This window comes from Paenibacillus sp. sg306046 (genome assembly GCF_059821225.1).
The window spans coordinates 57,672-115,342 of record NZ_JCAMRT010000007.1 but is presented as its reverse complement, the minus strand read 5'-3'; the positions used below and the strand labels follow the sequence as shown (position 1 = coordinate 115,342).

Annotated in this window: 52 protein-coding genes and 2 pseudogenes (2 of these 54 cut by a window edge); 17 read left to right on the top strand and 37 right to left on the bottom strand. The window is 57.4% G+C overall.

Annotated elements, in window-relative coordinates:
- On the top strand, positions 1–437 hold the 3' portion of the coding sequence (locus AC6ROY_RS09430) for a methyl-accepting chemotaxis protein (protein WP_500100030.1). The gene continues 1,540 nt to the left of window position 1, outside the view; 437 of the gene's 1,977 nt are visible here — the last part of the coding sequence; the start codon falls outside the window, past its left edge; its stop codon occupies positions 435–437.
- 245 nt (positions 438–682) lie between these two features.
- On the opposite strand, the gene AC6ROY_RS09425 is transcribed toward AC6ROY_RS09430, so the two are convergent.
- The 9 genes from AC6ROY_RS09425 to AC6ROY_RS09385 all read right to left on the bottom strand — a co-directional run bounded on the left by AC6ROY_RS09425 (position 683) and on the right by AC6ROY_RS09385 (position 11,763).
- Positions 683–1,558 (bottom strand): ABC transporter ATP-binding protein, encoded by an 876-nt coding sequence (locus AC6ROY_RS09425; RefSeq protein WP_500100029.1) that lies wholly within the window; start codon positions 1,556–1,558, stop codon positions 683–685.
- A gap of 246 nt (positions 1,559–1,804) precedes the next feature.
- Complete coding sequence (locus AC6ROY_RS09420; RefSeq protein ID WP_500100028.1) at positions 1,805–4,285, bottom strand: trypsin-like peptidase domain-containing protein; 2,481 nt, start codon at positions 4,283–4,285, stop codon at positions 1,805–1,807.
- A gap of 243 nt (positions 4,286–4,528) precedes the next feature.
- Entirely contained in the window at positions 4,529–5,113 is a 585-nt protein-coding gene (gene clpP, locus AC6ROY_RS09415; protein WP_500100027.1) for an ATP-dependent Clp endopeptidase proteolytic subunit ClpP, read from the bottom strand.
- Between the two features lie 42 nt (positions 5,114–5,155).
- On the bottom strand, positions 5,156–5,374 hold the full coding sequence (locus AC6ROY_RS09410; protein WP_500100025.1) for a hypothetical protein: 219 nt from the start codon (positions 5,372–5,374) through the stop codon (positions 5,156–5,158).
- Complete coding sequence (locus AC6ROY_RS09405) at positions 5,371–5,988, bottom strand: winged helix-turn-helix domain-containing protein (RefSeq protein ID WP_500100023.1); 618 nt, start codon at positions 5,986–5,988, stop codon at positions 5,371–5,373. The genes AC6ROY_RS09410 and AC6ROY_RS09405 overlap by 4 nt, the downstream gene beginning before the upstream one ends.
- Before the next feature lie 236 nt (positions 5,989–6,224).
- Positions 6,225–6,668 (bottom strand): hypothetical protein, encoded by a 444-nt coding sequence (locus AC6ROY_RS09400; RefSeq protein WP_500100022.1) that lies wholly within the window; start codon positions 6,666–6,668, stop codon positions 6,225–6,227.
- Between the two features lie 116 nt (positions 6,669–6,784).
- Positions 6,785–7,855 carry a Gfo/Idh/MocA family protein gene (locus AC6ROY_RS09395; protein WP_500100021.1) on the bottom strand — a complete coding sequence of 357 codons (1,071 nt, stop codon included), beginning with the start codon at positions 7,853–7,855 and terminating at the stop codon, positions 6,785–6,787.
- 201 nt (positions 7,856–8,056) lie between these two features.
- Positions 8,057–8,572, bottom strand: a complete 516-nt coding sequence (locus AC6ROY_RS09390; protein WP_500100019.1) for a ferritin — start codon at positions 8,570–8,572, stop codon at positions 8,057–8,059.
- A gap of 593 nt (positions 8,573–9,165) precedes the next feature.
- On the bottom strand, positions 9,166–11,763 hold the full coding sequence (locus AC6ROY_RS09385) for an Ig-like domain-containing protein (RefSeq protein WP_500100018.1): 2,598 nt from the start codon (positions 11,761–11,763) through the stop codon (positions 9,166–9,168).
- Positions 11,764–12,044: 281 nt separating this feature from the next.
- Here AC6ROY_RS09385 and AC6ROY_RS09380 point away from each other — a divergent pair, with 281 nt between their 5' ends.
- Entirely contained in the window at positions 12,045–13,334 is a 1,290-nt protein-coding gene (locus AC6ROY_RS09380) for a glycosyl hydrolase family 18 protein (protein ID WP_500100016.1), read from the top strand.
- Positions 13,335–13,417: 83 nt separating this feature from the next.
- Positions 13,418–14,176 carry an alpha/beta fold hydrolase gene (locus AC6ROY_RS09375; RefSeq protein ID WP_500100015.1) on the top strand — a complete coding sequence of 253 codons (759 nt, stop codon included), beginning with the start codon at positions 13,418–13,420 and terminating at the stop codon, positions 14,174–14,176.
- A 122-nt stretch (positions 14,177–14,298) separates the two neighbouring features.
- Here the strand turns inward: AC6ROY_RS09375 and AC6ROY_RS09370 are convergent, their stop codons facing one another.
- The 3 genes from AC6ROY_RS09370 to AC6ROY_RS09360 form a co-directional block, all read right to left on the bottom strand.
- Entirely contained in the window at positions 14,299–17,436 is a 3,138-nt protein-coding gene (locus tag AC6ROY_RS09370) for a glycoside hydrolase family 2 TIM barrel-domain containing protein (RefSeq protein ID WP_500100014.1), read from the bottom strand.
- Between the two features lie 250 nt (positions 17,437–17,686).
- Positions 17,687–18,628, bottom strand: coding sequence for an aldo/keto reductase (locus AC6ROY_RS09365; protein ID WP_500100012.1), 942 nt, complete (start codon positions 18,626–18,628; stop codon positions 17,687–17,689).
- A 19-nt stretch (positions 18,629–18,647) separates the two neighbouring features.
- The gene (locus AC6ROY_RS09360) at positions 18,648–19,655 is read right to left on the bottom strand and encodes a Gfo/Idh/MocA family protein (protein ID WP_500100010.1); all 1,008 of its coding nucleotides are present in this window, start codon (positions 19,653–19,655) and stop codon (positions 18,648–18,650) included.
- Between the two features lie 119 nt (positions 19,656–19,774).
- Here AC6ROY_RS09360 and AC6ROY_RS09355 point away from each other — a divergent pair, with 119 nt between their 5' ends.
- Positions 19,775–20,611 (top strand): helix-turn-helix transcriptional regulator, encoded by an 837-nt coding sequence (locus tag AC6ROY_RS09355; protein ID WP_500100009.1) that lies wholly within the window; start codon positions 19,775–19,777, stop codon positions 20,609–20,611.
- A gap of 198 nt (positions 20,612–20,809) precedes the next feature.
- On the opposite strand, the gene AC6ROY_RS09350 is transcribed toward AC6ROY_RS09355, so the two are convergent.
- From AC6ROY_RS09350 to AC6ROY_RS09265, 18 genes are all read right to left on the bottom strand, one after another.
- Complete coding sequence (locus AC6ROY_RS09350) at positions 20,810–22,177, bottom strand: FAD-dependent oxidoreductase (RefSeq protein ID WP_500100008.1); 1,368 nt, start codon at positions 22,175–22,177, stop codon at positions 20,810–20,812.
- A 601-nt stretch (positions 22,178–22,778) separates the two neighbouring features.
- Positions 22,779–23,318, bottom strand: a complete 540-nt coding sequence (locus tag AC6ROY_RS09345) for an MOSC domain-containing protein (protein ID WP_500100174.1) — start codon at positions 23,316–23,318, stop codon at positions 22,779–22,781.
- Between the two features lie 190 nt (positions 23,319–23,508).
- The gene (gene hprK / locus AC6ROY_RS09340) at positions 23,509–24,420 is read right to left on the bottom strand and encodes an HPr(Ser) kinase/phosphatase (protein ID WP_500100006.1); all 912 of its coding nucleotides are present in this window, start codon (positions 24,418–24,420) and stop codon (positions 23,509–23,511) included.
- 84 nt (positions 24,421–24,504) lie between these two features.
- A complete protein-coding gene (locus tag AC6ROY_RS09335; RefSeq protein ID WP_500100004.1) occupies positions 24,505–25,236 on the bottom strand; it encodes a glycoside hydrolase family 73 protein in 732 nt (243 codons plus the stop codon).
- 224 nt (positions 25,237–25,460) lie between these two features.
- Positions 25,461–26,918: a hypothetical protein gene (locus AC6ROY_RS09330; protein WP_500100003.1), complete on the bottom strand. Its 1,458-nt coding sequence runs from the start codon at positions 26,916–26,918 to the stop codon at positions 25,461–25,463.
- A gap of 4 nt (positions 26,919–26,922) precedes the next feature.
- On the bottom strand, positions 26,923–27,540 hold the full coding sequence (locus AC6ROY_RS09325; RefSeq protein ID WP_500100002.1) for a putative phage tail protein: 618 nt from the start codon (positions 27,538–27,540) through the stop codon (positions 26,923–26,925).
- A 3-nt stretch (positions 27,541–27,543) separates the two neighbouring features.
- Complete coding sequence (locus AC6ROY_RS09320; protein WP_500100001.1) at positions 27,544–29,787, bottom strand: hypothetical protein; 2,244 nt, start codon at positions 29,785–29,787, stop codon at positions 27,544–27,546.
- Between the two features lie 3 nt (positions 29,788–29,790).
- A complete protein-coding gene (locus AC6ROY_RS09315; RefSeq protein ID WP_500100000.1) occupies positions 29,791–30,834 on the bottom strand; it encodes a baseplate J/gp47 family protein in 1,044 nt (347 codons plus the stop codon).
- Positions 30,821–31,249 (bottom strand): DUF2634 domain-containing protein, encoded by a 429-nt coding sequence (locus AC6ROY_RS09310; RefSeq protein WP_500099999.1) that lies wholly within the window; start codon positions 31,247–31,249, stop codon positions 30,821–30,823. Before AC6ROY_RS09310 ends, AC6ROY_RS09315 begins: the two co-directional genes overlap by 14 nt.
- Positions 31,246–31,554 (bottom strand): DUF2577 domain-containing protein, encoded by a 309-nt coding sequence (locus AC6ROY_RS09305; RefSeq protein ID WP_500099997.1) that lies wholly within the window; start codon positions 31,552–31,554, stop codon positions 31,246–31,248. The genes AC6ROY_RS09310 and AC6ROY_RS09305 overlap by 4 nt, the downstream gene beginning before the upstream one ends.
- Positions 31,551–32,522, bottom strand: coding sequence for an XkdQ/YqbQ family protein (locus AC6ROY_RS09300; protein ID WP_500099996.1), 972 nt, complete (start codon positions 32,520–32,522; stop codon positions 31,551–31,553). The genes AC6ROY_RS09305 and AC6ROY_RS09300 overlap by 4 nt, the downstream gene beginning before the upstream one ends.
- A complete protein-coding gene (locus tag AC6ROY_RS09295) occupies positions 32,515–33,240 on the bottom strand; it encodes a LysM peptidoglycan-binding domain-containing protein (RefSeq protein WP_500099994.1) in 726 nt (241 codons plus the stop codon). Before AC6ROY_RS09295 ends, AC6ROY_RS09300 begins: the two co-directional genes overlap by 8 nt.
- Positions 33,237–35,327: a hypothetical protein gene (locus AC6ROY_RS09290; RefSeq protein ID WP_500099993.1), complete on the bottom strand. Its 2,091-nt coding sequence runs from the start codon at positions 35,325–35,327 to the stop codon at positions 33,237–33,239. Before AC6ROY_RS09290 ends, AC6ROY_RS09295 begins: the two co-directional genes overlap by 4 nt.
- 74 nt (positions 35,328–35,401) lie before the next feature.
- Entirely contained in the window at positions 35,402–35,551 is a 150-nt protein-coding gene (locus AC6ROY_RS09285; protein ID WP_500099992.1) for a hypothetical protein, read from the bottom strand.
- A gap of 17 nt (positions 35,552–35,568) precedes the next feature.
- Positions 35,569–35,991 (bottom strand): phage tail assembly chaperone, encoded by a 423-nt coding sequence (locus AC6ROY_RS09280; RefSeq protein WP_500099991.1) that lies wholly within the window; start codon positions 35,989–35,991, stop codon positions 35,569–35,571.
- A gap of 135 nt (positions 35,992–36,126) precedes the next feature.
- A complete protein-coding gene (locus AC6ROY_RS09275) occupies positions 36,127–36,588 on the bottom strand; it encodes a phage tail tube protein (RefSeq protein ID WP_500099989.1) in 462 nt (153 codons plus the stop codon).
- Between the two features lies 1 nt (position 36,589).
- Positions 36,590–37,906 carry a phage tail sheath family protein gene (locus AC6ROY_RS09270; RefSeq protein WP_500099988.1) on the bottom strand — a complete coding sequence of 439 codons (1,317 nt, stop codon included), beginning with the start codon at positions 37,904–37,906 and terminating at the stop codon, positions 36,590–36,592.
- Positions 37,907–38,149, bottom strand: a complete 243-nt coding sequence (locus AC6ROY_RS09265) for a hypothetical protein (protein WP_500099987.1) — start codon at positions 38,147–38,149, stop codon at positions 37,907–37,909. It abuts the gene before it with no gap.
- 487 nt (positions 38,150–38,636) lie between these two features.
- Here AC6ROY_RS09265 and AC6ROY_RS09260 point away from each other — a divergent pair, with 487 nt between their 5' ends.
- Together AC6ROY_RS09260 and AC6ROY_RS09255 are read left to right on the top strand one after the other, a co-directional pair.
- Positions 38,637–39,392, top strand: a complete 756-nt coding sequence (locus AC6ROY_RS09260) for a cupin domain-containing protein (RefSeq protein ID WP_500099986.1) — start codon at positions 38,637–38,639, stop codon at positions 39,390–39,392.
- 301 nt (positions 39,393–39,693) lie between these two features.
- Complete coding sequence (locus AC6ROY_RS09255; RefSeq protein ID WP_500099985.1) at positions 39,694–40,905, top strand: MFS transporter; 1,212 nt, start codon at positions 39,694–39,696, stop codon at positions 40,903–40,905.
- 142 nt (positions 40,906–41,047) lie between these two features.
- Here the strand turns inward: AC6ROY_RS09255 and AC6ROY_RS09250 are convergent, their stop codons facing one another.
- The 4 genes from AC6ROY_RS09250 to AC6ROY_RS09235 form a co-directional block, all read right to left on the bottom strand.
- Entirely contained in the window at positions 41,048–42,421 is a 1,374-nt protein-coding gene (locus AC6ROY_RS09250) for a sulfatase family protein (RefSeq protein WP_500099984.1), read from the bottom strand.
- Positions 42,422–42,505: 84 nt separating this feature from the next.
- Positions 42,506–43,366 (bottom strand): carbohydrate ABC transporter permease, encoded by an 861-nt coding sequence (locus AC6ROY_RS09245; protein WP_500099982.1) that lies wholly within the window; start codon positions 43,364–43,366, stop codon positions 42,506–42,508.
- Positions 43,366–44,259, bottom strand: a complete 894-nt coding sequence (locus AC6ROY_RS09240) for a carbohydrate ABC transporter permease (RefSeq protein ID WP_500099980.1) — start codon at positions 44,257–44,259, stop codon at positions 43,366–43,368. The genes AC6ROY_RS09245 and AC6ROY_RS09240 overlap by 1 nt, the downstream gene beginning before the upstream one ends.
- Before the next feature lie 94 nt (positions 44,260–44,353).
- Positions 44,354–45,697 carry an ABC transporter substrate-binding protein gene (locus AC6ROY_RS09235; protein ID WP_500099978.1) on the bottom strand — a complete coding sequence of 448 codons (1,344 nt, stop codon included), beginning with the start codon at positions 45,695–45,697 and terminating at the stop codon, positions 44,354–44,356.
- Positions 45,698–45,919: 222 nt separating this feature from the next.
- On the opposite strand from AC6ROY_RS09235, the gene AC6ROY_RS09230 reads away from it, so the two are divergent.
- The 9 genes and pseudogenes from AC6ROY_RS09230 (at position 45,920) to AC6ROY_RS09190 (ending at position 55,032) form a co-directional block, all read left to right on the top strand.
- On the top strand, positions 45,920–46,693 hold the full coding sequence (locus tag AC6ROY_RS09230) for a response regulator transcription factor (protein ID WP_500099976.1): 774 nt from the start codon (positions 45,920–45,922) through the stop codon (positions 46,691–46,693).
- A complete protein-coding gene (locus AC6ROY_RS09225) occupies positions 46,593–48,476 on the top strand; it encodes a sensor histidine kinase (RefSeq protein ID WP_500099974.1) in 1,884 nt (627 codons plus the stop codon). Before AC6ROY_RS09230 ends, AC6ROY_RS09225 begins: the two co-directional genes overlap by 101 nt.
- Positions 48,470–48,550 (top strand): annotated as a pseudogene (locus AC6ROY_RS09220) (RidA family protein); the annotation flags it as partial. The gene AC6ROY_RS09225 and the pseudogene AC6ROY_RS09220, both read left to right, overlap by 7 nt.
- Positions 48,551–48,898: 348 nt before the next feature.
- Positions 48,899–50,491 (top strand): nickel ABC transporter substrate-binding protein, encoded by a 1,593-nt coding sequence (gene nikA / locus AC6ROY_RS09215; protein ID WP_500099972.1) that lies wholly within the window; start codon positions 48,899–48,901, stop codon positions 50,489–50,491.
- Between the two features lies 1 nt (position 50,492).
- Entirely contained in the window at positions 50,493–51,434 is a 942-nt protein-coding gene (nikB, locus tag AC6ROY_RS09210; protein ID WP_500099970.1) for a nickel ABC transporter permease, read from the top strand.
- Positions 51,434–52,303 carry a nickel transporter permease gene (nikC, locus tag AC6ROY_RS09205; protein WP_500099968.1) on the top strand — a complete coding sequence of 290 codons (870 nt, stop codon included), beginning with the start codon at positions 51,434–51,436 and terminating at the stop codon, positions 52,301–52,303. Before nikB ends, nikC begins: the two co-directional genes overlap by 1 nt.
- 75 nt (positions 52,304–52,378) lie before the next feature.
- Entirely contained in the window at positions 52,379–53,470 is a 1,092-nt protein-coding gene (locus tag AC6ROY_RS09200) for an ATP-binding cassette domain-containing protein (protein ID WP_500099966.1), read from the top strand.
- Positions 53,471–53,526: 56 nt separating this feature from the next.
- Complete coding sequence (locus tag AC6ROY_RS09195; RefSeq protein WP_500099964.1) at positions 53,527–54,306, top strand: ABC transporter ATP-binding protein; 780 nt, start codon at positions 53,527–53,529, stop codon at positions 54,304–54,306.
- Between the two features lie 207 nt (positions 54,307–54,513).
- Positions 54,514–55,032 (top strand): GNAT family N-acetyltransferase, encoded by a 519-nt coding sequence (locus tag AC6ROY_RS09190; protein ID WP_500099962.1) that lies wholly within the window; start codon positions 54,514–54,516, stop codon positions 55,030–55,032.
- Positions 55,033–55,109: 77 nt separating this feature from the next.
- Here AC6ROY_RS09190 and AC6ROY_RS09185 read toward each other — a convergent pair whose 3' ends face one another.
- Complete coding sequence (locus AC6ROY_RS09185; protein WP_500099960.1) at positions 55,110–55,778, bottom strand: ECF-type sigma factor; 669 nt, start codon at positions 55,776–55,778, stop codon at positions 55,110–55,112.
- A gap of 244 nt (positions 55,779–56,022) precedes the next feature.
- Here AC6ROY_RS09185 and AC6ROY_RS09180 point away from each other — a divergent pair, with 244 nt between their 5' ends.
- Positions 56,023–56,454: a helix-turn-helix domain-containing protein gene (locus AC6ROY_RS09180; protein WP_500099959.1), complete on the top strand. Its 432-nt coding sequence runs from the start codon at positions 56,023–56,025 to the stop codon at positions 56,452–56,454.
- Positions 56,455–56,490: 36 nt separating this feature from the next.
- Complete coding sequence (locus tag AC6ROY_RS09175) at positions 56,491–56,907, top strand: ImmA/IrrE family metallo-endopeptidase (RefSeq protein WP_500099958.1); 417 nt, start codon at positions 56,491–56,493, stop codon at positions 56,905–56,907.
- Between the two features lie 198 nt (positions 56,908–57,105).
- Here the strand turns inward: AC6ROY_RS09175 and speD are convergent.
- Together speD and AC6ROY_RS09165 are read right to left on the bottom strand one after the other, a co-directional pair.
- Positions 57,106–57,486, bottom strand: a pseudogene (gene speD / locus AC6ROY_RS09170) (adenosylmethionine decarboxylase); the annotation flags it as partial.
- Position 57,487: 1 nt separating this feature from the next.
- A protein-coding gene (locus AC6ROY_RS09165; protein ID WP_500099957.1) for a carbon-nitrogen hydrolase family protein crosses the window boundary here: on the bottom strand, positions 57,488–57,671 show its end. It continues 701 nt past the right edge of the window; the window shows 184 of its 885 coding nt (coding positions 702–885); its start codon lies beyond the right edge, outside the window; its stop codon occupies positions 57,488–57,490.

The following is a 57,671-nucleotide window of genomic DNA, read 5'->3' as shown; positions in this document are numbered from 1 at the left end:
CTGAAATCCGAAAGCTTGCGGAACAATCGACCGACTCGGCCGGCCAAATTGCCCGGCTCATCAACGAGATCCAGGGCGACACCTTCCATGCTGTTCAAAGTATGACGAAAGGTACTGCTGAGGTGATCGTAGGGATGGAGCAAGTGAAGGAAGTGGGCCATTTATTTGAAACCATCGTAACAACGACAGCAAATGTGTCGGGCCAAATGGGGCAAATCGCCGCTTCTGCGGATCAGTTAAACGCGAATACGCAGCGTGTAGAATCCGAAATAACCGATAGCGTAGCCATCGCGAAGGCATCCTTCGGGAGCTTTGAGACCATCGCAGCCATGTCCGAGGAGCAGCTTGCTTCGATTGTGGAAATTACGCATTCTGTCGAGCAATTAACACGTACGGCCGAGGAGCTTAAAGCGATGTTAGACAGGTTTAACGTGTAAGGGAGGATTGAACAGCGATGGGAACGCCGGAGTTCGAGGCCTGAATGAAACCTAACCATCAAGCTGCGGCGAATTGTGGTTTTGCACAGCCACGGTTCGCCCCCGGCCGGATCTCCCCTCATCAACCGCAACAAACGCCAAAAACCTTGCCCGCCGCCACAGCAGCGGAGCAAGGTTTTTTAACGTTGAAAACCCGCCGAGCCGCCCGACGCGGCAAAGCGGGTTTTCCTGTAAATCAGTGTAGCCTAGACAACGCCCACTTGCTGCCGTTGCGGCGAAGCGGAGCCTTCTACAGCGCCGCCTCTTTCCGGCTCCGCTGCCGGCACAGCATGAGCGTCACTGGCCAGTCCATACGGGAAGCAAAGCGGAGCGCCTGTGCGCGGGTCCTGGATAATATCCGCGCGGATCGCAAACACCTCATGCAGCATATCGCATGTAATCACTTCCTGCGGGCTGCCTTCTACAATCAGCTCGCCCTGCTTGATCGCCACAATATGCTGCGCGTACAAGGCTGCGTGGTTCAAGTCATGGACGACCATCACAATTGTCCGGCCCTCTTCACGGTTCAGCCGCTCCAGCAGCTTGAGCACTTCGAGCTGATGCGCCATATCGAGAAAGGTCGTCGGTTCATCGAGAAATAAAATATCGGTGCCTTGAGCGAGCGCCATCGCGATCCAGGCGCGCTGGCGCTGACCGCCGGACATCTGGTCAATCGGACGGTCGGCAAATTCATTCATGCCCGTCACATCAAGCGACCAAGCGATCATTTCCTTATCTTCCTTGGTCATCGACCCGAAGCCCTTCTGGTGCGGGAATCGGCCGAACGATACCAGCTCGCTGACCGTCAGTCCTTCCGGCGAAACCGGATTTTGCGGCAGCATCGCGAGCTGCTTGGCTACTTCCTTCGTCTGCATCTGGTGGATGGACTTGCCGTCCAGGAATACGCCGCCTTTATTGGGCTTCATGATCCGTGCCATCGTTTTCAAAATCGTCGATTTGCCCGAGCCATTGGCTCCGACAAGCGCTGTAATTTTCCCGCTGGGAATACTGACATTCAACTGATTGACGATTGTTCGTTCCCCATAGCCAATCTGAAGCTTTTCTGCGAATAACCGGGACATGTAAGTCTCTCCTTGCATCTGGAAGTCGGAAAGCAAAATTTGATAACGGTTCTCAATTTAAGTTAACATTAATGATAATGCTTATCAATTTCACTGTCAACCGCAATCCCGAATTTATCTGGATCCTGCTGCGAATTATGTGGTGAGCTGTCAGGGCAATCGGCAGACACGAAAAACGCCCCCGTCGACCGGTTACGGTCAGTCAGAGGCGTTCGGAAGCCTATATTTACAACAAAAATAAGGCCATTATTTCTCCGTGAAGGTCATCGACAGGAAGGTGTCGTTCAGACGCTTCCATTGCTCTTCTGTTTTGACGGCTTCGTTGATGCGCAGGCGCGCCGTGTAGACGATCCCGTTTTTCTCAAACAAGTATTCATGCTGCGTATACGGAATGTTGCGTGCCTTGTATTGGGTAGCAAATTTTTTCACAGTCGTGCCGAACAGCTCCTCGTCCGTCACCGTATACGTATACGCGGAGTCTACCTCGGCGTTTTTCTTATGCTCCTGCTCCAGCGTGTTGATCTTGCTCTGCAGATCGCCTGCATCGTCAGCCAGCACCGTCAGTCCGCCGCCCTCGAACGCAATGCTCCGCATCGGCAAGTCCCGGTCTCCGCCATAGCCGCCGCTCCACAGCTCCGGAGCCTTGAGCGCATAGCGGTATTTCTTGCTTGTATACGTGATGGTCTTGCCCGAGTCAGCCAGATCGGCTTCATCCTGAATAAAGCCAAGCGAACGATTCGCTGTTTCCTTCGAGAAATGAATCGACGCCTTCACCTGCTCAGCTACCGCTTCCGCCTCCTGCTTGTCGGCCGACTCCTCATAAGTGTTAACTAGCTGGTACTTGTATTTATCCTTGATGATAAGCAGTGAAATGACATGCTGCCACTTGTCGCCCATCGTAAACGAGTACCGATTTTCGATCGCAGGCAGTCCGTCAACCGTCGTTTCCTTCGCGCCCTCCACTTTGATGTAATCCGGAAGAAAACGGTCCCTGAACTTGTTCTCCTGCCGGTCGCTCCACGCCTTGAGCGTATCGCCGGAAGCTGCAGAGGTGATGTCAACGAACAGCCCCTGATTTTCATCCTTGCCCTGGAACACCAGATTGCTGCGCCAGCCGCCGCCTTCCCAGTCTGCAGGCACGTCAAACGAAATGCCGTATTCCGTCGTCACCGACTCCACCGTCTGGTGAACGGAAATATCCTTCAGTCCTGCATTATTCGTATCATAGGCGAGCACGAACGAATCGAGCAGGTCGTTGAAGCTGTTGCGCTTGAAGCCTGTATTGTACAGATCCTCGTCAAATACGCTCAGCGACAGGTAATAAATTTTATCGCCCTTCTGGAAAGCGCGGCCTTGGTAGATACGACCGCCATAGCTGCTTTTCCCGAGCAAAATCGCATAAGGCTGCGCGCCATCATCCACGTAACGCTTCTCCAGAATCGTATCCCCGCCATGCTGGGCATCCAGCTTGCGCAGCAGCGCCAGCGGCGACAGGTCGGCGCTTTGCTCGTCCTCAATCGTAATCTGGAGTCCAAATTCCCCTTTGGCATCGACAAATGAAACACTTTTCCCGTCCGCGTCCTGATCTTCCTTAATCAGCCCGGCCGGGTACTTGATCGACCAGCCGAAATAGCTGTCGCCGATATGCGTCTTGCCCTGATCCGCGTCGATGTAGGAGCCGCCCGTCTCCTGCTTGAGCGAAGTCGCGCTCGACTCATCCTCGCCGAGTGTAACCTCCGTGACCCGCTGAATGCCGCCCGACTTGAGCGTCAGCTTGATTTTTTGCTCAGGCAAGTAGTTTTTCAGCGCTTCATTATATTGCACCAGCGTGCCCGTCGACGCGGATTCGATAGCTACGAGCACATCACCCTGCTTGACTCCGGCCTTGGCGGCAGGTGAATCCGGCTCGACATAGGTGACCTCCAGCCCGTTGCCGGACGGAATACCGACAACGGCCTCCCAGCTTTCGCCCAGCTCGACGCCGAGATAAGGCCGCTTCACCTTGCCGTACTTGAAGAAGTGATCCAGCACATGCTGAACCGTATGTACCGGAATGGCGAACCCGAGGCTGTCCACCCCGTATTCGACATACTTGAGCGTATTGATGCCGACAACCTCGCCCTTCATATTAAGCAGCGCGCCGCCGCTGTTGCCGGGATTGATCGCCGCATCCGTCTGGATCAGCTGGTACTTGGACTGCAGCGAACGCTCCATGCCGCTGATAATGCCGTAGGTCACCGAGTTGCGCAGCGCAAATGACAGCGGCGTGCCGATCGCCATCACCGACTCCCCAACCTTGATATCTGACGGGTTGGCAAAGGTCGCCGCCGTCAAACCGGTTGCTTCTATTTTAACGAGCGCCAGATCGCTCTCCTCATCATAATGAGTCGTCTTGCCTGCATACGACTTGCCGTCCGCCATCACAACCGTTATATTTTGCATATCCTTGACCACATGCGCATTCGTCAAAATATATCCGTTGCTGCGCACGATAACCCCCGTACCATGCGCCAAATTGTAACGGCTCGCCTCCCACACCTTGCGGCTGTTCGCCGGCTTGCCGATAATCGCAACAACCGATGAGGTCACTTGCTGGACGACAGCAGGAACTGTGCCCCGATCCTCCGTAGCTGCGTATGTTCCCACAGGCGCAGCAAGCGCTGACAGCAGCACCGCCGAAGCGGTCACACAAGCCATCCGGCGGCTTAACATCTTGAATGTCTTCATCTCTAGTTTTCTCCTCGTCAGCCCCCATGCAGGCCATTCATTTCCATGTCCACTAAAATCTATCATACCGTTGAATTTAAATGCAAGATGAAATATTTTTAAGCCAAAAAAATCCCCCGCTGCCGTTTCCGGAAAGCCAGAGGATGCTCGTTTGACGCGCTGAGAGCGGATAGTTGGCATGGGGGAAATTAGCTCCACGTGCAAAGGGAACTTGTAAGCTTGGGCCGGGAAGACGCCGGCGAACTACCTCAGTACCTTGTCGATAAGTCCGTAGGCTTGCGCTTCGTCCGCCGAAAGAAAGTAGTCGCGATCCGTATCGCGCTGGATCGTTTCGAGCGGCTGGCCGGTCCGTTCAGCCAAAATGCCGTCCAACGTACGGCGAGTCTTGAGAATGTGGTCCGCCTGGATCGCAATATCCGACGCTTGCCCGCGTACCCCGCCGCCGCCGACCCACGGCTGGTGGATCATAACCTCCGCATTGGGCAGCGCGATTCGTTTGCCCGGAGCGCCTGCGGCCAGCAGCACGGCGCCGAACGATGCGGCCAGTCCGACGCAAATCGTCGAAATATCCGGCTTCACAAATTGCATCGTGTCGTAAATTGCCAGTCCCGATGTCGTCGAGCCGCCCGAGCAATTGATGTACAGATGAATATCCTTCTCCGCATCATTGGCTGTCAGAAACAGCAGTTGGGCGATGACGGCGTTCGCCGTCTGATCGTCAATCGCGCTGCCGAGGAAAATGATCCGGTCCTTCAACAGCCGTGAATAAATATCGTAGGAACGCTCACCGCGTCCGCTTTGCTCCACAACCATAGGGATATAACTCATCGTGCTCAAACCTCCCGGTTTCAACGTTTTGTTCATTCAGCATTATGCCGCATTACGCAGTGCAAGCGTTCCAGATCGTACAGCCTTGGTTGGCTGCTGTCCGAAGCCGGAGGAGGTTACACGGATGACCGGCCCCCCTGCTTCTCCTACGCCTTGGCCGGGCCGAATTTCGTAGACGGTAGCCTCCTGCCCGGCCTGATCGCCGCGCTCCGATTCCCAGATCACAGTAGGGACGGCCGCTGCTTGCTGATTTGTTGTCATTTGCGCTCCTCCTTTGATTCCGGTCGATCCGGCTCCGGATATACGGCGGTTAACACCCGGAAGCCTGCGCCTTGCCCGGTTGATCCTGAGCTGTACTTCTCGGCCAATGCCTGCACCGCCTCCGCATAGTCGCGGATAAATGCCTGTCTGGCTGTCTCGTCCGGCAAATACACCTCCGTTTCCAGTACAGCGCTCGGCACCTCTCCCGCCGCTGAGTCGGCGATGTCCATCAGCCGCATCGCATCGCCGCGCATCCGCTCAGAGGCCGTGATCAGGTGGCGCAGCGCGCCTTGATCCTTCATCTTCTGAATCGTCGCTTCCGCCCAGCCAAATGCATCGGGAATCAAATACGTACGCGCGATAGACTGGTACAGCACCTCCAGCAAGTTTTTCACCTGCCGGGTGCCGCTGCGCCGGATCAAGCCCACCTTCTCCAGTGCCTTCAAATGGTAGTTGACCTTCTGGGCGCTCTCCCCCAGCAGCCGGCCGACCTCCGATGCCGAGGCTGGCTCGCATAACAAACGCAGCACCTCGGCACGCAGCGGATTGAGCAGCGCCACTGCCTGCTCGGCATACTCCAGCCGGTATAGCTCCTGTACTTCAGGGTTTGTCACGTCAGACACACATCCATAAAAATATTTTTTTACGTAAACTTATATTATTACGTTGTTACTTGTCTTGTCAACAGCTTCCACAGACGCGGTCTGCCCAGCAGGCACAGCGGCCTGCACCTGCACCCGCACCTCCACACAGCAAAAGCCCCCGTTCCTGCTTGGCAGCAGACTCGGGAGCTTCTATTCCTTTCATACCCGGATGTTTTCATAGAGGGACTGGCGCCCATGCTTCAGCTTCACTTGCGTTCTACCGCAATCCCCCGCTGCTCTGCCCGCTGACCCAGCTCAGCAGCCGCTTCGGCAAAAGCCTGCTCATCGCTTACGTCGAACGTCTGGACGCCCCACTTTCCGCGAATTTTAAGCTGCAGCTGGCGGCCCTTCGCCTGCAGCGTAAGCTTCTCCAGCTCGCGCCATGCGTAGACACCGCGTCCAGTGCTGATGCCTTGCGCATCTACCGTCAGCGGCCGCAGCCGGAGCGCATAGCCCAGCATGACAATACCGGAGATGAGACAGATGAACAGCACGCCGATCATCAGCCACCTTTCCAACTCACCCACATCGCGACTCAGCGTTAGCGTAAACACCGTCACCGGGGCCATCATCGACGGCAGCGCCACGCCGACCAACGTCGTTTGCTTCACCTGCACCGTGTAAGGCGCTTGCTCTGCATTTCTGTTCATTCCGTTTCCCCCTCTTTGTAAGCCGAAGCGTCGCCAAGCACCCATTTATCCGCCAGCGGGTTGTATGTGCTTGAGGTACGGAATTCGACGCTGCCGGGGCGACACTCCCAGCCCGTTTACCCCAGCACAACCTCGCGTCCCGTCCGTGACGACTCGTAGATTGCATTCACCAGCTGCACGGCGCGCAAGCCATCACGTCCGGTAATGAGCGGCTCGCGCTGCTGCTCGATGGCTTCAATGACATCGGCAAGCTGCTTGCGATGGTTCTCGTCCTGCAGCACCTTAGGATCGCTGGCTCCGCCGGAGGACAGCTGGTCGGGAGCCGCCGGCTTCTCGACGCCAGGTACGGACCATACCGTCACTGCATTGCCTTCAATCCAGATGGCCCCGTGCTCGCCGTACAGCTTGACCGTAGGCGGCTGAGCTGGCTGCAGACTGGTCGATGCGAGTACACTGCCCAGCGCTCCGCTGCGGAACGTCACGATGCCAAGCCCCAAATCCTCCGCTTCCATCCGATGCGTCTGCGTTGCTACCTTACCTGTCACACGCGACACGTCCCCGCCCAACCAAAGCAGCAGATCCAGCTGATGAATGCCCTGATTCATCAATGCCCCGCCATCCTCAGCCAGCGTGCCCCGCCAATCGGCGGAATCGTAATACGCCTGATCGCGATAAAACGGCGTCAATGCCTCGATAAAAATAAGACGGCCCAGCTTCCCCTCGTCAATGACCCGTTTGGCCAGCTGGTAAGGCTCCTCGAAGCGCCGCTGTGAAATGACGCTCAGCGTCAATCCGCGCTCCTCCGCGAGCTGCAGCAGCCGCTCCGATTCCTCTACCGTCATCGCCATCGGCTTTTCGACGACCAGATGCTTGCCGGCGCGCAGCACCTGCTCGCCAAGTGACGCATGACTGCCGCTGCTTGTGACGACGCTAACGATTTGTACATCCGGCCGGGCAAGCAGCTCCTCGACGCTCGACGCAGCCTCGCAGCCTGCCTGCTCGGCAAACACCCGCACCTTCGCTGCATGACGCCCGGCCGCTGCTATCAGGCGTGCGCCCGGCAAGTTATGAATTGCCAGCGCATGCAGCTCGGCAATTGCTCCGGTTCCAATCATGCCGAAGCCCCAGCCGCCGGCAAGCTCCGTCTGACTGGCGCTCAGGTCATGCTGTCCCTGTATGTCCTTCATCTCTCTACTTCCTCTCTCCGACTATATGTAGGTACGACGCCCGTCTATGCAGGTATGACGCCCATCTGAGCAAATTCAAAAAACAACTGCCTGATCTTCATCTGCTGGCAAGTTAACAGCATCCTGCTATCGTCTGACGGCATCTCGGCAAACACCCGGCAGCAAGCAAACAGCCCCCGGACATCCGGGGGCTGCTTCGTGTTACGCTTCGCCCGCTGCCGGAGGTACGAAGGTGCGCTGGGCCAATTCGGCATCCAGCATATAGAATGCATTGCTGTCCTTGTCGATGCGGCGCAGCTTCTGAATGATACTGTCGAAGGTTGCTTCTTCTTCGACTTGCTCGTCGATAAACCATTTCAAGAAGTTAATGGTCGCATGCTCACGCTCATTCCACGCGATATCCGACAGCTCATAGATGCGCTGGGTCACAATCTGCTCATGCGAATAGGCATGCTCAAATGCGTCCAGCAGCGAAGCGTAGCTGTTTTCCGGATTTTCCATTCCGCTGACATCCGTACGCTTACCCACTGTATTGATGAAGTGGAAAATTTTCATCGCATGGAACTTCTCTTCCTCTGCCTGCACGATGAAGAAATTAGCGAAGCCATCGAAGCTTTCGGACGCGCAATAGCCGGCCATAGCCAGATACACTTGCGAAGAATAAAATTCAAAGTTCATTTGATCGTTCAGCTTGGCGAGCAATTTTTCACTTATCATCAGGTCACGCCCCTTATCTTATGGTTACCTTGTACATCGCGACTTCCACTGGAATCGGTATTCGGCAGCTTCCCGCGTGCCTTGCTCCTGGTTGCCCGCGTCAGTCCGCCAATCGACAAAACCTGCGGGTTCACGGAATTATTTTACCATGTTCCCCGCGCTTGCTCAATACGGGGAGTTGTGTGAAACGCAGCCTCCACCTGATCTCTCCAGGCGACCCACCCCAACGGTAAACCCGCAAGTCTAGTGATCGTCCTGTCGTACTTCACAATTTCCTCCAGGCTGACGATCATTGCCTCGTTCAGATTCACTTCTTCCCCACTATGAAACTGCCACATTCCATCCTCCGAATCATGCGATACAAAAAGGATAGGATTGCTTTTAACCAATACGTTTTGGGTAGTCAATACCATCGTACGCGGAGAGTCGCTAAAACACCAAGCCTCTTCCTTCACCTTCTCACGCCTTATCTCTTTAATTTTTCCGGAAATCTCTGTTTCCGTTCATCTAACTCTGCTTTCCGGCAGAAAAAAAGGCCGCCCCCATGCAAACTCCTCTGCACAGGGGCGGCCGCTGAGCTGCCGTCTATTCGTTTACCCGGCCACCGTCACAACGACGGTTGTTTTTTTGTTGCCGTAGGCGACCGTAATTGTCGCTTTGCCTTTACCCGTCGCTTTCACAACGCCGTCCTTCACATCCGCTACCCGGATATTCGTGGACGTCCACAGGCCCTCGACGCTGACATCCTTATCCGAGCCGTCGAAATAAGTTGCGATCGCCTTCAGGTCGAAGGTCGCGCCTTTTTTCAGGTCGATAGCCACTTCGTTTGTTTTCAAATACTTGAGCTTGTCGATATCGACAGGCACGTTGATCGTTTTCCCTGCGAAGGAAACGACGATAATCGCTGAGCCGGAGTCAATCGCGGTCACCAGACCACCCTTGACATCGGCTGTTTTGTAGTTGGTGGAGCGCCACGATGCGGATTCGGTCATGTCCTTCGAGCTGCCGTCGGTCAGAATGGCCGTCAGTCGAATTTGTACCGTATCTCCACGTTTGGTTGCGATAAATTTCTTATCGACTTCGATGCTCTCCACGACACCGATTTCCACCGGCACCGTGATCGTTTTACCGCCGTAAGTAGCTGTAATGGTTGTTTTGCCGCGCGAGACAGCAGTCACGACCCCATTAACAACCGTGGCGATTTTTTCATCGGCCGACTTCCATTCCGCTTCCTGCGCGACATTTTTGGAGGTTCCGTTGCTGTCGGCCGCATTTAAGGAAATCGCCCGCGTTTCACCCAGGTCAAACGCAAGCGAGGTTGGGTTGGCAACCAGCTTGTTGGCCATATCCACCTGCACGGCGATCTCAATCGTCTTGCCGCTGAACGTTGCGCTGATTTTTGCTTCGCCCGTCTTGACGGCTGTAATTTTGCCTTGCTCCGAGACAAGCGCAATTTTAGGGTCGGAGGTCGTCCAGACCGCTTCGGTCGCTACATCGGATGTTGTACCGTCCGTATACGTTGCTTTAAGCTCAAGCGATTTCGTCTCGTCCTTGGTCATAATAAGCTTGGACTGGTCGACGGCCAACGTCTTGAGCACACCCACCGACACCTGCAGCGTCAATGAACGGGTGCCGAAGGTTGCCTTGATCGTAGTCGCGCCCGTGCCTACGCCGGACACAAAGCCTTTGCGGACTTCCGCGATGTTTTCATTGCCGGAGCTCCAGACCGCCTTGCTTGTAACGTCTTCTTCCCGCCCGTCCGCATACAAGGCCTTCAACGTCACCTGCTCCGTAGAGCCGATCTGGAAATTGACGTTTTTATGGCTTGCCGCCAGCTTCAAAGGTACATCAATCGAGACGGTTGTCGTCACGGTTTTACCGCCATAGGCGGCCGTCGCCTTCGTGATCCCTGCCTTGAGGGCTGTAATTTTTCCATTCAGCACGCTGGCAATCGTCGAATCCTGCACGCTCCACTCCGCAACCGCCGTAACATCCTCTTCCGTACCGTCCGCATAAGTTGCCTGCAGCGTCAACTGGCTCGATTCGCCCGCTTTGATGAACAGCTCCTCCGTGTCCAGCTCCAGACGGCGCGGCACCTCGACATCAATTTTCGCCTGCACGGTTTTGTTGCCGTATTTGGCGGTAACGGTCGTTTCGCCTGCCGCGTTGGCGCTCACCTTGCCTTTGATTACATAAACGACATCATCATTGCCTGAAGCCCATTCGGCTTTGGCCGTTACGTCCTCTGTATTGCCGTCCGCATAGGTCGCGGTCAGCTTGAGCTGCGAGGTGCTGCTTTTTTTCATAAACAGGCTTTGCTTGTCCAGCTCAATCTTGATCGCATGGTCGACATCTACCTTGATCGTCGTCGATTTCGTGCCATACGTCGCTTTGATGCTCGTCTGTCCCGGACCGTAGCCGGTAATTTTACCCTTGATGACATCGACGATGTCGCTGTCCGCCGATACCCAATCCGCCTTGTCCGATACATCCTCGACAGTGCCGTCCGGGTAAGTCGCCATCAGCTTGACGCTTTCTGTCTCGCCCTTGAGCAAGGAAAGCTCCGTTTTCTCCGGGTCCACACGCTTGACAATTTCCACGTTAACCGGAATCGTAACCTGCTGACTGTTGTATTTGGCGGTGATCACCGTGCTGCCGGAGCTTTGCCCCGTCACCTTGCCGTTAATCACTGTCGCTACCGAGCCATTGTCGATATTCCAGTCCGCCTTGCTGGTCACATCTTCGTTGCTGCCGTCGTCGTAGTACGCGGTCAGCGTGACCTGCTCCGACTTCCCTTGTCTGAGATCAATCAGCTGCTTGTCCTTGATCAGGGAACGCACCCGCTTCGTTACTGTCACATTGACAATGACCGTTTTGCCCATATAGGTAGCGGTCAGAACCGTCTTGCCTTCCTTCTTGGCCGTCACTGCGCCCGCATAAACGGAGGCGATCTCCGGTTCGGCCGCGTTCCATTCCGTTTTCACCGAGACGTTCTCCGTCGTTCCGCTTACATACACCGCCGTCGCCGTTAGCGTAGCTGTCGCGCCGACCTCCAGAGCCAGCTCGTTTTTGTTCAAAACCAGGTTGGAGATCGTCTCCGTCGCAGCCAGTGTCGGCGTTCCGGTGAACCCTCCTGCTCCCAGAGCGACAACCAGCGCCAGTACCATGATTTTGAGCCATTGAAAACGCATCGGTTTCATCTCTCCTGTCTGTTTCTGCCGAAAATTAAATAACCTCTTTATATATCGACATCAGGCCATGTTTTTTTTAGACTTGAAGGAATATTGTTCCTGCCGGACGCCAACCAGCGGACACTCTCCTTTCCCGGCTTCACTGCGACGCGCCTCTCAGCCATTGCCCTGGCATGGAACCGGCCTGTCGCGAATACGCTGGTTATGACGGCTTGCCGGCTATGCGGCCGCCCTGCGGCCGACTCCACGATTCCGACTACCCTTGAGAGGAGCGCATCGCCATGCAGATTCACGTTGTAAACCCCGGACAATCGCTGTATCAGCTATCGCGCGTCTACCAGGTGACAGTGGCGGAAATCGCCGCGGCCAATGAGCTGCGGCCCGCCGACACACTTGTTGTCGGTCAGGCGCTGGTCATTCCCATTGCGGGCCAATGGCATATCGTCCGCGCTGGCGACACCTTGAGCGCTGTCGCTGCAGCGTACGGCCTTAGCGCGGAACGGCTCGCCGCAGTGAACGGTCTGCAGCCCGGGCAACCGCTTCGGGCGGGCGACCGGTTGTACATCCCTCCTGCGCCCCGCCGCAGCATCGAATCGAACGCCTATATCGAGCCGCGAGGCGGAAGCGTCAGCCCGGCGCTGACGCGGGCGGCTGAGGAAGCCGCTCCGTATCTGACCTATCTCGCGCCGTTCAGCTTCCGCATCAACCGCGACGGCACGCTGCAGCGTCCGCCGCTCGGCGAGCTGCCCCGGATCGCCAGCTCCAGGCACGTCACGCTGATGATGGTCGTGACCAATCTGGAGCATGACCAGTTCAGCGCGGAGCTGGGCGAGACGATTCTGAACGACAGGCAGCTGCAAGACAAGCTGCTGGCGAACATCATCGCCGCCGCGCAGGAGCTTGGCTTCCGCGACATTCATTTCGATATCGAGCATCTGCGCCCTGCCGACCGAGAGGCCTACAACAGCTTCCTGCGGCGGGCAGCCGAGGCGATCCATCGCGAGGGCTTTCTGATGTCCACCGCACTCGCGCCCAAAACAAGCGCCGCCCAAACCGGCGCCTGGTATACGGCACATGATTACCGGACGCATGGCGAGGTCGCCGACTTTGTCGTGATTATGACCTACGAATGGGGCTATAGCGGCGGCCCCCCGATGCCCGTATCGCCGATCGGACCGGTCCGGCAGGTGCTGGAGTACGCACGCTCCGAGATGCCCTCCTCCAAAATCATGATGGGCCAAAACCTGTACGGCTACGACTGGACGCTGCCTTACGTGCAAGGAGGAGCCTATGCGCGCGCCGTCAGTCCGCAGGAGGCGATCCGGCTGGCGCGAACGCATCATGCCCGCATTGAGTACGACGACAAGGCGCAGGCGCCGCATTTTACCTACTGGGACCCGGCAGGACGCCAGCACATCGTCTGGTTTGAGGATGCGCGCTCGATCCAGGCGAAGTTTAATCTGCTTAAGGAGCTGAACCTCCGAGGGATCAGCTACTGGAAGCTCGGTCTGCCTTTTCCGCAAAACTGGCTGCTGCTGGAGGATAACTTCAAGGTGGCCAGGAGAAGCTAGGCCCGTGGCTCAACTTTACTTCAAGCCCGCCAATCGCACATAATAAGGGGGAGCCTTCCAACGAACAGCGAGGTGTCATACCCATGAAGCAATCTCAATCGAAGCTGCGCCGGATCGGCCGGTGGATGCTTGCAGCAGCCGTCCTCCTCGTTGCGGGCTTGTTCATAGCAGGCTATGTCTATGTGCGGCCCTACCCGCCGGATGCGCGGGCATTGGCCGTGCTGCAAAGCAGCAGCTCGGTTCAGACCGTCGATGAGGATAAATGGATCGGCTTCATGCCGAAAACCCGAACGGAGCCGACTGTGCTGTTTTATCCCGGCGGACTCGTCAAGCCGGAAAGCTACGCCCCTCTCGCCCGGATGCTGGCCTCGACCGGCCACGCCGTGTACATCGTGAAGATGCCGCTCAATCTCGCCGTGCTGGATGGCGAACGGGCGTTGCCGCTGATGGACAGCCAGCCCGACGCTACCTTCATCATCGGGGGCCATTCGCTCGGAGGCACGATGGCTGCCCGCTTTGCCGCCCGTCATCCGGAGCGGATCAAGGGAGTCTTTCTGCTAGGCTCGTATCCCGATCCGGAAGGATCGCTGATCAACCATGCCCTGCCGGTGCTGTCGATCACTGGCTCCATGGATGCCGTGATGAACTGGGACAAGTACGAGGAGGCGCGCACGCTGCTGCCCGCTTCGACCCGATACGAGACGATTACCGGCGGGAATCATTCGCAATTCGGCAGCTACGGGCTGCAAAAGGGCGATCAGCCGGCGTCCATCTCCCCGGATGAGCAGCAGTTGCAAATCGTGGACAGGATGACAAGCTGGCTGCAGCAGTCGGTGAAATAAGCGATGGCCACGAGCCGCAAACATGCGGCGTCTGATGCCGATCAGACGAAGCCAAACAGGGGATGTCCCGTCAGATCACGCGACCTGACGGGACATCCCCTGTTGCTGCCGATAAACGGCCTCTATTCGTCTTCCTTAAATACCGGCTTGATCTGAAGCGCGAAGCTGAACGACTTCTCGCTCAGCCGGTACGGCTCCAGCAGCTCCGGTCCGCATGAGTTGGAGCCGATGCCGCTCAGCTTGTAATCCAGATGAACGATCGTCTCCTTGCGTCGGACAAGCTCATGGCTGTGCTTGGCGTCCGTCAAATCAAGCGGCGTATAGTGCGCTGCATTGAAGGAAAACGGAGCCGGCGCGTCGAACCGCAGCCCCATGCCAAGCTCACTGCTGACGATCGCCCATTCCGTATTGTAGCGCGAGCCGTTTTCTTGCGGCATGATATAGTCCTCAAACATCTCATCGACGGTGAATAAATATTTTCCGCGCCTGACGCTATGACGCTTGTCGATATAGCTTTCATGCGGGCCGTAGCCGAAATATTCGACTTCCTCGTTGCCTTCAGGCATCGTCAGCTGCAATCCGAAGCGCGGCAGGAACGGCACGTTGTCCCGGACCTGTACATCGGTCTTCAGACGGATGCTGCCGTCGCGTCCTACCTTCCAGCTCGCTTCCCCATGCAAAATCGGATAGCGGATATAGCCGCCAAGCGAATAAGTAACCGCAATCTCGACATCTCCATTGTCGGCGGCCGTCCATTTCACCGCATACACCTTCATGCCCGCCCGGTGGAAGCCCTGATCCTGCCACTGATTGCGAATAATACGGTCGTTATCCGTCGGCGCTCGCCATACCTGGAACGCCATCGGCGCCGCCAGCATGCTCACGCCGTGCTTCGACAGCTGTGTGAACGCACCGTCGTACAAGTCGAAGACGTAGCGGAAGTCAAACCCGGTCAGCTCCAGCAAGTGACCGTTCTCAAGGGCCTGCAGGGCGAAGCCTTCAGCAGCCGTTGCAGCGCCTTGCGGCAACGTATTACTCGCAGATGCAGCACTTGCCGCCTTGCTATCAACGGAAGCGCCAGCCTCAGCCTCAGCGGACTCATCATTCGTTGCCACAGCCACAGCCGCCGCCGCGCTCTCAGACAGCGCAAATTGTCCGAACGCTACCTCATAGCCGGCTTCGGCCCATGCAGTACTCCTTCTCGTACGCACGGTTACGGTCAAGTAACGGCGCTCGCCTTGGCCGAAACCAGCAGAGCTGGACGGAAGCGTCACGGCTTGCGTTTGCTGGGGACCGAGCTGCTCCAAGCCTTCCAGATCGCCCTCGGCCACGATTTCGCCATCCTGCTCGACCTTCCAGGAAAATACCAGACCGGACAGGTCGCTGAAATCGTAGCGGTTCGTCACCCGCAGCTCGCCTGCCTCTGCGCGCTCCGCTTCAATGAGAACCGGCGCAATAATTTGCTTCAGCTCCAGCAGTCCGGTATGCGGCTTACGGTCCGGCGAGACAAGGCCGTCGATGCAGAAGTTGCCGTCGTTCGGCAGATCGCCGAAATCGCCGCCATAAGCGAAAAATGACCGACCAGACGCCGTTTCGCTCTGAATGCCGTGGTCGCACCACTCCCAGACGCAGCCGCCCATCAGATTCGGGTATTTGTAGATGACCTGCCAATAGTCCATCAGATCGCCTGGGCCATTGCCCATCGCATGGCTGTATTCGCATTGGAACAAAGGCTTCGTCTTGGTCGTGTCCTGCCCGTACTCCTCCATAAACGCGACCGAAGCGTACATCCGGCTCTCCACATCCAGGCATGCCGTATCCGGGTCGCCGTTGTATACGGAAGCAGCGCCTTCGTAATGTACAGGCCGGGAGGCGTCGCGATTGCGGGTCCACAGCGCCATAGCCTGATGATTCGCGCCATAGCCGGACTCATTGCCGAGCGACCACATGACGATGCAGGCATGGTTTTTATCCCGCTCTACCATCCGTTCCGCGCGGTCGACAAAGGCAGCTTCCCACGCCGGATTCACGGACAGCTTATGGAAGGCGCCTTCGGCCCAGCTTTCCGCAACGCCGATGCCGTGGCATTCCAGATCAGCTTCATCAATGACATAGAAACCAAAACGGTCGCATAAATCAAGGAAACGCGGATCATTCGGATAATGCGAGGTGCGCACCGTGTTAACATTGTGCCGCTTCATTAAATTCAGGTCCTTGATCATATGGTTCAGCGGAATCGTCTGCCCCAGCTTCGGATGCGAATCATGACGATTAACGCCCTTGAGCTTGATCGGCTGCCCGTTCACCCGGAAAATGCCATCCTGAATGCGAATTTCCCGGAAGCCTACGGAAAACCGCAGCGCCTCGCTGCCCGCTTGCAGCTCCAGGCTATACAGCACCGGCTGCTCAGCGTTCCACAGCACAGGGTTCGTCACGGCCAGCTCAATGACGCCGCTCCCGTCGATGATCGCGCTGCCGGAAGCCACGATGTCCCCGCACCGGTCGCGTAATACCGCCTGCACCTCTACGCGGCCCACCGTCTCGATCTCGCTGCGCAGCACAGCCTGGCTGTAGTCGGCGGACAGCTCCTGGCGATTGAATACGTCGCGGATATGCGCCTTGTCGCGCGCCAGCATGTACACATCGCGGTAAATGCCGGAGTAACGCCACAGGTCCTGATCCTCCAGATACGTGCCGTCGCACCATTTCAGCACCATCACCGCAATTCGGTTGCGGCCCGGCTGCAGCTGCGAGGTCACCTGAAACTCCGCCGGAATGCGGCTGCCCTGGCTGTAGCCGACGTAAACGCCGTTTACCCACAGATAAAAGCAGGCATTCACGCCCTCGAAAACGATATATTGCTCCTTGCCGTCCCAGCTCGCAGGAAGCTGAAATTCCCGGACATACAAGCCGACCGGATTTTCGCGCGGAATAAACGGCGGGTCGCACGGAAACGGGTAGTTAATATTTGTATAATGAAGCTGATCATAGCCGTTTACCTGCCAGCAGGAAGGCACGATCAGATCATCCCAGCTGCTCACGTCCGCATCCGGCGCATAGAAGCCGTCGGCCGCTTCCTTAAAGCTGGGATGGTACTGGAATTTCCAGCTGCCGTTTAACGTCTGGAAATACGGGGATTTCCCCCGCTTGGCGGTTGCAGCCGCCGTTTGATCCGCGTACGGAATATAGGAAGCGCGCGGCGCCTCGCGGTTTTCCTGAAGCACCGTTAAATCTTCCCAGTAAGGTGTTACACGCACCACAATAATCGCTCCTCGTTCGTTATAAATGTAAGCTGTGCCGGTCCGGTCGCCACACATCCCTGCGCCTAACGCCGGCGCTGCCCGGTCCGGTCGTCTTGTTGCTGCACTTGAAGAGATTCGGGCCGCATACGCCCCGGCTCGCGCCGCACGACGCGGCTTGCTCCTGACGAGCGCACCCGGCGGCCGCTAATCGACCGTAACCCGGCCGCTGCTGCACAGGCTGGAACACCGCCGCATCGCTCTGTGCCCGCTAGGCAAGCTCGGCCCGGCGCAAATCCAGCCATTCCCGCTCGGCGGCGGTCAAGGCAATCCTTGCGCCTTCGTCGCAGGATTGCAGCTCGGCCAAATTTTGCGCTCCGATTAGCGCGCACGTCGGGAACGGCTGCTGCAGCACGTACGCAAGCGCAATCTGAATCACGCTGACACCCTTGTCCTGCGCCAGCCGCTCGGCCCGGCGCAGCCGTTCCCAGTTGGCGTCGCTGTAGAACACGCGCACCACATCCGAATTATCTCGCAACTCCGGTGAAAACCGCCCGGTGAAAAATCCTCTCGCCTGCGAGGACCATGACAGCAGCGGCAAGCCGGTACGCTCATGCCAGTCGCAGGTTTCCTCGTCGGCCGACACGCAGCCGGTCCAGAACGGCTCGTTTGCTTTGGCCAAGCTCAGGTTCGGGCTGCTGAAGGCGAAGCCCGTCAAGCCATGCGACGCAGCGTAGTCGTTGGCTTCCTGAATTCGCTGCCACTTCCAGTTGGACGCGCCCAGCGACTGAACGCGGCCTGCTTCCAGATGCGCATTCAGAGCCTCAAGGATTTCGCCGACAGGCACATTCTCATCATCGCGGTGCAGCGCGTACAGCTCAACGGAATCGGTCTGCAGCCGCTCCAGGCTTTCTGCAAGATCCGCATCAATCGCCGCCTTGTTTACCCGCGGGCCATCCCGGTTATGATGCGCTCCCTTGGTCAAAATAACAAGCTGGTCCCGATTGTTGCGCTCACGCATGTATCGGCCGATGACCCGCTCGCTGTCGCCGCCGCAATAAATATACGCGGTATCAATGGTGTTGCCCCCGATGCTCAAGTACGCGTCGAGGTTCTCGCACACTTTATCGTACACATCCGGCCGGAAATAATCCGAGCCCTTGATCAGCCGCGACACCGGCTTCACTACGCCCGCAATTTGAATATAGTCCATTCGTTTCCCCGCCTCCTCGTTATAAAACGACGCGCTTGCGTTCCCGCGCCGACTTCAGGCAAGCATCCAGCACCCGCATATTCAGCACCGCATCCGACGGGGCAAATGCCGTAGGCTCGCCCGCCAGCACCGTGCGTGCGATCGAATCGGCCTGCAGCGCGTACTGGTTGACCGCCGAAACCTCCACCTCGCGCCGTGTTCCTTTGACTGTCACGAAGAAATTCGCACTCGCATCCGCATGCGCCACATACGCGGACGGAACCTCGATCCGGCCTTCTGTGCCCAAAATTTCCAGCGTATTGCGGAATTCCGCCCACATGCCGCAGTCGAAGGTCAGCGCGACCGAGCCGGGAAACTCCACCAGACCGGAGGCCATCATATCCACCTCGTCATGCTGCGGGGAAAATAACGCCTGAACCGTCACCGCCTCCGGCTCCTGGCCGAGCAGGTAGCGGGCCGCGCTGATCGGGTAGCAGCCGACGTCATACAGCGAGCCGCCGCCCATCTCGCGGTTAAACCGCACATTGCCCGCATTCGCCGCGCTGTTGAACGTAAAGGCGCCGCGAATGCCCCGCAGCTCGCCCAGCTCGCCCGACGCGAGGATGTCGCGGATCATCCGGTAGCGCGGGTGATGGCGGTACATAAACGCCTCCGCAAACACCACGCCCGCCTCTTCGCAGGCGGCAACCATCTCTTCCGTTTCCGCAGCCGTCAGCGCTGCCGGCTTCTCGCTCAGCACATGCTTGCCCGCCTGCGCAGCCTTGATTGTCCATTCGCGGTGCAAATGATTCGGCAGCGGAATATAGATTGCGTCGATCGTGTCGTCGGCGAGCAGCTCCTCATAGCTGCCATAGGCTTGCGGAATAGCCAGACGATCCGCCGCCTCCTGCGCCTTCTCCAGCGAGCGGCTGGCGATCGCCGCCACCTCGCCCAGCTCGGATTGCTTGATTCCCGGAATTACCGCTCTGAATGCAATATTAGCGCATCCTAAAATTCCCCAACGCAGCTTGCCCGTTTGCTTCGTCATAAAGATCCTCCTCACATGTTCTAGTACCATATTGTCAGTATAAAAGCGTTCAACTAAAATGAAAATATGAACATGTTGCATGCGAGTAACACAATATTGCGATTCATAAGGAGGAACGAATGCATCGGCAATTTCACTTTCCGACCATGGATCACCAGCCCTTCTTCTGCTTTCCCGAATCTGTCGGCAATTACAAGAATGATCCCAATCACCGCGTGGGCCGCCCGGCCGGGACGTTAAATAATTTCAATATCCACTATGTAGCCTCCGGCAAGGGCTTCGTTGAAATTGACGGCGAAACGTATACGCTCCAGCAGGGCGATGCCGTCTTGTATTTTCCGCTGCAGCAGCAAATTTATTATTCCAGCCTTGAGGAGCCGTGGGATGTGCGCTGGGTGCATTTCTACGGGCACACGCTGCAGGAATTTCTGACCGAGCATCGGCTGCACCGTTCGAAGCTGTGGACGCTCCGCCAGCCCGCCGCCTGGGAGAAGGCGCATATGACGCTGCTGGAGGAGGCGGAGGAGCACCGGATTTTGTACCCGACGGCGCTGTCCATGCTGACGTATGCGGTCATTATGGAATTTATCCAGCAGGCCGAGCCGCTGTCCTCGACCAAGAGCCACCACGCCTCCGAACGCATCGCCGAGCTGCTGCCGCAGCTGCAAAACGAAGCTTGTACGCCGTTTATATTGGACGACTGGGCAGAGCGCGCAGGCGTCAGTCCGTATTATTTCTCCCGGCTGTTCCGCAAGCTGATGCATATGACGCCTATGGACTTCGTCACGCTTTGCCGGATGCAGAAGGCCAAGCAGTGGCTGATTGAACGCAGCGAATCCACAATCCGCGATATCGCGGCAGACGCCGGCTATCCGAATACGAGCTATTTCAACAAGCGTTTTCTGGAAAAGGAAGGCATGACGCCGTCTGAGTATCGGAGCTTGTTCGGGAATTAAGCGGGGCGGAGGAAATGACGGACACAGCGGAAGCGGGTAGAAGGGACGCAAACGGCGCAGCGCTCGCGCAAAAAATGCCTGCATCGTCCCGAATCGCGCGAGCGGGAACGTGCAGGCGTTTGGTTTTTGCAGGATGGGGAAGGGACAAGCCGACGTAGGCGAACAGGCAGCTGACGCATCAGGTCGAGCTTGGTAATGCTAGCGCACCGTCTGCTGCGCCGCAGCGGCCTCCAGCTCAGCGACGGCCTGAAGCCCGGCCTGGTTGAGCAAATTCCAAGGCTTGTTGTAATGCGGCTGGAAGAAAAAGTCCACGAAGCCCAGATCCTCGACGGTCATCCGATTTTGGATGCACACCGACAGCGTATTGATCGACTGGGTCAGATCAGCCTTCGATAGCACCTGTGCGCCGACGAGCCTGCCGGTATCCGTTTCATACACCAGCTTGAGGTACGCCTGCTCATAAGTCGGCATAAACTCCGGCCGGTCATGCTCCTTGACCAGCGTCGCCTTGACTGCCAGCCCCGCTTCCAGCGCGGCCTGCTCCGTCAACCCGGTCGAAGCGATGTTCAGATCAAAGATTTTAATGCCCGATGTGCCTTGCGTGCCCCGGTAAGCGACCCGCGGCTCCTTCAGATTAAGCGCGACCAGCGTGCCCATTCTGACGGCATTGGTCGCGAGCGGAATATAAGCAGCTTGGCCTGTCGGGTTAAACCGAATGGCGCAGCTGTCTCCGGCCGCGTACACATCCGGGTAGCTTGTGCGCATATAGTTGTCCACGAGCAGCGCCCCGTTCGGGAGCGTATCCGCCTGACCCTCCAGCAGCCCGGTATTCGGCCGGAAGCCGATGCACATAATGACCAGATCGGCTTCGTATTCGCCGGCCGTCGTGACCACCTTGCTAACCTTGCCGTCCACGCCGTGCAGCGCCTGCACCGTCTGCCCGAGCGCAAGCTCTATGCCGTGCTCTTCCATATCCCGCTCCACGATATCCGTGAAGGCTTGGTCTAAATATTTAAACATCACCCGCGGCGTATTGTCGAACAGCGCGACCTGCTTGTTCAGCTGCCGGAATGCTTCAGCCAGCTCAACCCCGATATACCCTGCGCCGACGACCGCGATCCGCTTGGCGTGCGCCGCTTTGGCGATAATCGCTTGGGCATGCGCATAATTTTTGCAAAGCATCACCTGATCCAGCTCCATACCCGGCAGGTTCGGCACAATCGGCCACGAGCCTGTCGTCATCACCAGCTTGTCGTAGGTGTCCTGGGTGACGACGCCGGTTTCCAGGTTTTGCACCGTCACCGTTTTGCTCGCCGTATCGACAGCCAGCACGTCATGCCGCATCCGGGTCTGCACACCCAGCTCCGTCAGGTTGTCCGGATGGGCATAAAACAGCTCCTCCGCATTACGAACCACGCCTCCGACATGGAGGGCGATGCCGCACGACAGAAACGAAATATGTTCATTGCGCTCGTAAACGGTAATGACAGCTTCGGGATAACGTTTGGCAATTTGAATCGTAGCTGCCGTTCCGGCGTGGGTGCAACCAATGACGATGACTTTCATATGAGTAGCCTCCTTGGGAGCTGGATTTTAAGCTATACAAGCTGAAAAGCTTAAATAGCTTGGTTTGTGATTAAATTCACTTAATTTCTGAAAAAGAAAAGCTTCTAAATCGAAGCACTTTCGGCGAACACACCTGCATGTTTTGGTTTTGACGGCGGCTTTTCTTGCAGTAATCGAATCGTTCAGCTCTGCTGAGCATGTATAGATTCCAGCATCTTAAGAAAAACTTGTAGTGAAATAAATCACAATGTTGCCGTTGAGTTCACTATAAGCCACTTCGACACGGAATGCAATAGTCAAGTGAAATAAATCACAAATTGGACAAAAAACAAAGTTGCTCCGACTTTGACGCAAGCTTACCGCGACGTTAGCGCCGCAGCGGCTCAGCTTGCAATCGTCCTCCTTTATTAGGAGCGTACACCTGCTTGACTAGTAGATCACTCCAGAAGTGCCGTTACTTTCAGTAAAGCTCAAAATTGCTGGATAACACGAGCCTTTTACGAGCCTTTATAGTGACCGGTACATGGGGATCGATCTACTAGCTCATGAGGTGATCCTCGCTGCCTGGGCTACATCTACCTCACGTGAAGCAGACTACCAGCTACATCACGTGAAGCAGATCACCGGCGCGCAGTATACCCTCGCGCTCTACTGAGCAAACAATGCCGCGCCGCTGCTTGGCGGCCCGCACAAAGCGAGCTGCCGTACCGCTGGCCCCGCTTTCCTGTTCAACGGCCTCCCCCGCATCTTTGCAGGGCAAATTTTCGCCCTCGCTGATCAGTCCGGCTTCTCCCGGGACCAGCAGTCTTGCCCCTGCTTGCAGCAAGGTGAAGTCTTCCATGCCGGACACAAGCACATTCGCCCCAAGCCACGTCGGATGCACCTCAGCAATGCCAAGCTTGTCAGCGATCCGCCGGCAATCCTCAACCGACACGATGCTGATTGGCCGCCGATTGGCGATCATCGTCCCCCTCGGGTAAAAACGCTGGCGGCTGTCTGCCTTGCGCAGCAGCCCATAATGGCGGTCTCCGGGGATTCCACCGAGCTCAAGCTTGATTTCGTCAACCTGCCGGGTTATGAACGTGGACGGGTTATCTGCGATATAAACGCCCTCTACCCTTAGCTTGTGCTGCACCTGCATGCTCCATTCCCCTGCCTTCTTGTTTGCGTAACGTGTGATCCGCGGCAACTACGCCTCTTTACAGGATAGCGGTTGAGCGGCCAACTTATTCAGCGTACTGTAATCCGGCCAGCCCCACATCCCGCGACTCAAGCAACCCGGACATTTCGGTAAACTAAAAAAGAAAGGCACAGGCCATAACGGCCTATGCCTAATCTTCCTGCTGCAAACGCTGCATGAAATCCTCGGCTGCACTGTAGCCCTGCTGGCGCAAGTACCAGTTATTGGCCGCCGCCTCTACCAGTCCTGCGACATCGCGACCCGGCTGAAGCTGAATTTCGATATGGGGAATTTTAATATCCATATATTCCGTAAACTTCTGCTCAAGCTCCAGCTCGTTGTTGAGCGCGTGATCCTGCCATTTGGTCAGCTCGATATCAAGCACGATCCGCGTTTCATCCTGGAAGGCGCTCCGACCATACAGCCGCGACACGTTAACTAGCCCGATGCTGCGCAGCGCAAGGAACTCCTTCGTTTTGCCGCTGTGCGTGCCGAGAATTGTCTCAGGACCGATCTTTTTCAGCACGACGATATCGTCAGCCACCAGCCTGTGCCCGCGGCGGATCAGCGTGTGCGCAGTTTCGCTTTTGCCGACGCCCGACTTGCCCCGCAGCAAAATGCCGATGCCCGACACGTTGACGCAAACGCCATGTACGGCCATCTCCGGCGCCAGCGCCTTGGCTAAATAGCTGTCGATCAGCTCAACGCAGCGGGCGGTCGGCATCGCCGTACGCAGCAGTGGAATGCCCTCTTCCTCGCAATGCTTCTTCAGATAAGTCAATCCATCCAGATTACGCGTCACGACGAAGCAGGGCGGATGGTATTTCACAATGTTGCCGATATACAAATTGCGCTCATCCTCAGTCAGCTTGTGCAAGTAATTGATCTCCTTGCTGCCCAGCACCTGGACATGCGCATGCGGGAAAAAGTCGAAATACCCGACAAATTCCAGACCTGGCCGGTTCGCCCGCGGCTTCGGAATAACAGCATGCATATGCTCGCCGCCCGCCAGCACCTCCAGCGACAAACGCTGGACCAGATCATGAACCGTAACCGATTTCATGGTTGCTGCTCTCCTTCCTGTTTGCCTATCTACATAGGTTGCACATAGATATTCTACACAGGCGGCGAATTCCCTTTTTCCACGCTACACTTCGATTTTGCGATCCAGACGACCGTCGAGCACCGTGTTCACAAAGACAAGCTCCGTCGTCGTCAGCGTCCGGTCCTTGACCTTCTGCAGCCAGCCCCAGTCAAGCCGGTCCTCGTTGTAGGCTTTGCCCAGCACCTCGTACAGCATATCCCACTGCCACGGGTCGAGCTTCATCGGTTGGGACATGTCGTCGTCCTCCTTGATTATCGCGGCTCCGTTCAGACCGCCATTCATTTCAATATCTGGAATACAACCCACTTGCTGATCATAGCCAATTAGTTGGTGAGTAGCGATCAGCCGGTTGAGCTTGTCTGCGTACTGCGGGTCGGTCGCATACCCGCAAGCCAGCAGCATTGCGGTCTGCAGCTGCGGCGAAGCCGCTTGCCGAACCCTTGTGTATCGCGGCAGCTGAAACAGCAGGTCCTGATCGAGAAACCCGTCCGCAATTGTATCATAGGCCCGCCAATTCGCCGCGATGCCGTCATAACGAACCCCGTCGTACACCTCCCACGTTTTGGTCGAGACGGTTCGGCCGCTCCAATACGCATTCGGCTGGCCGCCTCCTGCCTTCAGCCCGACGAGGTTGTTCCAGCTATGCAGCGTGCAGCCCGTCTCCAGCATCGCCTGCGCGATACGGACCGACGGATACAGCGGCGAGCCTTCCGATCTCAATCTGACTGCGATCGGCACGATAGCTGCGATGAAGGCTTGAGGGGTGAGACGCATGAGAGGCGCTCCTTTCTAAAATACTAGTGACAAGCCATACTATTGTTTGTCTCAAATCGCTGTTAATTCCCTCATCCCCAATGTCCGAATCTGGAATCAAATCATACCAGCTAGGCCATGGCGTAGAACAGGATAGCCATCCTGAATTCTAACATCCTCATCTGGGAAAGCTTCAGAAAAGAAATAAATGGTGCCGACCTGTAAGTCCAATTTGAAACAATCCTCTACGCTATTTTTACAACCTCGAAATTAAGATCAACTCCGTTGGACAAGGTAATAGCCGACGCGCATCGTACGTAAATTTCCAGATACTCTCCGGCGTTGATATACAGCGCAGCACTACCGGATATAGAAGTACTAACAATACCTGCAGTATAGGTGACATATGCCAATCTTCGAAATACATAACCATTGACATAAAGATACATCTCGAAATTGCTACCAGCTGGAATACCGGCACCAAGAACAATAGTATTAATTTGATAAATCCCACTTTGAGGCGCAGTGAAGCGATGCGTTGCGATGTCATAATTACCAAGATTATCGTACTGCTCTTGTGGAAACTGTACCTTTGTCCAAGTGTTAGCCGAGATAGACTGCTGTGTACTAGCTGGACCGTACGCACGAGCTGCTGGCCTAGCTCCCCAGGTATTGTCGCCCCATGGATTAACTACACCTGTGTTAACCGATCCACCACTCTGTGCAGCTACTGAGCCAGAAATTGAATTATTTGAGTTTAGCGAGACAACTCCACCATGATATGCAAAAACGGAGAAGGTATTTGTAGAATCCAAAATAGAGCTGAACACGGCCACATTGCAGTAATAACCGACAGATAGCCCATTACTGTGGTTCTGTGCTCTGCACCCCTCAATCCTTCCATTTGCTACCACAAAAGAGAAAGCGGCAGTTGTTTCAGATGGAGTGGTGGCATCACATAAATTAATAATGACTCCACTAGAGTATGATAAATCAAATGCAGCCTTAGTGGCTGACGTTGCTCTAAATCCTCTAATCTCAAGCCGACCATAACAATTCAAAACTTTAAAAGAGTTCACTGTATGAGTAGCGGATAGTATTGTGGCTCCCAACAGCATGATTTGTCCCGTACCCATCTGGAACCCCGCGACTACTACATCCTCAACATAGGTACCAGCAGAAACATTAATTGTGACAGTATGATTAACAATTTGTGGTATGGAATCAACAGCCTTCTGAATCGTCTTAAACGCCCCGGCCGCCGTGTTCGACGTCCCAATGTTGCTGTCATTTCCATCCGTCCGCACATAATAAGTGAGGTCCGCTGTCGTTTTTGTAGGCACAGCGCTATCCAGCTTGCCTTTATCCGCCGCCGACATCAACCCGTTCGCCCCTGTCGTCGCCACGGCTGTAGACGCCTTCCCATTCCAAGCCGCCTTCTCCGCATCCGTTACAAACCGGTTCGCAGCATCCTGCACAATAACCGAAGCCGGGTGCGTTGCGGGGTGCACATAATTATTCGCTCCAGCCGCGATGCCGGCCAGCTTGGCGAAGTCCGCCTTGCTCATGCGTCCGTCCACGGAGGCGGAAGCCTTCTTCACGACCTCCGCGTCCAGCACATCCATATTACCGTTCAAGTCCGCGATATCGACGACATCTGTGCCCTCCGGCTTCTTCAATCCCAAGTTAGGCGTTGTCTGCATAGTCTCACACTCCTGTAAATGTTCGTAATTGCGCCCAAGTCTGGGCCCGCGCCTGCTGCCAGATGAGCGGCTTCACGTTATTCCATACCGTATACGTGTATTTGAAGGCGTACGCCAGATGAGCGGGCTTGATCTCCTCCAGCAGCTGGATCAATCCGGCCATATTCGCCGGGATGCCCTTAACCCCGATAAAATGAATGTCAAAGCTCGCTTCTCCCGGCTTGTCCACAACGCTCACTTCGCCGCCGGAAAATGCCGCTGCCGCTTCTCTGATCATTTGCCGTGTCGTCGTGCCGGTGCCGCGCAGCTTGGCCCGAAGCATCTCCCTGCGCCAGGCATAGGACTGGGTGCGCTCCGTGTTTAGTCCAAACTCCTGCTCCCACAGCACCAAACCCCACGTCGCCGTATTCATAAACAGCTGGTCAAGCTGTTCCTCGATCCGGTACCGGACTTCGCCGATTTCTTCTCCAAGCGTCGCTTGCAGCTCCACCATTTGTCGGCTTTCCTCGTAGTACACGGGCAAATAAGCCATCAGATCGGTCTGAAAGTCTGGAGTCGTCCCCAGATCAGCGTCCTCGCCGCCAAAGGGCAGCGTGTTATACAACCATTGTCCGTAGGCCACTGGTTACACCCCCTTGAGCTGATTCCAGGTCAACGGCCCTTTAGACATCACATCGGCCACATAAGCCAGCTCCCGCGGCGTACCCCACACATTGTCGCCCTGGGCGGCCTGGAAGTGTAAAATTTTCATTGTGCTTTTATTAAACACAAGCGCATTGACTTTGCCGCCACTAGTGTCCGTGTACGTATTCAGCACCAGCATGTCCTGATACTGGGTATCGCCGGAGGCCGAATTTAAACCGCCAAGCGAAGTAAAATACAGACCAAGAAAGCCCTTGGGTGTTGCCGCAGGCTTGACAACGCGGTCATCTGTCCGCTGCACTCTGGCATGCTCATGCGCCGCCGGGGCAAACGTGGACGGCTTGCCCGTCACCTCCGCCCAATCCACAGCGCCCCAAGCCGCGCTCCCGGCCGTCGCTCCCGCCTTCAGCACCTTGCCGCCGCTGCTTGTACCCGTCGCCGGGACATGCTGATTGCCGTCGCCCGTAGGATGCACGTACGTGTTGGCGCCCGACGTTACGCCGTCCAGCTTCGCCTTGTCGGCTGCACTCATCAACCCATGGGATGACTGGGTGGCCATGGCAGTCGAGGCCTTGCCATTGAGCGTTTCTTGCAGCTGAGAGATCGAATTTATACTCGGCATTCCATTTGTAATGACAGCTCCCATAGGCAGCACTTGTCCTGTACCCAGCTTGAGCACAGAGCTATCCGAGTTGCGTGCGGCAATCAGCAGCATATTAGGAGTAACCAGTCCGGCAGACAAAGCGGCATAATCGGCTACTTTGAGCGTTGCGAACGTTTCACCCGGATTGTGCACCGCATACAGCGAGCGCCAGTCGGAACTGGACAGCAAAATTCCGTTTTCATCCACCGTTACGGGCGCAGATGAACCAATTCCGGAAATAACGGTGCCGGGTGCAGGCGGCAGTATCTCAATAAAACCGGTTGGATTAATAGCCTTGTCCATCGGCAAAATGATAAATCGGAATGTCCATTGCAGCCTGTCATTTTTCCAAGTAATGGTTCCACCTCCACTCAAAATAAATTGAGCCTGGAGGTAGTCGCCAATCTGATCTATTTTACTCGCATAGCTATTCCAAGACGCCTTCTCCGCATCCGTGACGAACCGCTTCGCCGCGCTCTCCGTCACGTCGGCCGCTGCATGCCCGTGTGCGGCTGGCGCAAATGTCGACGGCTTGCCCGTCACCTCCGCCCAATCCACCACGCCCCACGCCGCGCTTCCGGCTGTCGCTCCCGCCTTCAGCACCTTGCCGCCGCTCGACGTTCCCGTTGCCGGGATATGCTGGCTGCCATCTCCCGTGGGATGCACATATGCATTTGCGCCGGCAGCTACCCCGTCCAGCTTCGCCTTATCGGCCGCGCTCATCAGCCCGCTCGCGCTTGTCGTCGCTGCTGCCGTCGAAGCCTTCGCCGTCCACGCGGCCTTTTCCGCGTCTGTGACGAACCGGTTGCCCGCATCCTGCACGATCATCGACGGCGGATGGCTGGACGGATGCACATAAGCATTTGCGCCAGCGGCGATCCCGGCCAGCTTCGTTTTCTCCGCAGACGTGTAGTCCTCGGCGCTCAGCTGCTTGCCGACAACCTTATCGACCTTCGTCGCCAGCTGAGCCGTCATCGTCGCCGCGAAGTTCGGGTCATTATTCAGCGCCGCGCCAAGCTCCTGCAGCGTATCCAGCGCCTCGGGAGCAGCTCCGACCACCTGCTGGATACGCTGATCCGTCTCTGCTTTCGTATAGGTGACGGCTTTATCCGCCTTCGTGGTCAGCTGTGTATCGACATACGTCTTCGCCGCTTTGCCGTTTTCGACAGCCGTCAGACGTCCTTCCGCAGCAAGCGCCCTCGCATCTGCCGCTCCCCTGTAGCGATCCAGCTCGGTTTGCGTCGCCGTGACACTCGTTTGCAGCGCGTTGATATCGTCAGCCTCTACCGTATCGCCGGGCGTCTCATAGGTGACATAGATGACGGGGGCCGCACTGAACGCCCGCAGCTCTCTGCGCCACGGCATGTCCGCCGGAACGGAGACGACCGCATTCAGCACCTCCTCGCCGGTAAAACGCGAGCCCGTATACACCTTGATGCTGCTGTTCACGATATTGTCATGCGCCAGCGGCCCTTCATACTTCCCGCCAGCAGTCGCCAGCTCTTCCTCAATGACGTAAATGCCGCCGTCCTTGCGTTTGTTCAGCTTGTCGCTGAACCGGTCGATGCCATTCGGATATGCCATGTCTTACACCCCCAAGCCGATCGTGCCAGGCAACGCAATTTCGTCGGCGGACAACGCGACATTCCCGGAACCGCCATTCAGCTGAAGTCCGGCGTAGTCGACCACGCCCGGCGTCTCCAGCAGCAGTGTGCCTATGCGGGCGATTGAAACGTACGACACCGTAAACGCCATCTCCTTCAGAAATGCACCCAGCGCCGCTGCAAATGCGTTCGTCACCTGCTGCAGCGTGTAGCCCTGCGCCAGCGTAACCGTCGCTGCGACTGCGACAGGCTTGGCTGCTGCGCTGGCTACGGTCACGGCAGCGCCAATCGGCGCCTTCCCTGCGCCGCCTCCCGATGCCCCGGGGTCAATCGTCTGCTGCACCTCCTGCACAAGCTCTGACGACGCCGGAGCAAATGTCGCATCGACGATAACTACCTTGACCGTCCCCGGACCGTTCCACAGCGGAAATACTTTGGCCGCGCCTACGCCCGGCACCTCGCCGGCCCACTCCAGATAATGCGCGATATTTCCGCTCGTCGCAGGGCGCTGCGTCTGCTGGCGGTAGCGCTGCAGCAAGGCGGCGTCGCTCTCCGTATCTTCGCCGGGAATCAGCACTGCGCCGAGCGTCGCCGAGGTCAATCCCGGCGCCAGCTCCACCGGCTGCATCGCGCCGAACGGCGTATTGCCGACTGCCCCGGCCGTCTCGGCCTCCAGCCGGACGGCTTCCCCCGCCTCCAGCGCCCGGAAATACAGGCCGCCTGCATAAAATCGGGCCCCGGCGCTTACCGCCGTATTAAAGGTCCCTGCCCGGACCGCCTTGGTGGCGAGCCGCCGGACGACGCCAAGCTCGCTTGTGCGGCGCTCCAGCCACTCGCCGCTGGACGTGCTGGCGAAGCCAAGCCGCAGGCTGCCGTCCAGCCCGATATACGCCTGCGCCAGCTCGGCGGCCGTCGGAGCAAGCGCATCGAAGATCATGCTGCCCTGACGCTTGTCCACATCTGCGGGCACGCGATCCAGCATCCGGCGCAAAATCGCTTCATACGTCTGCTGTTCATACAAGTCCATTCACCTCTTTCGTTATCCCCAGGCTGCCGTAATCCGACATGACCGTGAAGGCCACCTGCGCCTGGTTGTCTTGCAGCACGATCCGCATATCCTCCACCGCGCGCACCCGGTCATCCTGCAGCAGCGCTTCCCGGATGCGGCGGGTCAGCTCCGAGCGAATCAACAGCGGGTCCGCGCCCAGCAGCCCCCTCAGCTCGCTGCCGTAATCGGCGTTGTATACCGCATGCTCGAAGCGTTCCGTACTCAGTATTTTAAATACCATTTGCCGCACGGCGTCCAGCCCGTCAATCGTAGTCGGCTCAAGCGCCCCGCTCTCCGGACGCAAGCCCGGCACATCCAGCGCATACGTACGGCTCGGATGCTTCACCCGCCGCAGCGTCACCTCGTCACTCCATACACTGCCCTGAGGGATCATGGCGACACCATCCGGTCCAGCACAACAAACTGCCCGCCGCCCTGCTGCCGCAGCAGCAGCACCTGATCCCCGGCATAAAGCCCGTCCCGGATCACGACCGTCTGCCCGGCCAGCGACAGCTCCTGACGTCGCAAGCCCTCCGGCACCAGCAGCAGCTCCGCCGGCAGCCGAAACCGTTCGTCCACGCTGATCTCCAACGGCTCGACGCCAACAACGGTACCGAACAGCACCGCTACCGGCTGACCGGCGTCAACGGCGCCGAGGCTCGCCTTTTTAATGACATCCAGCATTCGGCCTACGCTCATGCTATCACCTTCAATTCCAGATTCATCGTATGCTCGCCGCCCGTGAAGGTATGTGTGCATTCCTCCACCAGAAACGGCTTCTCCAGCCCCAGCTCGGCCAGAAAAATAAACACGTAGTACCCGGCCCGCACCCGGATATCGCCGAGCGCATTCAGACTGAGCGTCCGCTGCTCGCGGTTGTGCCGCGCCATCAAGTTGCCGAGCAGCTCCACCAGCTGCGCTTCGTTCATATTGTCATTGGCCTTATGGTACAGCTGAAGCCGGCCCCATTTGGCAATATTGGCGCTATCCTGCTCGATATAAACGTCACGGCGACGCGTCTCCTTGTTGTCGCGCACCAGCTTGACCCGATTGTACGTCTCCTCATCAATGGACCGCTTGTAGCTGTAGTCCACCAGCAGGCTCCCGTCCCCGATCGAAAAATACAGCCGCAGCACATTCATATCCCGCAGCGTCAGAGCGCCGAAATCATCGTACAAAATAAAATTGCCCTGCCCGGCAATAAGCGTCAGGTCCAGCGCCTTCAACGCAATATCGAGCAGCTTCTGCCCGTCCTCCACCATCGAAGGAATGACGTATTTCGTGTCCTGCAGCTCCCCCGTTTTCATCCCCAGATCGCCCGCCAGACGCCGGATCACTTCCGTGGCCGTAGCCTTCGTAAATACGTACGTGTCATTGCCCATCCAATAACGCAGCTGGTCAAACGCAGTCAGCTTCACCTGCTCGGACGTATCTTGCTCGATCGTAAACACATAGCCGAAAAAAACAGGCGTATCCCCCTTCTGGACCCGCACAACGGCTCCCGGCTCCAGCCGGAAGGACGCCTGCTGTACAAGCGACCCTTTGATCAGCGTCAGCTCAAGACTCGACGGCTTGGCGATCCGGCTCGTTTTCCAGGACAGCTCTGCCGTTAGCCGGGACACGTCCCAGACGTTGCCGTCCCGGTTATCAATCAGCACTTCAAACATACGTCTCCACCTCCGGCAAACGCAGCTCCCGCCCGATCTGCAGACGTCGCAGCTCGGCGTCGCTGATGCCGTTCAGCTGCTGAATTTCCCGGTAGCGGGCTCCGCTTCCAAGCAGTCTGGCTGCGATGCTCCATAAGGTATCCCCCGCCACCATCGTGTAGGTCGACGGAATACGACGGTCATCGGCCCGCGCGGGCTCGGCCTCCTCCACCACCGTCCCCCCTTGCAGCGGGTCCACGACGATATTGACCTTCTTGGCCGCATAGAAGACGTAGGCTTTGAGCGCCAGCTCATATTCGATATCTCCCGCATTGCCGGCAGACTCCCGCCAGTCGAACCGCTCGATGCTGACGGGCAAGTTCAGCTGGATGCCCAACAGCTGCCCCTCAGTCAGCTCAGCCTGCGCTCCGGTCACCGCGATCCGAATCGGCCGTCGGCTCTGCATCCAGTCCTGGAGCTGCTCCACATACCAGAGAGCGGGATACAAACCCTTGTCGCTGACTTGGACATACGGATACGCCGCAGCCGGGAATATGCCGGACCAGCTGATCTCGCGCAGCTGCGGAAGCTGGATCGTATTGATCTGTCCAAGTCCGACGATGTCATAGGTTTTGCCCTCCGCGTTTTGCTTGATCTCCAGCGTTTCCGGATTAACCGGCAGCCGAAACCACGATTCCGCATTGTTCCAGCCTAAAAAAATGCCATAGGGTACCTTCACGCATACACCCCTCCCGCCGTTCGGGCGAACTCATCCTGCAGCGAATCGGTAATTTTGCGAACCAGTTCGTCCACATCCGCAGTGCTTCGGATTTCCCCGGTTTCCACCTGAACCGTCGGCGTTAACGTCACGAAGTTTTGAATCGAGCGAAGATCCGCCAGCTCGCGCAGCAGCTTGAGGTCTTCATTGGCAATATCCACCTCGCCGCCGACCTTGACGTTGTCCTTTATTTTGCCGACCTCGTCGACCTTCTTGATTTTTGCGCCCTGATTCCACTTGTCCAGCACATCGCCCTGTTTAAACTTGTCCATGAAGGAACCGCCTGCTTGCAGCGATTTGTTCGCCCAGTCCTTTCCGGCTGTGAAGCTGGCGCCGATTTCCTTGAACTCCATCTTGCCATCGGAATAATCGGTTTTCTCAAACATACTGTTCCATTTCGGAGGATTGGACTTAAACAGGTTGTTGAATTTATTGATATCGGCCTCAGGAATCGTAACATCCAAACTAACCCCGGGAAGCTTATTAAGCAGTTGAATGCTTCCATTAACCAAACCTACGACGCTATTCCACACATTCAACAGAATATCAATGATAAAAATCGACATATCCTGAAATAGCTTGACAATGGCATACACTGGATCTTTCAGAAAGTTCATGATGAATTCTGAGAAAGATAAAGACAGATTGATTACAGCAGCGACAATATTATATAAAAGAGCATACAAATACATGATCGAGCCAACTGCCGTGCTAATGATTTCCCCCATCGAAAATCCCATACTATGGAGCGTAGCGATAATAAGTGCAACCGCCGCAACCACAAGCAGCAGCGGCCAAGTGGCCGCGACCCAATTGACGATCCACATCACGGCTAAAACCGCGAGCGCAACGCCGATCCCGAATAATATAGCTTTGAGCAAACCTAAGTGCTCCAGTATATAACCAACCGCCGATTCCGCTACCGAGGCAATCATATAGAAGGCCGCGCCAAAGCCGACGAAAAACGAATTGAACTTCCCGGCGTTGAAGGCTTCATTCAGCTTGCCCAGAGCCTTGGTAATTTTGTCGAGAGCAGGAAGCGCTGCTTCCGCCAAGCCGGATTTATAGCTGCTCTGCAAGGACGCAAGCTGGTTTTGGGCTGTACCATTCATGACCTCAGAGCTTTTCGCCCCCATGCCCTGCTCAGCCATCAACTGCTCGATCCCTTTGAATACCCCTTGAAAATCATTTTTCTTGCCTTTGGCGTCAAGCTTTAACGGAGCCACATTGCTTGCGCCAAAAAAGCCCTCCAGCGCCTTGACATCCCCGTTTAACGCCGAAATCACCGCTCCGTGCGCTTTTTCGAAGCTGGTATTGACCGGACCGGAGGCTTTGAGCTGGGCGGCAATCTGATTAACGCGGCTTAGGTGATCGGTGTTTTGGGTTGTCGGGAACGCCGCGATCGTCGCTGTCAAATATTCCTTGATATCCACACCCTGCTTGAGCGCATCCGCCTTGAACTTCTCGAACATGGCAGTACCCACATCCTCTTGGCCTGTCCGGGCGATAAATAACGTTTTAAACTGGTCCTGCTCCATCGCCCCTTGAAAAGCGTTTTTGCCCAAAGCTGTTGCCCTGGCAATCAGGCTTGCTCCCGCCTTATTCAGCTTTTCATATGCCTTCACCCAGCGGTTCGCTTCTTTTTTCTTCTCCTCGGCAGCCTTCTCCAGTTGGCCCTCAGCCTCCTTAGCCTGAGCAGAGGCTTGAGCCTGGGCCTGGGCAAAAGCGCTTCCCCCCGCATTCCGCTGCTGCCTGTTGAATGCCCACGATTTGGCTGAGCTGGACTGGATCAACGCCTGAACGCGCACGTTGAAGGCATTGGTTACCGAAATGGAAAATAAATGGGTGATTGCTTGCTTGGCAGCTTGCTGCAGCGCAGGACGGGGAGCTGGTCGATTTCCCGCAGGGTCCCCCGGGCGTATAAATGATCCACTGCGGGCCGTCGTTGTCGGCTGACGGCTCATCGTGTTCGCCTGATTAGCCTTGTTCAGCAACTGCGCCACGGCTGCGAGCAGCTTCAGGCTCCCCAGCAGCGTATTAGGTTTCATCTGTCGTCCTTCCTCCCTTCCACGCCGACCGCCGCTGCTCAGGACTTAGGTCCGCCTGCGGCAGCGCAGCAGCGTTATTTTCGTCTGGCTCGCTCTCGCTTCTCGCTTTCCACACGAATATCGATCATCGCAAAGACGGCGGCTTGCTCGCGCCGGGACATCGCGACGAGCACATGGGGCAAAATATGCAGCTCATGGAGGGCGTAGTAGGCGTAATTTGCCAAGCCGTCGCCCTCGTTGATCAGTTTTTTACGTCGTCCACCAGCTCGTTCATTTCCTTGTCGAAGCCGTTAATCTCCTGCACGCGCTGCACGAGCGCCGTATATTCGCCGGGCAGCAGCATTTTGCGCAGCAGCGCCTCGGCGCCCATGACGCCGTACGATTTCTGCAGCTCCGCATCGCGGAGGCGGGGGAACACGATGCTGGCGACGGCCAGCTTCGCCATATATTCCTCCGGACTCGTTTCCGTCGTGTACGAGCCATGCTTGCCCTTGATGCGACGGGTGGCCGCCTTGCGGCAGTCTTCATTTTCCGCCTCGGTCATGCTGCGCAGCCGCCACGGGACGGGCTGACCGTCCTTGTCCTTGAAGCGCTCCGAAACGACAAATTCCTCCGTTACCTCACCGACGACATTTTGTGCGAAAAATACCGATAAATCACTCATTGCTGCTTCCTCCCTCGCTTGAATGAACCTAAATGAACTTATAACGAGCCTTCATGATTGGCCCGGGCCGAGCGGTCGAATAGCGCGTCACCCGGGCCCATGTCCCTTGAGCTAATACTCGAACGAACAAACCTTTTACCCTTGCGTGGCCGTAAATGCATTCAGAACTTCGACATCCTCGAAGGTGAACGCAATTTCCTCCTCCAGCGCCTCCGCTTCGGTGTCGAGGGAAGCCATAATGACGCTGTCGAGGTTTACGCCCTTCACGACAACCGTCTGGTTGCCGATATTGGACGAAGGCGATTCGTTGACGACCATAATGTCGAAGTATGTATCGACGCCGGTCTTGATGTAGCCGAGCATCAGCTCGCGGAACTTGGAGGTTACATAATAGATGGTCAGGCTGCCGGTTCCTTTCCAGCCCTTGGCCTTGTGCTGCGTGCCGCGACGGCCAAGCGTCTTGATCTCCGCCTTCTCCTTCTCCACCTTCGCCTCCAGCTTCTTCACATAAAACATTTCAAACACTTGCCCGTTGATCGTCGCGTACGCGCGGCCCTCTTGCCCGCTGATCGTGTTTCTCGCCTCCAGAAATGCCATCTTACTTCACCGTCACTTTCATGTAGATTTTTTCGATGGAATCGACCGGCTGAACGTTCAATTCGACGTAGACGCTGTCCGATTCGGCGCCCGGCAGCACGATAATATCGGTCTGGGCGTCAAATTGCTGGATCGCTCCGATGCTTTGCAGCGTGTCGAGGTAAGCGATGCATTCCTTGCGGAACAGGTTGCGGCCATCTGCATGGTTGTCCACCTTGCCGATATAATACGATTCGAAAATGCGCTTGAAATCGTCGGCGATGCCGTCCAGCACCCGCATGACGCGGTTTTTGGCAAAGGCGCGGCCTTTGGTCGGCGTGAAGCTGCGGAACGTGTTGATATCCTGCTCCACGATCGCTTTGCCGCTGCCGGACACGAACACAAATTCACCGTTTTGCAGCGCCGCTTCGATCTGCGCGTTGGTGTAGCGAGTATCCACATCGGCGGCGTCATCGTATGCCTGGTACGTCAGCGACTGGTTCATCGGCGCGCCGGCCGTAGCGGCGGCTACCCAGACGGTCGCCTTCTGCGCATTCAGCACCGTGCCGTCCGTCAGCACGACACCGTTTTTCACGCTGATAATGCCTTCATGGTCGGCGGCCGGATAGTTTTCCAACACGGCCTTGACCTTGCGGCCCTCGGCGTCGCGCAGCCGCTTGATGAAAGCGGCATAGACCGCTTTAAGCGATGCATCGCCCGACACCAGCGCCAGCGTATGAAATTCCTGCACCTCGACTGCGCCGAGGAAATCGCTGTGGTTCTGGTTGGTCACAGCGCCGTCGGCGCCGCCCGTCAGCGGCGAGCCGGCGGTCGCCGTCAAGGCGCCCGTTCCGCTGAACACGACCCAGCCATTTGGCTTCAGCCCGGCAATGTCGGCCACCGTCTGGCTGTCGATGGTCTGACCGGACAGCACTGTGCGCACATCAAATTTCGTGTTATCGTCGACGTTCGGCTGGATGACAACCGACAAATCGTTGCCGCGCAACCCGCTGTGCACAGCCGTTACGGTCAGCGCGGTTACCGCAACCGCCGCCTTCACGCCTTCGTTCAGCCGGTACAGCAGCACCGTTTTGGCCCGCTTGAGCGCCTCCTTCACCAGCACCAGCTGCGGCGCGGTCAAGTCGTAGCCCAGCTTCGCACGCACATCATCCTCAGCCGAGATCGCGATCATCTTGCGAGCTTCGCCCCAGCTAAGCGCCAGCGCCAGCGCCATAATGCCGCGCTCGCCGACTGCGCCCGCCGCCTTGCCCTCGCCGACGAAATTCATGTAAACCCCCGGACGCACCTTGTTTTGCGTTGTCCATGTTCCTCCTGCCATTTACAGCACCGCCCTCTTCATAAATTGGTTAATCAGCTCTTCGGTTTCCTGCTGGGTGTACAAGCCCTCTTCCTCCAGCAGCGCCATCAGCACATCCTTGTCCGCCTGGACGAACTGACGCGCTTGCAGCAGCTGCGCCTTCGCATAGCGGGCGGGCTCAGCCGTCCGGGCGTCAGCAGCTGCCGCCGTCACATACTCACCGGCAGCCACAGCCTCTGCCTCGGCGCCTTTGCGTTTGGTCATCGTAGCTTTGCTCCCTTCCAATTCGGTATCGGGAAAGGCAGTTCACCAGGCGAGGCACGGCGGCTTCGTCTCGTTCCCCTCCGGTCTTCCACACGCCGTCAGCGCCCTGCGGCCAACAAAAAACGACGGCTCCGTATTCGGAACCGCCGTCTTCGTTGACCTCTCTGCTAACTTTCCCACGTTATCATAATAGCACGGGTTTTCGGACGTTTTGCGACTCGCGGGGGTCATCGGCCGGACAACGATGCGTCATCCATGCGTCACCCTTTTCCGCAGCGCCCTCGGAAGGTCGGCTTCACCAGCACAGACTCGCCTCTATCTGCCAGGAGCACCCCCAAGAGCCGCTGACCCGCGCCTTGCCTGACTTCTGGAGAACCCCTACACTGACGCTCCGTTCACGCATTTCTGGGCGCTTGCATACACTGAAAAGGCAAATGGCGGGTACAGCGAACGTACATCGTACCGCGCAGAAGGGTAGGAGAACAACATGACTTCGTATGTGAATCAAGCGTCGACGGCGCCACAGTTCTTTTATGATCTGAGCAACAGCTTGTTCTACAAGCAGGATGACCGCAACTATATCACCTCGCTGACCCTGCAGCAGTTGAACACGCTCGGCAACACCTCGCTGCTCGATATTTACCTCAGCGCCGGGCATCTGGTCGAGCCGCATTACCACCCGAATGCCAACGAGCTGATCTACTGCATATCCGGCTCCGCCGTCGTCGGGCTGATCAATCCGTTTACTAATGAGCTGATGAACTTTCCTGTCAAGCCGGGACAGGTGGTCAACCTGCCGCAGGGCTGGTGGCATTATGATATCGCATCTACCGATAATACCCATCTGCTGGCGATTTTTGACGTCTCGATGCCGCAAACGGTGTTCGGCTCGGATATTTTACGGCTGACTCCGCCAGCTGTGCTGGCCCATGCGTATTGTCTGGACGAAGCCAAAGTACGGGATACGCTTGCTCCAATCCGCACGACTACGATCATCGGCCCGCCGACCGGCTGCAAGGCCAACCAGGTCCAAGGCGAGACGGCCAACATGCCCCAGCAATCGGGCGCGCTGCCCAATAGGATGGCCCCTACCGCCAACCAGGGCTACTACCCGCATGCGGCGTATCAGCGGACGGATGGTCCGCAGCCTGCCGTACACACCTACCCGCCTGCGCCTTATGCCCATGCCCAGCGGCAGCCCTCCTCCTATGTCCCGACGAACGGATCCCGTCCCTTCTTCTGATCAATTGAACCATCCCCCCAAACGGAGCGCAGAGTGAAGCAGCTTCGCCTGCAAGGTGAAAAGTCCCCGGCCGCTGTGACAGTGGCACGGGGATTTTCGTATGATCAGCTTGGTTGGCCTTTTTATGTCCGGCACTACAATCGCCTGAGCGAAACATAGGCGCCTCCTCGCAAACAGGTTGCATCCTCCTTTCACATTTAGTATGATATAGAACGAACGTTCAGTATACTTTTGATAAAAATGAACCTAAAAAAGCTATGCGACTCTGCCGTATCGCCTACATAAGAAAGGACTTGCACTCATGTCATTACTACTGCGCAACCGAGCGGCCGTGCTGCTCCTGATGATTAATATTTTACTTGTGTTTACCGGAATCGGGCTGGTTATTCCTGTTATGCCTACTTATATGAAGGAGCTTCATTTGAACGGCGGCATTCTCGGCTTTATGGTTGCCGTTTTTTCCGTCGCGCAGCTTGTTGCTTCCCCGCTTGCAGGCAGGCTGTCCGACGCCATCGGCCGGAAAACAAATATTGTAGCCGGTATCGCCGTGTTTGCGGTATCGGAGTGGATGTTCGCGGCGTTCAGCGACCCTGTGCTCCTGTTTGCTTCGCGGATTTTGGGCGGAATCGGGGCTGCGCTCGTGATGCCGTCCGTCATGGCTTATGTGGCCGATGTAACCAGCGAGGCGGAGCGTGCCCAGGGCATGGGTTACATCACGGCCGCCATCACAACGGGCTTCATTATCGGGCCGGGCATCGGCGGCTATTTGGCGGAATTGGGCACGCGGGTTCCATTTTATACGGCTGCCGCCGCCGGAGCGGTTGTCGCTGTCATTACAGCGCTGGTGCTGCCGGAATCGAAAAGCCGACAGCAGGAACCTGCCTCGGCCTCTCCTGCCGAAGAGCGTCCGCCGGGTCTCGTCTCCCAGCTGCTGTCATCGTATAAGGAGCCTTATTTTCTCAGCCTGGTCATCGTGCTGATCTCATCCTTCGGGCTAGCCAACTACGAGACCGTATTCAGCTTGTTTGTGGACCATAAGTTCGGCTTTACGCCCAAGGACATCGCCTTCATCATTACGTTCGGCTCCATTGCCGGGGCCGTTGTGCAGCTTACGATTTTCAGCTGGATTTTGGAGCGCTTCGGCGAACGGAACGTCATCTCCTGGTCGCTGCTTGTGGCCGGAGTTTTCGTACTGCTGACGCTGCTGACGAATAGCTACTGGCTGATTTTTGCCGTAACGTTTGTGCTGTTTCTGGCTGTCGATATTTTGCGGCCTGCCATCAGCACCCAAATTTCAAAAATGGCCAACGAGCAGCAAGGCTATATCGCCGGACTCAACTCGGCCTTCACCAGCCTGGGCAACATTTTCGGCCCAATCGCGGCCGGACTGCTGTTTGACATCAACCTGAACTTCCCGTATATAACGGCCGGTATCGTTCTGCTGCTCGGCTTCGTGTTTGCCGCTCGATCGGCGCAGAAAGCGCACAAGGCGAAGCTGGCCGCACGCGGCTGACGCGGGCGCTTCGGCGGACCCTGCGGCCGCCCTGCCTATGGAAGCACGCACAGACGTCCCCTCATCTAAAACCGCAACAGGCGGACAGTGAAGCCGAAGATGCTTCGCTGCCCGCCTGCTTCCTGCGGCTTCCCCTGCTGAGCTACCCCTGCGCGATTTCCTGCGGCGTCAGCGCCAGCTGTCCCAGCGGCTGTTCAGCAGCCGATTCGATCACCGGGATCGGTTCGCCGGACTCGGCCAGACGGCGCAGCAGCCGCTCGCGCAGCAGCCGCTTCACCTCGCGGTGGGCAGCGCTGCCGATGAGATTGTTCAGCTCCCAAGGGTCGGCCTGCAAATCGTACAAAAATTCCTCCGCATAGCGGTCGCTGCGGCTATTGGCAATCGCGTCCTTGTGCGGGGCGGACACGCTGTATTTCCACCGCTTCGTGCGGATCGCGCGGCCGACCTGGGCTTCGCTGATCTGCACCAGCGCCTCCTGCGGCCAGTCCACCGGCTCCCGCCGGACAAGCGGCAATAGCGACCGGCCCTGCATCGCCGCGGGGACAGCTCCGCCGGCCGCTTCAATGAGCGTCGGCGGCAAATCAAGCAGGCTGATCAGCTCGGTGATGCGCCCGCCGCCCTGGAAGCCCGGCCCCCAGATCGCGGCCGGAATGCGAATCGAGCTCTCGTGACACGAGCGCTTGTATTCGCCGTTCCGCGTCTTGAAGTGGCAGCCGTGATCCGTCGTAAACAGCACGATGGTGTCCTCCGCCAGCCCCAGGCTGACCAAGGCGTCCATCATGCGGCCCAGCGCCTCATCCAGCCGCTTCACCATCGCATAATAGCCGGGCAAATGACGCGGAGACGTACCTACCAGCTCCGCCAGGTCAGGCGGCGTCCAGCGCGACACGTACCGGTCCTCCTGTCCGCGCGGAGCCGGGTAATCGTCGCTGCGGTTCTGATGATGCGGCTCCAGATACGACAGGAACAGGAAAAACGGCTGCTCCTGCTCCCGCTGCGCGTCGATATAACGAATGGCGGCATCCGTCAGCGCGTCCACCCGATAGCCGGGCAGCTTGACGCGGCGGTTGTCGCCGTCATACAGCACCGTATCATACGCATCGGACGTATGCTCCAGCGAGTCGGCGGCCAGCCAATACTTGTACCCGCCGCGCAGCTCCTCCGGCACCGGCTCCGTCCGGGTCGCCGCCAGATGCCATTTGCCGATATAGGCGGTGTCATAGCCCAGCTCGTTGAACACATGCGCCAACGTCCGGCTATCCGGCGGCAGCGGGATTCCGTTGCGGTAGCAGCCGACATCCGTCGCATAACGGCCGGTTTGCAAGCTGGCCCGTGCCGGACCGCAAACCGGCTGGCACGTAAATGTGTTGTACAGATGGGTGCCAGCCAGCGCCCACCGGTCGAAATTCGGCGTCAAGCCCAGCGGATTGCCGTGCAGGCCCGTTGTATCCCAGCGCTGCTGATCGGTGAAAAAGACGATCACATTCGGCGGACGGCCTCCTTGTCCGGCTTTCATCGCAGCTCATCCTCCTTTCCTCGTAACCTGAGCCAGCCAGCAAGTTCGCTAACGCTTACTCAAGCCCCTTCGTTAATGGTTCAGCTAACCCTTAATGCCGGTTGTCGCGATCCCTTCAACAAAATAACGCTGGAAGAAAAAGAAGATCAGCACCGGCGGCATCACAGCAAGCACCGACATCGCCATAATCTGATTCCATGCTACCGTTCCTCCGGTGGAATCAATCGTCATCCGCAGCGCCAGCGATACGGTGTAATGCTTGACGCTGTTAATGAAAATAAGCGAGTTGAAAAAGTCGTTCCAGGTCCAGATAAACTGGAAAATAGCAGCCGAAAACAAGGCAGGCTTGCACAGCGGCAGCAAAATGCGCGTCAAAATCGTCAGCGGGCTGCAGCCGTCCACGACCGCCGATTCGTCCAGCTCACGCGGCAGTCCGCGCAGAAACTGCACCATCATAAAGATGAAAAACGGGTAACATGCAAACACCGCCGGTACAATAAACGGCCAATAGCTGTCCAGCCAGCCGAGATCGCGGAAAATCAAATACCGCGGGATAATAATGACGGCATGCGGAAGCATCAGCGTCGAAATCATCAGCGCAAACAGCGGCCCCTTCAGCGGGAACTGGAACCGGGCGAAGCCGTAAGCGACGACCGCACTGGATATGACCGTAAACACAACAGTCGGCACAACCATCAGCAAGGTGTTGGTGAAAAACACAGCGTACGTATACTGGCCGGTACCCGTCCAGCCTTTGCTGTAGGCGTCCCAGACAAAGGTTTGGGGCAGCAGCCCCAGCGAGCCGAACAGATCGGTATCCGTCTTGAACGAGCTGAAAAACAGCCAGATCAGCGGGTAAATCATCAGCAGCCCGAAGATGGCCAGCAAGCCGTTTTTCACCAACCGCCGCGTCAGCGTCGACGTTTTGCCTGTCGTAGCCGTCATTAGCCTCTCCCCCCATCCTCATAATGCACCCAGGACTTGGACGAGCGGAAAATGATCAGCGTCATCACCAGAATAATTGCGAACAATACCCAGGACAGCGCCGACGCATAGCCCATCTTGAGCGACTGGAACGCATCATCATAAATTTTCAGGCCGATCAAATACGTCGACTTCATCGGTCCGCCGTTGGTGACGACAAAGGCCGCCGTAAACTCTTGCAGGGCGCCAATCGTCTGCATGACGAGATTAAACAAAATGATCGGCGTCAGCATCGGCACGGTAATGGATGCAAACATCCGCAGCTTGCCGCCGCCGTCCACCATCGCCGCTTCGTACAGATCAAGCGGGATTTGCTTCAAGCCGGCCAGAAACAAGACCATCGACGAGCCGAATTGCCACACGACCAGCAAGCTGATTGTGCCCAGCGCCACCGACGGGCTGCCCAGCCAATCCACCGGCGGAATATGCAAATAAGACAATGCCGCATTAACGATTCCTTCCCGCATAAACAGAAAACGCCATAAAATCGAAATGGCCACGCTGCCCCCGAGAATCGAAGGTAAGTAATAGACGGTGCGGTACAAATTAATAAACCGGCCCTTCCTATTCAAAATGATCGCCACGAGCAAAGCGAAGGCCAGCTTGGCCGGGACGGCGATCAATGCGTAGACAAAGGTTGCGCGTAGCGAGGGAAAGAAATCCTTATCGTTCGTAAACATCGTCACGTAGTTTTTGAAGCCGACAAATTGCGGCTCCTTCACAATGGAATAGTCCGTGAATGAATAATAAAGAGATAAAATAAGCGGATAAAGCTGAAACCAGGCAAAGCCGATCAGCCAAGGTGATATAAACAGCAGCCCCCACATGGCGGGGCGAATCGTTATGCGCTTCAAGAGGACCCTTCCTTTCTCCCGCAGTCTGGCCGGCGGCCATTCGCGGACGAGGAGTACAGCCGAACCGGCCGCACTCCTCTCCAACTGCATCAGCCTACTTCGCTTTCAATTCCTTCAGCTTGCCGCCAAGCTCCTTCATAATGTCATCGGTCGCCTGCTCCGGCGTTACTTTCTGATAAATGAGCTTCTGCAGCGTATCCTTGACGAGCTGCGCCAGCTCCGTATTGGTGCTGATGATGTTCGGGGCGACCGCCTTCACCTTGTTGGCATAGTCCAGACCCTTCGTAATGTTCGGATCAAGCTTGTTCGCATCCTCCAGCGCCTTGCGTGATGCGGCGACAGCCGGAATACCGCGCTGGGTTTCAAGAAGCAGAGCAGCCTCCTTGTCATTGGCCAGCCAGTTGATAAACTTGACCGCTTCCTCCGCATTGGCCGACTTTTTGTTTACCGCAAATCCGGTGCCCGCCACAATCGGATTGCCGGAGGACGGCGCGCCAGCCGTCATCGGGAAGGCGCTGACGCCAAGCTTGCCGCCAGGCACCGCTTTTTTGTACTTGTCATAGCTTTGCACATAGTCGATCAGCAAACCGATTTCACCCTTGATCCACTTCGGATTTTGCTCCATCTTGCCGACGAACGCCGAGCTGTCGCCGAACGGCTCGATGACGCCCGCTTTATACAGCTCCGCTACATACGTTAGTCCTTGCTTTAATTGAGCGGCGTCGAAGCCCGGCGCGTAGCTGTCCTCAATCCACTTCTTGCCTGTAAGCTGGCCGACGTACGGCTGCAGGATCAGCTTGTTCAGCACATCAATGTCCGCTGTCAGCAAATACGCCTTGGCATCCTGGGCATGAATACGCTTGCCTTCCTCCAGCAGCTTCTCCCAGGTCCAGACCGTGTCCGCCGGGATATTGAATTTCTCCAGAAACGCCGGGTTATAAAAGGTTGTCGCCGCAAACGCGCCCGCAGGCATCATCACCATCCGGTCCTTGTAGGTCGCGAAGTTCTGCAGCACATCCGGGGCCAGTCCTGACGTATCCAGTCCCTTGGCCGTCTTCAAATCCAGCAGAAAATCCGACATGTCGCTGTTCCATTCGTACGTATATTGGAGCAGGTCAGGCGCGGTTCCACCGGCAAATTGGGTCAGCAGCTTCTTGTAAAATCCGTCGAAGCCCATATACTCGGCCTCAATTTTTACATTCGGATTCAGCTTCGTGTAAGCATCAATCGCTTTGATCGTCGCCTGGTGACGGGAGTCGTTGCCCCACCAGCTAAAGCGGAGCGTCACTTGCTTGGAAGCGGATTCATTTTTGCCCGTTCCAGCTGAGCCTGCTGCCGGAGCCGGGTCGCCTCCTCCTCCTGCCGCGCAGCCTGCGAGTGCCGTTGTTGCGGCCAGAACAGCCGCCAGGACAGTTGCTTGTTTGCTCTTGCGTTTCATTGTGTGATCCCCCTCTTTCATTCGGCTTGATTGCCGTCTACGCCTTCATCATAGCACCGGCGCCGACGCAGCCAAAAGAGCCGAAGCTTTGGAAAGCGGTTTCATTTTATTGGACATTTGGACAAAAGGTATCTTATATTTGGATTTGCGTCGGTTTGGCAGCTGCTGCCGGTAGGCTTGGCGGTCTTAATTTGCTATACTGACGAAAAAGGAGGCGGACCTATGTTCAAGCTTCTCGTTGTCGATGATGAACAGGATACACGGGATACCTTGTGCCACTGCTTCCCCTGGGAGTCGGTCGGCTTCACCATCGTCAAGCAAGCGAACGAGGGAATGGAAGCTCTTAATTATATGCTGGAGCATCCGGTTGACGCCGTGCTCTGCGATATCCGAATGCCGGGCATGAATGGACTGGAGCTGTGCAGGATCGCGGCTGAACGCAAGCTGCCTGCCCGGATCATTTTGCTTAGCGCGTACCGGGAATTCGAATACGCCCGTCAGGCGATGCAATACGGCGTGCGGCATTATATGGTCAAGCCCGCCATCTATAAGGATATCGTGGAGGTGTTCACCGAGCTGCGCCGGGAGCTGGAGGCTTATGCGCCTGCTGCCGATCAGTCGGTGCTGCTGCCGGAGCGGCAAAGCCTGCCGGAGCAGGAACAGGAGCCGGCAGTGCCTGCCGGAGATGATCCGATCATTGCCCGCATCAGCGAATACGTCCATGCGCATTACCGGACAGCCACGCTGCAGGAAGCGGCCGAGCTGGTCCATATGAATGCGAGCTACATCAGCTCCTATTACAAGAAGAAGACAGGGCGCAACTTCTCGGAGCTGGTGCTGGAAGCCCGCATGCGGAACGCCGCGCAGCTGCTGAAAAACAGCCGGATGAAAGCCTATGAGATCAGCGAGCAGGTCGGCTATGTCAATCCGAAAAACTTCATCCGCTCGTTCAAGCAGTATTACGGCAAAACACCGGGCCAATACAAGCATGATTAACGACTATAAAAAACATATCCGCATCCCGTCGCTCAAGCGAAAATTTTTCATCCGCAACCTGGCAAGCATGCTGCTGCCTTGTCTGATCCCGCTGCTGCTGCTTGGCTCGATGTCGATTTTCATCTCCGACCGGTATATCCGGCTCGACGCCGAGCGCCAGCACGAGACGATGCTGAACCAATATAACGAGCTGATCCAGATTATTGCGGCCGAGGTCGATTCGCTCAGCCTTTCCTTCGACAAGGATGCGAAAATTTCGATACGTCTGAACAGTCTGCTGTCGACGGATACGCAATCCTATGAGAATATGGAAGCGCTGTTTTATTTGAAAAATATTATAGATGTTCCTGCCAATTCCAAGCCGTACATCCATTCGATTTATATTTACTCCCAAAACGAGCAGCAGCGGTTTCTCAGCTCGCGAGAAGGGCTGGTGAAGCTCGATACGTTTTACGACCAGGCGTGGATGAGCCGCTATCAGCAGCTGGCCGATTCGGAGGAATTGCAGACCGAGGTGCGGGACATTCGCCAATACACCTTCGAGAAGCAGCCGACCCGGGTGATCAGTTTGTATAAGCGGCTGTCGACCCACGGCGCTGTCCGGGAAGGCGGCGTCATCGTTGTCAATATGCTGCCCGGTTATTTTGAGAAAACGTATGAAGGGCTGGGTAAGCTGCCGCACAGCTCCTTCCTGATTACCGACGCGCAGGGTCAGCCGATTTTGCAGGCGGGCGAGCCCGTCGACGCCGGATTGCTCGCTGCGATTCCGCGCCCTCCGGAAGGCTCGATTCTCCAGTTCGACGAGGGCAGCTTCCATATCACGGTCAAGCAAACGCCGCGGCTCGGCTGGAGCCTGATTTCCCTTGTACCGCGCGCTTCCATGTACAAGCTGCCCGTCACCCTGATTGTCGCCACCTGCATCTTGTCTGTAGGCAGTCTGCTGCTTTGCGCTGCGCTTGCCTGGCTGCTGACACGCCAAAACTACCGACAGCTCGGCAGCATTATTCAAATTCTGGAATCGGCTGATTCCACGACGCCCGTCCAGCATATGCCGCGGGGCATTCGGGATATTTATGAGTTTATTATGGTGAATATTGTGGAGACATTCGTCGAGCACAACTATTTGCAGGTACAGCTGTCCGAGCGGCTTTACAAGATGCAGGCGTTTGAATTCAAGGCGCTGCAAGCGCAAATTAATCCGCATTTTCTGTACAATACCCTTAATTCGATTTATTGGAAAACCTTTCAGCTCACCAAATCGGACAATGTCGGCTGCCAGATGATCGCCCGGCTCTCGGAGCTGCTGCAATATGCGCTCGACAGCTCGGTCAAATCCGTTGCGCTGCGTGAGGAGCTGGCCCATATTCACAGCTATGTGGAAATTCAGCAGCTGCGGTACAAGGACAGATTCGCCGTCGTCTGGGATATTCCCGAGCATGTTCAGGCTTGTCCAGTGCTGAAGCTAAGCCTGCAGCCATTCGTCGAAAACAGCATTCAGTACGGAATGGAAAGCAAGCCCTTCCTTCATCTGAAAATCAAAGCCCGGCTGCAGGGCGCGCTGCTCCGAATCACCGTGATCGACGACGGTCCCGGCATTGAGCCGGTGCGGCTTGCGCAGCTTCGCGCCGCGCTGCTGGAGGAAGCCGAGCCTGACGGCCACGTCGGCCTGTCCAATACGAACAAGCGGCTGCTGCTGCAGTATGGCGCGGACGCGCGCATCCGGCTGCTCAGCAAGCCGGGCTGCGGCACGGCGGTAACGCTGCGGTTTCCGCAGGCTCCATGACGGTCGGGTACATCTCCGAACTGGGCTTGCCGGAAATCAAGATCGAAATCGAAATTTGGGCGGCAAAGCTTTAAACTACTTCCCATCGTCTGCGGTGCAATTGTAAGTCCGAAAATGGCCTACGAAAAAGACCTTGGGAGTCTGAATGGCATCCCTTAGAATAGACATTGGAAAAACCCTTGGGTAATCCGATGAATTCTAAGGGGTGCATTTTTTATGAGGTTACAGGTCAATCCTACCGACTTCGTTCCGCAGCCAAAACGCCCAGTCGGGCTATTGACTCGCTCAAGCTCAGCCTGTATACTTCAAAACGTAATAATTACTTTTATAAAAATGCTTATTCTATTTAATTTTGACTATTTTTATACGATAATATCGTAATTATTACATATTAATCACTTACTTGAGAGGAAGAGTTTCTGTTGAACGTACTTCGTTCCCCCTTTGCCCGTCCGCGCCGCCTGTTGGGCGCCTGCATCCTGACCGCCGCCGTTGCTTTGACGGGCTGCAGCGCCCCGCCTGCCGACTCCGGTCCGGCAACCTACGGACAGTCGGGAAGCCCGGCGCAGGCTGTGAAAAGAGCCAGCCTCATTTACCATTTCAAAAGCAGCAGCCTCGACCCGGCTAACGATTATATCGCCTTGAAGGCTGGAATCGTGGAGACGCTCGTCCGGCTGAATGAACAGCTGGAGGTTGGCCCGTGGCTCGCCACCCGCTGGGAAGCGAAGGACCCGCTCACCTGGAGCTTCACGCTGCGCGACGGCGTTACCTTCCAGGATGGCACGCCATTAACCGCAGCAGCGGCGAAGGCTTCGCTCGAACGCTCGACGGCCGCAAACAAATCGCTTGCAGGCGCGCTCAAAATCGCGTCCATGGAAGCAACCGGTCAGCAATTGACCATCGTAACCAAAGAGCCGCACCCGGCGCTGCTGTCCGAGCTGATCAATCCGTATTCGGCCATGGTCAGTGTGGAAGCGGAAAAAAAGGCCGGCGCTGCTGCCTTTAACCAGGCGCCGATTGGTACCGGACCGTTTAAGGTCAAGCAGTTCAAGCCGAACATGGAGATTGCGCTGGAGCGCTACGACGGCTACTGGGATGGCACAGCGAAGCTGCAGGAGGTGCTGTTGAAATTCAACGAGGACGGCAATGTGCGCTCGCTTGCGCTGCAATCCAAGGAAGTCGACCTCGCCACGCAGCTTCCGGCAGAGACGGTCGATCTGATCAAGAAGGACGCGCAGCTTGATGTTCAATCCGTTGCAGGTCTGCGCGTTCATTTCCTCTTGTTCAACCAGAAGCGTGAGCAGATGAAGGACGTCCGTGTGCGTCAAGCTCTCGACATGCTGGTTAACCGCAGCAGCATGGCAAACGATGTGATGCTCGGTCATGCCACGCCGGCCAATGGGCCGTTTAATACGCGGCTGCCGTTTGGCAGCAAAGAAGAAGTTCCCCCGCTGAACATCGCAGGAGCGCAGAAGCTGCTGGAGGCTGCCGGTTACACGAAAGCGGCCACTGGCAAATATGAGAAAGACGGCAAGCCGCTGACGCTGGAGCTTGTGACGTACAAGGGCCGCCCGGAGCTGCCGCTGATGGCCCAATTGCTGCAATCCGACGCCGCCAAAGCCGGCATTACCTTGGCGATTCAGACCGTCGAAAATGTCGATACGTTCCTGCGGGAAAACGGCAGCTGGGACCTCGCTACCTACAGCAACCTGTCCGCTCCCCGCGGCGATGCCGGTTATTTCCTCAACTCGGCGCTGCTGCCGGGCGGCTCGCTGAATGCGGCCAACATCAGCAGCGAGCGGCTGAGCGCCGTCATCGGCAAGCTGAATGCCACCTCCGATCTGACGGCGCGCAGGGAAATTACGCAGGAAGCAGTCCACACGATCCGTGCGGAAGCGCCGCACAGCTATATGATTTATCCGAATGTCATCGTCGGGATGAACAAGCGAGTAACGGACTGGAAAGCCGGCGCGGAAGAATATTATTTGCTGACTAATAAAATGGATGTGAAGTAAGGTGTGGAAGCTCGTTCGAGCACGTCTGCTGCAGCTCGTCATCGTTATGTTCGCCCTCTCGCTGGTCACGTTTACCCTGATGAAGCTCGCGCCGGGCGATCCGGTGCTTCAATTGCTGCGGGCCGACGAGATGAGCGCCACCCAGGCCGATGAGAAGGCGCTGCGCGAGGAGCTTGGTCTGGCTCGCCCGCTGGCGGCGCAATACGCGGACTGGCTGTCGCGTGTCGTCCTGCTGGACTTCGGAAGCTCGCTATTCAAGGGCACGCCGGTGCTGGCTGAAATTATCGGCCGCCTGCCCGCCACGCTGGAGCTCGCCTTCGGAGGGCTGGCGGTTATGCTGCTGCTGGCCGTTCCGTTTGGCTTGCTGGCTGCCCGGTTTCCAGGCCGCTGGCCTGATCAGCTCAGCCGTCTGTTTGCGCTGGTCGGCGCTTCGCTGCCGCTGTTTTGGGTCGGACTGCTGCTGATTTACGGCTTTGCCTACAAGCTGCAATGGTTTCCGACGATGGGACGCGGCCACTTGCGCGAGCTGGCGCTCCCCTCTGTGACGCTTGGCTTCGGGTTGGCGGCGGTGCATGCGAGACTGCTGCGCTCCGGCATGCTGGACGGCTTGTCGCAGGAGTATGTCCGCGCAGCTCGGGCCAGAGGGCTGTCGGAGCTGCGCATTTATGTGCGGTACGCGCTGCGGGCAGCGTTAATTCCCGTATTGACCGTATTCGGGATGACTTTCGGTAGCCTGCTCGCCGGATCGGTCGTCGTCGAAACGCTGTTTGCCTGGCCCGGCATCGGCAGCCTGGCCGTTGAAGCGATTTTCCAGCGGGATTACCCGCTTGTGCAGGGCTACCTGCTTGTGGTGGGCGCATTGATTATGCTTGTGAACCTGGCGGTTGACCTTGTGTACGGCTGGGTCGATCCGCGCATCCGGCTCAAGCAGGGAGGCGCCTGATGAGCCGCTCTTTACTGGCTCCACCGGCCTACAGCCGTCCGCGCTCCGCCATTCGCCGGATGCTGCGTGATCCGTTCACCGCGCTTGGCGTGCTGCTGTTAATCAGTTTACTGCTGCTGACCTGGCTCGGTCCCCTGCTTGTGCCCAATGATCCGCTGACCGTCCAGATGTCGGAGCGGCTGCAGCCCCCGAGCTGGCAATACCCGCTAGGCACCGATCATCTCGGCCGCTGCCTGTTGTCCCGCCTGCTTGCCGGTTCCCGGACGACGCTGGGCATTTCCGCCCTGGTCATCGTGATGGTCATGCTGATCGGCTTGCCGCTCGGACTCATTTCCGGATACGTGGGCGGACGGACGGATCAGGTCATGATGCGAATCGTCGACGGCATGAGCGTATTTCCGGATTTTATGCTGGTGCTGGCCATTTCCGGCTTTCTTGGCCCCAGTCTCAGCAATCTCGTGCTTTCCATCGTGCTGATTAATTGGATCGGGTACGCCCGGCTTGTTCGCGGCGTTGTGTTAAGCGAGCGCAACAAGGAATATGTGTGGGCCGCGCAGGTTGCGGGCTGCAGCATGTGGACCATTTTGCGCCGCCATCTGCTGCCGCAGGTCATCTCCCCGGTGCTCGTCTATGCCGCACTGGACATCGGCAAGACGATTCTCGTCATTTCCTCGCTGTCTTATCTCGGACTTGGCGCGCAGCCGTCTTCTCCTGAATGGGGCACGATGCTGAATGACGGACGCGCCTACTTCCAGTCTGTTCCGCAGCTGATGATTTACCCGGGCGTAGCCATTATGCTGGTTGTCATCGCCTTTAACCTGGTCGGAGAAGGGCTGCGCGATTTATTTGATGTACGCGGTCGCGAGTAAACGACGACTAACAAGGCATTCCGCTTGAGTCGGACTCGTGTGCCAGGATAAATGAGAGAAAAGGAGGCTCTGCCCATGAGCCGGCAACTGCTCGAACATTCCGGCGCGCCGCAGCAAGCCGAGGGAAGCCAACCGGAGCTGTCCCAAAAACACGTGACCGTCGCACCGTCTGCTCCGTCGGAAGCTCCGGCCGCTTCTGCGAAAACAACGGCCGTCCCCACGGCCGCTGCCGCTGGCCAGCCTCCTGTCCTAGATACAACCGCCACGGTATTGACCGTGCGCGACTTGACCATCGGCGGCAAAAGCCAAGCCCGCCAGCCAGCACCGTCAGCCATCGTACGCGGGCTGACGCTGGAGGTACGCGCAGGCGAGACGCTGGCGCTGGTTGGGGAAAGCGGCAGCGGCAAAAGCTTGACCGCCGCCGCGATTTCAGGCTTGCTGCCTCCCGCCCTGCAGGTGATCGGGGGCAGCATCAGGCTGCAGGGAGACGAGCTGCTTCAGCTTCCGTCCGCTCGGCGGCGGCAGCTTGGCGGCAGCCGGATCGGCTGCGTCTTCCAGGATTACAAGGGCAGCTTCGCCCCGTTCTGGAAGGTGGGGGCTCAATTGGTGGAGACGCTGCGCGCCCATCGCCGTCCCGCTCTGTCCAGAGCTGCGGCCAAGGCCGTCGTGCTGGACAGCTTGCAGCAGGTGGATTTGCCGTCGGAGCGCGTGTTCGCCAGCTACCCGTTTCAATTAAGCGGCGGACAACTGCAGCGGGCAGCGCTCGCGTCTGTGCTGATGCTGGAGCCGCAGCTGCTCATCGCCGACGAGCCGACGACCGCGCTTGATGTCGTCAGCGGCGAGCGCGTGCTTGAGCTGATAGCCGCGCTGCAGCGGAAAACCGGCTGCGCGGTGCTGCTGATCTCGCATGATTTGCGCCAGGTGCTGCGGCGGGCTGACCGGGTCGCCGTGATGAAGAATGGCGAGCTTGTGGAAACGGGCCGCACGGCGGCGATCCGCGACCGCCCCGCCCATCCGTATACCCGCATGCTGCTTGCCGCTTGTCCGCGTCTGGCCGGTGATCCGCCGCATGCGCATACGGAGCTGGAGACAGAGACGCATAGGCACGACGCCGACTGTGCGCCTGCAAGCTCGGCAGAGACGGTAGATATGCACAGCGACATTTAACGACATCGCTGTTGTCTACGCTAGTTTTTGAATCAGGGGAAGGAGGTTGGCGACCGTTGGAGGCTTTATTAACCGTAGAGAAACTGTGCAAAAGCTATAACGAATCCCTCCATCCCGTAACGGCTGTGCAGGATGTCTCCTTCCAGATCGGCCAGGGCGAATGCCTGGGCCTGGTCGGCGAGAGCGGCTGCGGCAAAAGCACCATCGCCAGGCTGCTGCTCCGGCTGGAGCAGCCGGACAGCGGCGACATGCGGCTCGGCGGCCTGTCCTTCACAGCGCTTCGCGGCGGCCGGCTGCGACAGCTGCGGCAGCAGATTCAGGTCGTGTTTCAGGACCCGACAGCTTCGCTGAATGACAGACTGCCGATCTGGCGTTCCGTCATGGAGCCGCTTGATAATTTTCCGGACGTTATACCGCCCTTTGTCGCCGATGTCCGACAGTCCCGCCGGGAAACGGCTGTACGGCTGCTGGACATGGTTGGGCTGAACCGCAGCCACCTCGACCGGTACCCGCATGAGCTGAGCGGCGGACAGCGGCAGCGCGTTGCGATTGCGCGGGGCATCAGCCTGAGTCCCCGGCTGCTCATCTGCGATGAGCCGACAAGCAGCCTGGACGTTACGGTGCAGGCCCAAATACTTCAACTGCTGAAGCAGCTGCAGCAGGAGCTGGGAATGTCGTTTCTGTTTATTTCCCATGATATCGCCTCTGTCAGCAGGATGAGTGATCGGATGATGGTCATGAAGGACGGTCGGATCGTGGATTTGTTCGCCGGCGCGGAGATCCGCGGCCCCGAACGCCATCCGTATACACAGCTGCTCGTATCGCTGGCGCACTAGCCGAGCGGCCGCCTTGCATGCAGACGGGACAGACTTCCCGAGGAGCCGAAAACCTGATACGATGTTTGCGAGCCGCGTCTGCGCTTGAGCAAGCTCGGCCCTTGAACAGGTCGACGGACTTCGGCGCCTGTCAGGGCATGTGTGGCGTTTTTGCGGCTCTCTCGAAGGCACAGCGCTCTTACCACGTACGGAAAGGATGCAGCACCTATGAATGAAGTCTATACCGACCCGATTACGATCCGGCCGCTGCCGGCGAACTGCCTGGCTGAGGCGCAGCAGTTCGCCTTCCAGGTCATTCAGGAATTGTTTCCCCGCCCTTATGCGGACACCTTGCCCGCCGACCTCGCCCGACTGGAGCAAACCTACTTGCAGCGCAGCAACGCCGTGCTGCTGGTCGCACAGGATCACAAATCGCGTATTCTCGGCACCATCGGCATCGTCCCCTACAACGACCGGATTGCGGAAGTGCAGGGCAGATATCCCGGCCAACCGACAGCAGAAGTTGTCCGCTGCTTCGTCGGCCCCGACAGCAGGCGCTCCGGCCTTGGCTCCCGGCTTGTCCAAGAGGCCGCAAGCTACGCCCAAGCTGCCGGTTATACGATGTTATATTTGCATACGCATCGTTTTTTGCCCGGAGCGGTCGCCTTCTGGCGCAGACAAGGCTTCTCGGCCTGGCTGGAGCTGGAGGACAGCTGGGAAACGACACATATGGAGCGGGTGCTCTAACGGCGACGACGCTCCCGGTTGCATGCGAAGGGAGATTCGGCATTCGCCTACTCCCCTAGTCCAACCCCCATTCACCCTCACTCCCCGGCCAATCTGGCGTATTCCTCCACCGCCTTCGCCCGCCAGCGGTCAAACGTCTTGCGCGCGATACAAAATTCACCGGCCACCTCGTCGACCGACCGCCCCTCCACATACCGGAGCCGCAGCAGCCGGCTATATTCCGGCTTATACTCGCCCAGCGTGTCCAGCGAACGGTCGATCAGCTCCACCTCGCGCTGCAAATCCTGCAGCTCGCTCACCCGGTCGATCACGCCCTGAATGCCGCCGCTCTCCGCCGCATACCCGACGCGGGCCTCCAGCACCTTGCGGATTTTTCCCTCCAGCTCCCGCAGCAGCCGCTCGTCGAGCGCGCTGTCGCCGCGCAGCCCCTGCACCTCGCGCAGCTGGCTTTTTGTGCCGACCGGATACCGTTCAAGATAGGTGTGCGCCACCGTTTCGAGCCGCTGCTCCCGATCGGTCAAATACATCGCGGACGGCATCGCCCGCAGCTGACGGTGCAGCTCCTGCAGCTTGTCATCCTGCTGAATATGGCTAAGAGAGTAGCCATTGCCGATCGGATGCTTCTCCAGAAACTTCATACGGCCGACAAGCCGCTTGTAATCCTTCAGCTTGACGACTACCCAGTGCCGGGAAGCCGCCGCCGCTTTTGTCCGCGTCGTCTGTTCGTAAACCGAATGCTGATTCATGAGTGCCACTCCTTTTATAATGAGTATTTATAATACCTTTTTCGTCATCGAAACAGCCAATTGCCAGCATTGACAGTAATATTGCTACCAAGCTATACTGAAACTAACGTTTCATTTCCCCTTATTTTCCCTCCGGAGCTTGTTGACTTACTTAGCTTCCAGCTTTTGTTTTTTCATTATAAAAGGTATCTAAAATACCGTCAAGTATTATAAATACCATTTTGACGTACAGGAGGGCATCGCCATGTCATTAGGCAGCCGGATCCGCGACTTGCGGAAGCAGTACGACCTTACACAGCATGAGATTGCCGGACAACTCGGCATGGGACGATCCAACTTTGGCCACATTGAAAACGACCGCGTCATTCCGACAAGCGAGGACCTGCAGCGGATCGCCGATATTTTGCATACAACGACCGATTATTTGCTGGGGCGGCACGGAGCCGAGGCGGGAACCGGAGGAGGGTACGAAGCGCCCGCATGGGCGACCTCGCGGGATAAGCGCGACTTCAAGCGGATGCTCGAAGAGGATGGCGAAGTCATGTTCGACGGCATCCCCATGAACGAGCAGGACCGCCAGCGTGTGATGGACGTGCTGACCGGACTATTTTGGGAGGCCAAGCAGATGAACAAACGCAAGAAACCGACCGATCCGAACAAGGAAGCCAAGCACTAGGCCGACCGATTTAACAACGCATTGGAGCGTGGGTTCATGGAGGAAATCATTCAGCGGCTGACCCGCCGTCACCGCACCAACTGTCCGTTCCGGCTGGCGCAGGAGCTGGGCATTCATATCCGCTACCAGGACCTTGGCGACCAGACTCGCGGCATTTATTACCGGAAGCTGCGCCGCCGCTTCATCGTCATTCACGACAAGCTGACCGATGAGTGGAAGCGGTTCGTCTGTGCGCACGAGCTTGGTCATGACCGGCTTCATAAAGGCATCAGCCGATTTTTCATCGAAGAGCATACGTTTATTCATCCGGGGAAATTCGAGCGTCAGGCCAATCTCTTCGCCATCCGCCTGCTCACGGCCGGAGACAAGCCGGAGCCGGGGGAAACCGCCGAGCAGATTTGCGCCCGCAACGGTATCCCGGAGGAAATGCGTCACTACTATGAGGGGTATTAGCCGGTGATGGACGGAACGAGGCGCCCTCCCGGAGAGGATGTTTCAAGCGTTGTTCCTTTATTGCGGGATCCCCCCTGCCGTCCCGGTCTGGGGCAGCATGAAGGACCAGCTCACGTCGTTGTAGTCGTGATGGACGACCGTACGTTTCAGTGTCAGCTGCTTCGGCATGGTAACCAGATCATGGACGACCCGTATGGCTTCCGGCGCCTCGACCTCCAGCGGCCCGATTCCGCGGACAATCCGCACCTCCGAGGTCTCGCTTGGCTCCAGATAACGCAGCATCGCTTCAATCGCCACCTGCGGATCAACCGTCTGGCCGCAGGTGTAGCAGTCCAGCGCGGCAAACGCCTTCTCCGGATACGTATGGATCGACATATGGCTCTCCGACAGCAGCACCAGAACCGTCGCTCCTTGCGGCTCGAATTGCTTCGCCTGCACCGACAGCACTGTCGCGCCGCTCGCTTCGGCCGCTTGCACCATGGCATCGGTCAGCGCTTCAGCGCCATTGATCAGGTGAGGCTTGATTCCCCACGCATCCACCGCCACATGACGCCCGTACGTTTCATAGCTTGCCGTCATCTTACCACTCCCTCACCATCGCCTGTCCATGCCGTGCGTACAAGCCTGGTCTACGGTCGTAAAATGGAGCAACCGCCCCCTGCCTGCGGTTCACCGACAGCCGGGCAAAGTCCAGCTCCGCCGCCACAGCCAGCGAGGCATTGGCTTCGCCGCTGGCCAACACGCCGTCAGCCGTAAACGGCACG

Coding starts and splice junctions, on each gene's coding strand:
- AC6ROY_RS09425 (WP_500100029.1), bottom strand. CDS start 1,558: ATGTCCCGGTTATTCGCAGAAAAGCTTCAGATTGGCTATGGGGAACGA.
- AC6ROY_RS09420 (WP_500100028.1), bottom strand. CDS start 4,285: ATGAAGACATTCAAGATGTTAAGCCGCCGGATGGCTTGTGTGACCGCT.
- clpP (WP_500100027.1), bottom strand. CDS start 5,113: ATGAGTTATATCCCTATGGTTGTGGAGCAAAGCGGACGCGGTGAGCGT.
- AC6ROY_RS09410 (WP_500100025.1), bottom strand. CDS start 5,374: ATGACAACAAATCAGCAAGCAGCGGCCGTCCCTACTGTGATCTGGGAA.
- AC6ROY_RS09400 (WP_500100022.1), bottom strand. CDS start 6,668: ATGAACAGAAATGCAGAGCAAGCGCCTTACACGGTGCAGGTGAAGCAA.
- AC6ROY_RS09395 (WP_500100021.1), bottom strand. CDS start 7,855: ATGAAGGACATACAGGGACAGCATGACCTGAGCGCCAGTCAGACGGAG.
- AC6ROY_RS09390 (WP_500100019.1), bottom strand. CDS start 8,572: ATGATAAGTGAAAAATTGCTCGCCAAGCTGAACGATCAAATGAACTTT.
- AC6ROY_RS09385 (WP_500100018.1), bottom strand. CDS start 11,763: ATGCGTTTTCAATGGCTCAAAATCATGGTACTGGCGCTGGTTGTCGCT.
- AC6ROY_RS09380 (WP_500100016.1), top strand. CDS start 12,045: ATGCAGATTCACGTTGTAAACCCCGGACAATCGCTGTATCAGCTATCG.
- AC6ROY_RS09375 (WP_500100015.1), top strand. CDS start 13,418: ATGAAGCAATCTCAATCGAAGCTGCGCCGGATCGGCCGGTGGATGCTT.
- AC6ROY_RS09365 (WP_500100012.1), bottom strand. CDS start 18,628: ATGGACTATATTCAAATTGCGGGCGTAGTGAAGCCGGTGTCGCGGCTG.
- AC6ROY_RS09360 (WP_500100010.1), bottom strand. CDS start 19,655: ATGACGAAGCAAACGGGCAAGCTGCGTTGGGGAATTTTAGGATGCGCT.
- AC6ROY_RS09355 (WP_500100009.1), top strand. CDS start 19,775: ATGCATCGGCAATTTCACTTTCCGACCATGGATCACCAGCCCTTCTTC.
- AC6ROY_RS09350 (WP_500100008.1), bottom strand. CDS start 22,177: ATGAAAGTCATCGTCATTGGTTGCACCCACGCCGGAACGGCAGCTACG.
- AC6ROY_RS09345 (WP_500100174.1), bottom strand. CDS start 23,318: ATGCAGGTGCAGCACAAGCTAAGGGTAGAGGGCGTTTATATCGCAGAT.
- hprK (WP_500100006.1), bottom strand. CDS start 24,420: ATGAAATCGGTTACGGTTCATGATCTGGTCCAGCGTTTGTCGCTGGAG.
- AC6ROY_RS09335 (WP_500100004.1), bottom strand. CDS start 25,236: ATGCGTCTCACCCCTCAAGCCTTCATCGCAGCTATCGTGCCGATCGCA.
- AC6ROY_RS09330 (WP_500100003.1), bottom strand. CDS start 26,918: ATGCAGACAACGCCTAACTTGGGATTGAAGAAGCCGGAGGGCACAGAT.
- AC6ROY_RS09320 (WP_500100001.1), bottom strand. CDS start 29,787: ATGGCATATCCGAATGGCATCGACCGGTTCAGCGACAAGCTGAACAAA.
- AC6ROY_RS09315 (WP_500100000.1), bottom strand. CDS start 30,834: ATGGACTTGTATGAACAGCAGACGTATGAAGCGATTTTGCGCCGGATG.
- AC6ROY_RS09310 (WP_500099999.1), bottom strand. CDS start 31,249: ATGATCCCTCAGGGCAGTGTATGGAGTGACGAGGTGACGCTGCGGCGG.
- AC6ROY_RS09305 (WP_500099997.1), bottom strand. CDS start 31,554: ATGAGCGTAGGCCGAATGCTGGATGTCATTAAAAAGGCGAGCCTCGGC.
- AC6ROY_RS09300 (WP_500099996.1), bottom strand. CDS start 32,522: ATGTTTGAAGTGCTGATTGATAACCGGGACGGCAACGTCTGGGACGTG.
- AC6ROY_RS09290 (WP_500099993.1), bottom strand. CDS start 35,327: ATGAAACCTAATACGCTGCTGGGGAGCCTGAAGCTGCTCGCAGCCGTG.
- AC6ROY_RS09280 (WP_500099991.1), bottom strand. CDS start 35,991: ATGAGTGATTTATCGGTATTTTTCGCACAAAATGTCGTCGGTGAGGTA.
- AC6ROY_RS09275 (WP_500099989.1), bottom strand. CDS start 36,588: ATGGCATTTCTGGAGGCGAGAAACACGATCAGCGGGCAAGAGGGCCGC.
- AC6ROY_RS09270 (WP_500099988.1), bottom strand. CDS start 37,906: ATGGCAGGAGGAACATGGACAACGCAAAACAAGGTGCGTCCGGGGGTT.
- AC6ROY_RS09265 (WP_500099987.1), bottom strand. CDS start 38,149: ATGACCAAACGCAAAGGCGCCGAGGCAGAGGCTGTGGCTGCCGGTGAG.
- AC6ROY_RS09260 (WP_500099986.1), top strand. CDS start 38,637: ATGACTTCGTATGTGAATCAAGCGTCGACGGCGCCACAGTTCTTTTAT.
- AC6ROY_RS09255 (WP_500099985.1), top strand. CDS start 39,694: ATGTCATTACTACTGCGCAACCGAGCGGCCGTGCTGCTCCTGATGATT.
- AC6ROY_RS09250 (WP_500099984.1), bottom strand. CDS start 42,421: ATGAAAGCCGGACAAGGAGGCCGTCCGCCGAATGTGATCGTCTTTTTC.
- AC6ROY_RS09245 (WP_500099982.1), bottom strand. CDS start 43,366: ATGACGGCTACGACAGGCAAAACGTCGACGCTGACGCGGCGGTTGGTG.
- AC6ROY_RS09235 (WP_500099978.1), bottom strand. CDS start 45,697: ATGAAACGCAAGAGCAAACAAGCAACTGTCCTGGCGGCTGTTCTGGCC.
- AC6ROY_RS09230 (WP_500099976.1), top strand. CDS start 45,920: ATGTTCAAGCTTCTCGTTGTCGATGATGAACAGGATACACGGGATACC.
- AC6ROY_RS09225 (WP_500099974.1), top strand. CDS start 46,593: ATGAGATCAGCGAGCAGGTCGGCTATGTCAATCCGAAAAACTTCATCC.
- nikC (WP_500099968.1), top strand. CDS start 51,434: ATGAGCCGCTCTTTACTGGCTCCACCGGCCTACAGCCGTCCGCGCTCC.
- AC6ROY_RS09200 (WP_500099966.1), top strand. CDS start 52,379: ATGAGCCGGCAACTGCTCGAACATTCCGGCGCGCCGCAGCAAGCCGAG.
- AC6ROY_RS09190 (WP_500099962.1), top strand. CDS start 54,514: ATGAATGAAGTCTATACCGACCCGATTACGATCCGGCCGCTGCCGGCG.
- AC6ROY_RS09185 (WP_500099960.1), bottom strand. CDS start 55,778: ATGAATCAGCATTCGGTTTACGAACAGACGACGCGGACAAAAGCGGCG.
- AC6ROY_RS09180 (WP_500099959.1), top strand. CDS start 56,023: ATGTCATTAGGCAGCCGGATCCGCGACTTGCGGAAGCAGTACGACCTT.
- AC6ROY_RS09175 (WP_500099958.1), top strand. CDS start 56,491: ATGGAGGAAATCATTCAGCGGCTGACCCGCCGTCACCGCACCAACTGT.